Raw genomic sequence first — 56,807 nt, forward strand, 5'->3', positions numbered from 1 at the left:
CGCCGCCTCGACCATGCTGACCCCGGGCATCCATGCCGCCTTCGACAGCGGTGTCGCCAAGCTGGCCGGCAGCGGTGCCGTGACGACGCTGGCGCGCGGCCTGGCATGCAGCGGGCCGAACCAGGCGCAGGCGGCCTTCTTCACTACGACGGCGGACGCCTTCCTGGCCGACACGGCGTTGCAGGAGGAGGTGTTCGGCGCCGCCTCGCTGCTGATCCGCTGCGCGGACGTGGCGGCGATGAGGGCGGTGGCGGAAAGGCTGGAAGGCCAGCTGACGGCGACCTTGCAGATGGATGGGGCGGACAAGGCCGCGGTGGCCGGGCTGATCCCGACGCTGGAGCGCAAGGCCGGGCGCATCCTGGCGAATGGCTGGCCGACCGGGGTGGAGGTCTGCCACGCGATGGTGCATGGCGGCCCGTTCCCGGCGACCTCGGACCCGCGCAGCACCTCGGTCGGCACGCTGGCGATCCGCCGCTTCCTGCGCCCGCTCTGCTACCAGGACATCCCGGCAGAGCTGCTGCCGGAGGCTTTGCGCGACGGCAACCCGCTTGGGCTGTGGCGGCGCATCGACGGGACTTTGGGACAGGAGTGACCGCCGGTCCGAGATGGCCAGGGCCAGGACCAGGGCCGGGACCGACCGGCACCAGCAACCCGCAACGGCTGCGTCAGAGGGAGCGCTGACGCAGAGGACACCGTCGGATCCGGCCCCGCGCCGGGCCTGACGGTCGGGCAGGGCGTGCGTCTGACGCATCGCCGAAGCATCGCTCTCACCCAGTGCATCGAAGCAAAAACAAACCGCATTTAGAGGAAACGCAAATGGTGAGATCAGCTCTGCTGCTTGGCGCAGCCACCCTTTCGCTCGCCTGCGTCATGGCGACCGGCTCGGCTTCCGCCCAATCGAAGTTCGACATCATGCTGGGCGGCGACGCCTATTTCGAGGGCGGTTACGTCAACCAGGACCGCGACAGCGGCCAGCGCAACACCGAGTTCCGCAACCGCCTGCGCCTGCTGGTGACGCCGAAGGCCAAGGCCGACAACGGGCTGGAATACGGCGCCCGCATCCGCCTGCTGGCGGAGAACGGCACCAACAACGCCCGCACCGTCACCAACGACCGCGCCTTCATCTTCGTCAACGGCGGCTTCGGCGTCCTGCATCTGGGCGTCGAGAACGGCCCGTCCGACGACAGCGGCATCATCGCCCCGTCCGACTGGGGCACCGGCGGCGTCGACGGCTCCTTCCCGTCCTGGCTCGGCAACAGCGCGGCCAACGCGCCGGTCACCATCGGCAACATCCGCGCGCTGATCTCCGGCAACAGCGCCACCCGCGCCACCTACTGGACCCCGGAGATCGCCGGCTTCAAGCTCGGCGCCTCCTACCAGCCGGCGTCGGACAGCAGCAACACCGACGTCAACCGCTCCAAGCTGGCGCTCGCCTCGGCCAACCGCACCGGTGCCTATCGCGACGTCTATGAAGTGGGCGGCACCTACACCAACACGCTGGGCGGCGTCGCGGTCAACGGCAGCCTGTTCTATCTCGGCGGCGAGGCCAAGAACTCCACCACCACCCCGGCGCAGCAGTTCGACAAGCTGTCCTCCACCCATGCCGGCCTGACGCTGGCCTATGCCGGCTTCAAGATCGGCGGCAGCTATGCCTGGTCGGGCGACAGCGGCTATGCCAAATCCAGCGCTGCCATCGTCAGCCGCGAGAAGCAGGATGTCTGGACCGCCGGCGCGCAGTACACCTTCGGCCCCACCACGCTGGGCGTCGGCTACCTGAACGCCAAGGACGCCGGCGACCTGACGGTGCGCGGCCGCAGCAAGTTCGAGCTGTTCACCGTCGGCGCCAAATATGTCGCCGCTCCCGGCTTCAGCCTCGCGCCGGAATACAACCACTTCAAGCTCAGCTCCGACGTCGCCGCCAACAGCGACAAGGGCGACATCTTCATCATCCGGACCGATCTGGCCTTCTGACAGCCTGTCGTTCCGAAAAGGCCGACCGACGTCCCGGCCTTTCCGTCTCTTTCGTCTTCGCGCCGCCGCGGTGTTTCTCTCCATCCCGCCGCGGTGGTTGCGTCCCGGCGCGCTCTCCCTCGGGTGCGTCGGCCCCGGTCCAGACTGGAACGGGGTCATCTCACGGCCGGGCGGCACTCCGCTGCCCGGCCGTTTTTTTTGACCGGATTTCGAGCTGAAGCCTCTGCCGGACATATCCTTTTCGGCATCGCATCGGTTGAGAATCGTATTGGACAGTTATGGTTCTAGGTACTTAAAGTAGGCAAGACGAACAATTCCGAACCGGGCCGCGATCACGATCTTCCAGCGCCCCGTCCCGTCGCGTGCCTCTCGTCCTTCGTCCATCGCGCACCGCAATAAAACCTCGCCATAAACACTCAGGGAGTGAATCGGATGTCCAGGAAATGGGTGATCTCCGCCGCCACCGCCGCTGCGGCCCTGTTCATCGGGCTCGGCGCCGTCCAGGCCGCCGACAAGAAGCTGGTGGTCGGCTTCTCGCAGATCGGTTCTGAGTCGGGCTGGCGCGCGGCCGAGACCAAGACCGCCAAGGCGGAGGCCGACAAGCGCGGCATCGACCTGAAGATCTCCGACGCCCAGCAGAAGCAGGAGAACCAGATCAAGGCGGTGCGCTCCTTCGTCGCCCAGGGCGTCGATGCGATCTTCATCGCGCCAGTGGTGGCGACCGGCTGGGATTCGGTGCTGAAGGAGGCCAAGGAGGCGAAGATCCCGGTGGTTCTGCTCGACCGCCAGATCGAGACCAAGGACCAGAGCCTCTACATGACCGCCGTCACCTCCGACACGGTGCATGAGGGCCGGGTGGCCGGCGAATGGCTGGCCAAGCAGACCGGCGGCAAGTGCGCGGTGGTCGAGCTGCAGGGCACCGTCGGCTCGTCGCCGGCCATCAACCGCAAGAAGGGCTTCGACGAGATCGTCGCCAAGAATCCCGGCATGAAGATCGTCCGCACCCAGTCCGGCGACTTCACCCGCGCCAAGGGCAAGGAGGTGATGGAGAGCTTCATCAAGGCCGAGAATGGCGGCAAGGGCATCTGCGCCGTCTACGCCCACAACGACGACATGGCCGTCGGCGCCATCCAGGCGATCAAGGAAGCCGGGCTGAAGCCGGGCAAGGACATTCTGGTCGTCTCCATCGACGGCGTGCCGGACATCTTCAAGGCGATGGCGGAAGGCGAGGCGAACGCCACGGTCGAGCTGACGCCGAACATGGCCGGCCCGGCCTATGACGCGCTGATCGCCTTCAAGAAGGACGGCAAGGCGCCGCCGAAGTGGATCCAGACCGAATCGGCGCTGTTCACGCCCGACACCGCCAAGGCCGAGTACGAGCGCCGCAAGGACGCTTATTGATCGGGGCTGAAATCCCCCTCTCCCCCCCGGGGAGAGGGTCGGGGTGAGGGGGATGCACTGCGTGACAATCCCGAGAATCCTCGCCGCGCGTCCCCCTCACCCTAACCCTCTCCCCGGGGGGGGGAGAGGGGATACGCCCCACATGTTTCGTTGTGCATCCGGCGAGGTCCGCCATGACGGCATCCACCGCTCCCCCTTCCGCTCCCCTGCTGGCGATCCGGGGCCTGTCGAAGGCGTTCCTCGGCGTGCAGGCGCTCGACGGCGTCGATTTCACCCTGCGCCATGGCGAGATCCATGCCCTGCTGGGCGAGAACGGCGCCGGGAAATCGACGCTCATCAAGACCTTGACCGGCGTCTACCAGCGCGACAACGGCACCGTGGCGCTGGAGGGGCGGGAGATCGCGCCCCGCGGGGTGGAGGAGGCGCAGCGCCTGCACATCGGCACCGTCTATCAGGAGGTCAACCTGCTGCCGAACCTGTCGGTGGCGGAAAACCTGTTCCTCGGCCGCCAGCCGATGCGCTGGGGGCTGGTCGACCGCGGCGCCATGCGGCGGCGGGCGCGGGCGGTGCTGCAACCCTATGGCCTGTCCGTCGACGTGACGGCCCCGCTCGGGCGCTTCTCGGTCGCCACCCAGCAGATCATCGCCATCGCCCGCGCAGTCGACATGTCGGCCAAGGTGCTGATCCTCGACGAGCCGACCGCCAGCCTGGATGCGCAGGAGGTGGCGGTGCTGTTCAAGGTGATGCGCACCCTGCGCTCGCGCGGGATCGGCATCGTCTTCGTCACCCATTTCCTCGACCAGGTCTATGAGGTCTGCGACAGCATCACCGTGCTGCGCAACGGCCGGCTGGTCGGCGAGCGGCGCACGGCGGACCTGCCGCGCCTCGACCTCGTCGCCATGATGCTGGGGCGGGAGCTGGAGGCGGCGGCTCACCGCATCGACCTCGGCCCGGCGGAGGTGGACAGCCGTCCGCCGCTGGCCAGCTTCAAGGGCTTCGGCAAGGCGCGCAGCGTCGAGCCCTTCGACCTCGACATCCGCCCCGGCGAGGTGGTAGCGCTGGCGGGGTTGCTGGGCTCCGGCCGGACGGAGACGGTGCGGCTGGTCTTCGGCATGGACCGCGCCGACCGGGGCGAGGCGACGGTGGACGGGCGGGCGGTGCGGCTCAAGGGGCCGCGCGACGCCGTGCGGCTCGGCTTCGGCTTCTGCCCGGAGGACCGCAAGAAGGAGGGCATCGTCGGCGAGCTGTCGGTGCGCGAGAACATCATCCTGGCGCTCCAGGCGCGGCAGGGCTGGCTGAAGCCGATCCCGCGCCGCCGCCAGGAGGAGATCGCCGACCGCTTCATCCGCCTGCTCGACATCCGCACGCCGGACGCCGAGCGGCCGATCCAGCTGCTGTCGGGCGGCAACCAGCAGAAGGCGCTGCTGGCGCGCTGGCTGGCGACCGAACCGCGGCTACTGATCCTCGACGAGCCGACGCGCGGCATCGATGTCGGGGCGCATGCCGAGATCATCCGCCTGATCGAGCGGCTGTGCGCCGACGGCATGGCGCTGCTGGTCGTCTCGTCGGAGCTGGAGGAGATCGTCGCCTACAGCCGCCGCGTCGTCGTGCTGCGCGACCGCCGCCATGTGGCGGAACTGAGGGGAGGGGAGGTCAGCGTGGAGCGCATCGTCGCCGCCATCGCGTCGGAGACGCCGAATGTAGCCGGATCGGGTGCAGAGGTGCGGCAATGACGCTGTCCGCCCCCGGCCCGGCGCGCAACCTGCCGCAATATGGCGCGCTGATCGCCGTCCTGCTGGCCAACTGGCTGCTGTTTCCCGATTTCTTCGCCATCCGTCTCCAGGATGGCCGGCTGTTCGGCAGCCTGATCGACGTGCTGAACCGCGGCGCCCCGGTGGCGCTGCTCGCCGTCGGCATGACCATGGTCATCGCCACCCGCGGCGTCGATCTGTCGGTCGGCGCGGTCATGGCGATCTCCGGCGCCATCGCCGCCACCATGACCGGGGCGGGCTGGAGCCTGCCGGCGGTGCTGGCGGCGTCGCTGGCCGCCGGCCTGCTGTGCGGGCTGTGGAACGGCGTGCTGGTGGCGGTCCTGCGCATCCAGCCGATCATCGCCACCCTGATCCTGATGGTCGCCGGCCGCGGCATCGCCCAGCTGGTGACGGAGGGGCAGATCGTCACCTTCACCAGCCCGGCGCTCGCCTTCATCGGCAGCGGGTCCTTCCTGACCGTGCCGATGCCGGTGGTGCTGACCATCGTCGTGCTGGCGGTGACGGCTCTGCTGGTGCGGGCGACCGCGCTGGGGCTGATGATCGAGGCGGTCGGCGTCAACCGGCTGTCCAGCGCCGGAGCCGGCGTCAACACGCCGGTGGTGCTGGTCGCCGTCTATGTCTGGTGCGGGCTGTGCGCGGCGGTGGCCGGGCTGATCGTCACCGCCGACATCCGCGGCGCCGACGCCAACAATGCCGGGCTGTGGCTGGAGCTGGACGCCATCCTGGCGGTGGTGGTCGGCGGCACCTCGCTGCTCGGCGGGCGCTTCGGGCTGGTGCTGTCGGTGGTGGGCGCGCTGATCATCCAGGCGATGAACACCGGCATCCTGCTGAGCGGCTTCAAGCCGGAATTCAACCTGATCGTCAAGGCGGGCGTCCTGCTGGTCGTCCTGCTGCTGCAATCGCCGACGCTGACCCTGTTCCTGCCGCGGCCCAAGGGCGCCCGGCCGATCGGAACGGTCAAGCCGCCGGTGGCGCCGACCAGCGGAGGGGCGAAACCATGACAGGTGCACTCCAGCGCTTTCTGCCGCTGATCGTCACCACCGCCGTGCTGGTGGTGGGTTTCCTGATCTGTGCGGCGCAGTTCCCCAACTTCGCCTCCTGGCGGGTGGTGGCCAACCTTCTGACCGACAACGCCTTTCTCGGCATCACCGCGGTCGGCATGACCTTCGTCATCCTGTCCGGCGGCATCGACCTGTCGGTGGGGGCGGTGATCGGCTTCACCACCGTGCTGCTGGCCGTGTTGATCGAGCATGGCGGCTGGCACCCGGTTCCCGCCTTCGCGGTGGCGCTGATCGCCGCCGGCGGCTTCGGGGCTGCGATGGGCGGGGTGATCCATGTCTTCCAGATGCCGCCCTTCATCGTCACGCTGGCCGGCATGTTCATCGCCCGCGGGCTGGGCTTCGTCCTGACCACCGACTCCGTGCCGATCAACCATCCGCTCTACGGCGAGCTGAACGACATGGCGCTGCGCTTCGACTTCGGGCTGAAGCTGAGCCTGCCGGCGCTGCTGATGCTGGGGGTGGTGGCCGCGGCGGTGGTGCTGGCGCACTGGACGCGCTTCGGCGCCAACCTCTATGCGCTGGGCGGCAACCGCCAGTCGGCGGAGTTGATGGGCGTGCCGGTAGCGCGGACGACGGTGGCGGTCTATGCCTTGTCCGGGCTGCTGGCCGGTCTGGCCGGGATCGTCTTCTCGCTCTACACCGGCGCCGGCTATTCGCTGGCGGCGACGGGGGTGGAGCTGGACACCATCACCGCGGTGGTGATCGGCGGGACGCAGCTGACCGGCGGCTACGGCTATGTCGTCGGCACCTTCGTCGGCGTGCTGATCCAGGGGCTGATCCAGACCTACATCACCTTCGACGGAACTTTGAGCAGCTGGTGGACCAAGATCGCCATCGGCGTGCTGCTGTTCGTCTTCATCCTGTTGCAGAAGGGTCTGCTGACGGTCTGGGCCGGCCGCGGCGGCGAACCGGCGGAGGCGTGATGCCCATCGAGAGTTTCCTGTTCGACACGGTGGATGGCCTGGGCGAGGGGCGGCCGGTGGAGGGCTTCACCCTCTCCGCCGGCGGGCTGGAGGCGACGGTGGTCGCCCATGGCGCCCGGCTGGTGCGGATGCTGGTGCCCGGCCGAGACGGAACACCTGCCGACGTGGTGCTGGGTTTCGACCGGGTGGCGGAGTATCTGGCGAGCGACGCCTATTTCGGCGCCACCTGCGGCCGTTACGGCAACCGCATCGGCGGCGCGGCCTTCACGCTGGACGGGGTGCGCTACGGTCTGGCCGTCAACGAGCCACCGAACCAGCTGCATGGCGGGCCGGACGGGTTCGACCGGCGGATCTGGCAGGCGGAGGCCGATGCGGCGGAGAACGCCGTCACCTTCACGCATGAGTCGCCCGATGGCGACCAGGGCTATCCGGGGACGCTGACGGCGACGACGCGCTACCGGCTGACCGACGACGGGGTGCTGGACATCCTCATGACGGCGACGACCGACCGGCCGACCATCGTCAACATCGTCCATCACAGCTACTGGAACCTTGCCGGCCACGCGTCGGGCGACCTGCGCGACCAGCGACTGACGGTGCAGGGCGGCTTCACCACGCCGGTCGGTGCCGACCTGATCCCGACCGGGGAGGTGCGGCCGGTGGACGGCACCCCCTTCGATCTGCGCGGCGGTGTCGCATTGGGCGAGGCGCTGGACGCCGTCGGCGGCTTCGGCTTCGACCACAACTGGTGCCTGGAGGGGCCGGCGGGGGAACTGCGGCCGGTGGCGCTGCTGGAGCATCCCGCCAGTGGCCGGCGGATGGAGCTGGCGACCGACCAGCCGGGTTTGCAGGTCTACACCGGCGGCTATCTCAGCGAGAAAATCGTCGGCAAGGGCGGGCAGCCCTATTGCCGCTTCGCCGGGCTGGCGCTGGAGAGCCAGCGCTTCCCCGGCAGCCCGAACATCGGCCATTTCCCTTCGGCCCGGCTCGATCCCGGCGAGACCTACCGCCATCGCATGCAGCTGCGATTCCGGGCGGGCTGAGCGCAGGGCGGGAACCGTCCCGAGGCTTCGCGGGTTCATCCAAGGCACGGCAGCGGCTCCGCTGCCGCCCCTGCGATGATGCCCACGACGCCGGAAGGAATGGTCGACATGGCCGCGATGCCTGACGCCGCCCGCCCAACTCCCAATCTCCAGTCCAGCCAGCCCTGCGCCGATCCGATCCTGGTGCCCGGCCGGACCTGCTGGCGGATGGAGACGGCGGACCGCGTGGCGGTCATCATCGACGCCGCCGCCTATTTCGCCCGGATCAAGGCGGCCATCCTCAATGCCCGCCACACGGTGATGCTGATCGGCTGGGATTTCGACACCCGGATCAAGCTGGAGCCCGACGATCCGATGCCGGGCGTGCCGAACGAGCTGGGCGATTTCCTGAGCTGGATCGTCCGGGTGCGGCCGGAGCTGACCATCAACGTGCTGAAATGGGATCTGGCGGTCCTGAAGATGCCGTTCCGCGGCGGGACGCCTCTGGTGCTGCTCGACTGGATCAGCAGCCGGCGCCTGCGCTTCCGCCTGGACTCCGCCCATCCGCCCGGCGCCTGCCATCACCAGAAGATCGCCATCATCGACGATGCGCTGGCCTTCTGCGGCGGCATCGACATGACCACCGACCGCTGGGACACGCCCGACCACAGCGATGGCGATCCCCGGCGGGTGCGGCCGAACGGCGAGGCCTATGGTCCCTTCCATGACGTGACCACCGCCGTCGATGGCGCTGCGGCGCGGGCGCTGGGGGAGTTGGCGAGGGAGCGCTGGCACCGGGCGACCGGCGAGCTGCTGACCCCGCCGCCGGCGGTCCCGGCCTTCTGGCCCGAGGATCTGGAACCTGACTTCCGCGATCTTCCGGTCGCCATCGCCCGCACCGATCCGATGGCGGACCATGAGGGGACGCAGAAGACCGGCAAGCGCGGCGTGCGCGAGATCGAGGCGCTGTATCTGGCCGCCATCGCCGCAGCGCGCGATTTCATCTATCTAGAAAGCCAGTATTTCGCCTCGCAGAAGATCGTCGGCGCCATCATCGACCGGCTGTCGGAGCCCGACGGGCCCGAGGTGGTGGTGATCAATCCCGAACGCACGCCGGCCTGGATCGAGGAGGAGTCGATGGGCAGCGCCCGCTCGCTGCTGCTCCAGCGCCTGCACGAGGCCGTCGCCAACCCGCGCTTCCGCATTCTGGCGCCGGTGACCGAGGGCGGCGAGGGCATCTATGTCCATGCCAAGGTGCTGGTGGTCGACGACCGGCTGCTGCGGGTGGGGTCGTCCAACATCAACAACCGGTCCCAGGGGCTGGACACCGAATGCGACCTCGCCATCGAGTGCGCGCCGAGCGAACGGCCGGAGGTCTGCCGCTCCATCCGCTCGGTCCGCACCCGCCTGATGGCGGAGCATCTCGGCGTCACGGTCGAGGAGGTGGAGCGCACGGAGGAGGCGACCGGATCGCTGACCGCCACCATCGACCGGCTGGTCCGCCCGGCCGGGCGTTCGCTCCGCCCGCTGGAGCCGCAACCGCTGACCGAGACGGAACGCAAGCTGGTGGAGGAGCGGCTGCTCGACCCCGACCGTCCGGAGCCGATGGCGACCACCATCCTGCGCGGGGCGACGGTGTTCGGCGACGTGAACCGGACGGCATGGCGCATCGGCGCCGGGGTGGCCGCGGCGGCGCTGGGGGTCGGACTGGCCCTTCTGGCCCGCCGGAACGGGCGCCGAAAAAAAATGCATGGAGAGTGAATTCTCTGCTTGCGGGCCGCGATCCATCCCGCTACATAAGCGCTCCCCGCGGCGCCCAACGCGGTGCGGGGAAAGCGCTTGTGGCGGAATTGGTAGACGCGCTAGGTTCAGGTCCTAGTGGCTGAAAGGCCGTGGGGGTTCGAGTCCCTCCAAGCGCACCAACACTTTCAGTGTTGGTGAAGAGCAAGAGAAGTATAGTGGGGCCATAGCTCAGCTGGGAGAGCGCTACAATGGCATTGTAGAGGTCATCGGTTCGATCCCGATTGGCTCCACCATTCTCTTCCGTCTGCCGGGGCGGGAAAATCCCGGCCAATCCCCGATCGTTAAAATTCATCCAGATCCGAGCCGAACCAGCCGGGATCTTTATCGGTACAGCCACTGTGGCCTTTCCGCATCAGGAAGGCGCAGACAGGGTGTTACCACCTTGGGGCGCATGGCCGAACGGGTGCCGCGCACGGATAATCGCGCCTGTCGAACCGCAAACTCTCTTCTGCACGCTTCGACGCAAACACGCACCCACATCGCACGCCATTCCGATTTTTCCGGAGCGCCCACCATGTCCACACGGATGGAACACGGGTTGAGGACGCTTGTCCTCGCCCTTTACGATGAAGCTGCATTGACGGCGGCTGCCAAGGGCCTGACCGGGCTGCTGGCCGAACGGGCGGCCTTGAGCGAGGCCGCAAGCCTCGCGTCCGGCCCGGCCCGCCGGAGCCTGTCCGAGGAAGAGGTGTTGCGCATTGTGCTGTCGGCCCGCCGTCTCCAGCGCATGGGCGGCTCGCGTGACGATGGCCCGGTGCTGGTTCCCGGCCTGTCGGCGGTTACGCCATTGCCGTCGCTGCATCGGGCGGTTGCTGCGATGAAGCCGCGCCGCGGCCGTCTGGCCCTGTGGGCGATGCGCTCGCTGGCACGGCATCCGTCGGCGCCGCTGATCTGACGCGCGCCGGCTGACAGGCAGCGGTCCCGTGCCGGCGACCGGTCCCCGCCGGCAAGGGGCCGCCGCTGCCTTTCACCGCAGCGGCCGAAGTTGCGCGGCAGGCGCCCCGGAGTAGGGTCCGTGGCTGACCCCAGTCCCATGCGGCCCCTCCCATGCGGCCCCGGTGCGCGCACTTGGGGAGGACTATTGCGGATGCGTGCTGGCGCGCTGCGGCGCGGCAGGCTACATACGCAAGGCTGCGCTTGCGTCGCAGCGATTGCGTCGCGAGCATCCGCGTCTGCGTCGGATTGGCCTCCCCCGGAGTTGACCGTTGACCAGTGGACAGTTGACCAGCCTGCCGCCCGTCACCTTTTCCCTGTGGCTTTTCATATGCCGCGCCTCGGCTTCGTGCCGCGCGGCTTGCCGGCACTGACGGTCGGGGCGGCATGCGCAGGACGACGATGAAGCCGCGGGCCGACTGGCGCCCGGGTCTCCGCAAATTCCCCTATGGTGTGCGTGCCATGTCGGCCGGGGCAGGCTGGCGGGAAGACACCGTCTATGAGTTCACCGCCTCGCAGATCGACCTGATCGAAAGCGTGGCGGACGAACTGCACAGCATGATCGCCGTCGCCGTGCGCCATGTGATGGAGCACAAGCTGTTCGCCTCCCTCGGCATCCGTGGCGATCTGGCGCGCATGCTGGAGGCGTCCTGGGTCGATTACTGGGCCGGCGGACGGCGCAACGAACGGGCAGGTGGGCTGGCCGGCCGGTTGACGCTGGCCTATGACGGGCGAGACAGCGTCAAGCTGCTCGGGTGCAACTACGACACCACCGAAGGGCTGTTCGCCGCCTCGATGATCCAGCGCAACTGGCGCGAGGCGATGGCGCCGGATGCCAACCAGTTCAACGGCCTGCACGAGGCGCTGGTGGAGCGCTGGGAGGAATTGGCGACGGGCGTGCCCGGCCGCGGCCGCATGCATGCGACCTGTGCCACCCCCGACCCGGTGCGCGAGGGCGAACTGGTCTATCTCGCCGCCACCGCGGCGGAGGCCGGTATCGACACCCGTCTGCTGCCGCTCCATTCCATCGCCTGGGACGGCCGCCGCTTCCTCGACGACGAGGGGCAGCCGATCTCCTGGTTGGCGAAGCTCTATCCGTGGGACGGGCTGGCCGACGACGGCTTTCTCCAGCGTCTGCGCAGCAGCGGCATGAGCGTGCTGTCGCCGCTGTGGTGCTGGCTGTGGTCGAACCACGGCCTGCTGGCGGTGCTGTCCCACCTGTATCCGCGCCACCCGAACCTGTGCCGTGCGGCGCTGGATCCCAGCGGCGTGGCCGGTGCCGAGATGGTGACCGCGCGCGCCCTGCACGGGCTGGACGGTGCGCTCACCCGGATGTTGCGGCATGGGGAGGTGATTGCCGACGACGGGCCGGACATCGGCGAGGATGTCGCGGCCCATGGTGCCGTCTGGCTGGAAACCCCGTCCTGTTTCAGGGAGGAGGACACCCGCGCCGTCCTGCACGCCTGGATCGTCGGCGACAAGTGCCTGGGCATGGCGGTGCGGGAATCCACCGACCCGCGGCTGGGGTCCGGTGTCGGGCCGGACGCGGCGATGGTCCCGCACCTGTTCAGAGGCTGATTTAGGGGCCGATTTTTCGGCGACTGTCCCGACAACCCATCAGGGCGCGAACGGGTTCTTCAATGCCGGGCCGAAGGTCGCCTTGCGGGCGGCGCGCCAGATGCTTTCGGCCGCCGCATCGTTGCCGCGGTCGGCGATGGCCATGCCGGCCACGCCGGGCTGATGGCTGAGCCAATCGCGCAGAAGGTTTTCAAACCGCGCGACCTCGCGCGGATCGTCGCTGGCCATGGTGATCGAAACGGTCAGTTCGGTGGTCATGGTCGGTTCCCTCCTGACGGTTGGACGGGCCGGTCGATCCAAAAAATCAGCCGGACCGGCGCCGCGGACGAGAAGGTGCCCCCTATGCACGGGGGAAAGCCTGCGCGCCCGATCCCGCATGCGCAATGAAAAAGGCGGGGTATGACCCCGCCTTTCTCGCCTCCCGTCGACCGGGACCCTAATCTGCCGGACGGTTCCGGCTGCCCGTCACTTCGTGTCCGACTTGCTGCCGGGAATGGCGATGCTGGCAATCTGCTTCTGCAATTCGTCGATCCGCTTCTGCAATTCGTCGAAGGTGGCGCCGCCCGGATTGGCGGCGGGCGCGGCGTTGCCCCCCTGACCGGGCTGGCCGGCCGGGCGCTGCGCGCCGGGCACCTCGTCCCCGGCGCCGGGGGTGCCGAAGGGGGTGAACATGCGCATGGCGCGCTCGAACATCGCCATGTTCTGCTTGCTGACCTCGTCCAGCCGGCCGAACGGGAACATGCCGCCCAGCGTGTTCTGGAAATAGTCGCGCATCTGCTCCTGATTGCGCGAGAAGGCCTGCATCGAATATTCCAGATAGCGCGGCACCACGGACTGCATGTTGTCGCCGTAGAAGCCGATCAGCTGGCGCAGGAAGCTGATCGGCAGCAGGTTCTGCCCCTTGCTTTCCTCTTCCACGATGATCTGGGTCAGAACGGACCGGGTGATGTCCTCCCCGGTCTTCGCGTCATAGACCACGAAGTCCAGCCCGTCCTTCACCATCTGGCAGAGATGGTCGAGCGTGACGTAGCTGCTGGTGGCGGTGTTGTAGAGCCGCCGGTTGGCGTACTTCTTGATCGTGATCGGAGCGGACTTCTGGTCTTCCTTGTCGGCCATCGCTGAGTCTTTCAAGAAGGGACGCGTTCCAGGTCACGTTCCAGGTCATGGAGTTCCGGAACACGCGTGACTGGCGGCGGAAATTGTTCCGTCATTAGGACTACTCGAAGGGATAGCAATTTGTCCAGCGTTGCGCCGCGGCATAGCGCCGCGGTTGCGCCCGGCCCGGTGGTGCGGATGGAGGATCGGTGCGCAAGCGGCTGCCTACCGCCGATACCCGAAAGGTCAGGTAAGGGGCCATGCCGGACTGGTCAAGCCGGCCCGGCGGCCCCTATACTCCGGCCATGGCCGACCCGTCGAATCCAGACCGACCCTCCGATCCGTCCGCCGCCGACCCGCCTTCCTACGAAACGCTGGCGCGCCGCTACCTGGACCTGTGGCAGGACCAATGGACGGCCTGCGCCGCCGATCCGGAAATGGCCGACATGATGACCCGCATGTTCCAGATGATGGGGCAGGGGGCGGGGCCGTTCGGCTTCGGTCAGGCGGGGTTCGGTGCGTTCGGCGGCGGTTCCATGCCCGGCACTGGCTGGGACCCCCACCCCTGGCCATTCCCGAACAGCGGCTCCCCCCAACACGGACAGCCTTCCGATGAGCGAGCGTCTGGCGGACGACAGGCAGACGGGCGAGGCTCCGCCCAATCCGGCAGCGGGACCGGTGAAACGGCAGGGACCGCGCCCGCTGGCGCTGCATCTGACGGCGGCTCTGGCCAGCTTGCTCAGCTCCTCGGCCGCATTGCCGCACTTGAGGAGCGGCTCGCTTCCCTGGAACCCGGCCCTGCGGAGCCGGGCGGCGGCGCTTCGGGAGGAGATGGCGCGGGCGGACCGGCTGCAGAGCGCCCAAAAGTGGGAAAACCGAACGTGGGAAAGGGCGCAAGGTCCCGGCGACCGTCTGGCAAGGGAGGTTGACCGCGAGGTTCGCCGCCGGATCGACGCCGTCCTGACCGGGATCGAGCGCTACCGCAGCCACCCCTACCGCCGCGACCTGCCCGATCCGCCGGCGGTCTGGACGGAGGGCGGATCGCGCCTGCTTGATTACGGCCAGGGAGGGGGCGGGCGGCCGGTCCTGTTCGTGCCGTCGCTGGTCAACCGCGCCTATATCCTCGACCTGTCGCGCGACAAGAGCCTGATGCGCTGGCTGGCGGCGCATGGTTTCCGGCCGCTCATGCTCGATTGGGGCAGGCCGGGGCCGCTGGAGCGGCGCTTCACCCTGACCGACTACATCGCCGGACGGCTGGAACGCGCGCTGGACTTCGCCGTGGAGACGGCCGGCGCGCCGGTGCCGGTCGTCGGCTACTGCATGGGCGGGCTGCTGGCCGCGGCGCTGGCGCAGCGCCGGCCGCGCTCGCTCGCCGGGCTGGGGCTGATGGCGACGCCCTGGGACTTCCATGCGGAGGATGCGGCGACCGCCCGCCGGGTGGCGACCTTCATCCAGCCCTGGGGACCGGTGCTGGACCGCTGGGGCGAACTGCCGACCGACGCCCTGCAGGCGCTGTTCGCCCAGCTCGACCCGCTGCTGGCGCTGAAGAAATTCTCGGGCTTCGCCCGGATGGCGCCCGGCTCCCGTGCCGCCACCGCCTTCGTCGCGCTGGAGGATTGGCTGAACGACGGGGTGCCGCTGGTGGCCGGTGTGGCGCGCGACGCGCTGGCCGGCTGGTACGGGCGCAACGACACGATGGCGGGGGCCTGGATGGTCGCCGGGCTGCCGGTCGATCCCGGTGCCATCCGCGTGCCGACGCTCGCCCTCATCCCGGAGCGCGACCGCATCGTCCCGCCGGCCTCGGCCCTGGCGCTGCCCGCCGCGATTCCCGGCGCCAGAATCCTGAGGCCGCCGCTGGGCCATATCGGTATGGTGGTGAGCGCCGGTGCCGAAACCGGAGTGTGGAATCCTCTGGCCGAATGGCTTGCTGCGACAGGTTAGCGCCGCGACCTTCAGCCAGCTTGCACCCGTCATATTGCCCGACTTAAGGTAAGAATCACTCCGAGCGTCCCACCAGCGCTATAATAAAACTGTCCTATTTCGAGGAGCGTTCAATGACCGAGGTTGTCATCGCCGGTGCCGCCCGTACGCCCATCGGCAGCTTCAACGGCGCCCTCAGCGCCGTTCCCGCCCATGTCCTGGGCGAGGTCGCGATCCGCGAAGCGCTGGCCCGCGCCAAGACCGATGCGGCGGAAGTGAACGAGGTGATTTTTGGCCAGATCCTGACCGCCGGCCAGGGGCAGAACCCGGCCCGTCAGGCCGCCGTCAACGCCGGCATCCCGGTTGAGGCGACCGCCGTCGGCGTCAACCAGCTCTGCGGGTCGGGCCTGCGCACCGTCGCGCTCGGCTATCAGGCGATCAAGAACGGCGATGCCGATGTCCTGGTCGTCGGCGGCCAGGAAAGCATGAGCATGGCGCCGCACGTCATGCACCTGCGCAACGGCACCAAGATGGGCTCCGCCGAACTGCTCGACACCATGCTGCGCGACGGCCTGACCGACGCCTTCCATGGCTATCACATGGGCACCACCGCAGAGAACGTCGCCCAGAAGTGGCAGCTGACCCGGCAGGAGCAGGACGCCTTCGCCGCCGCCAGCCAGCAGAAGGCGGAAGCCGCCCAGAAGGCCGGCCGCTTCAAGGACGAGATCGTCCCGGTCACCATCAAGGGCCGCAAGGGCGACGTCGTCGTCTCGGACGACGAGTACCCGAAGCACGGCACCACGGAGGAATCGCTGGCCAAGCTGCGCCCGGCCTTCTCGAAGGACGGCACGGTGACCGCCGGCAACGCGTCGGGCATCAATGACGGCGCCGCCGCCCTGGTTCTGATGACGGCGGAGAACGCGGCCAAGCGCGGCGTCACCCCGCTGGCCCGCATCGTCTCCTGGGCGACCGCCGGCGTCGATCCGGCGATCATGGGCACCGGCCCGATCCCGGCCTCGCGCAAGGCGCTGGAAAAGGCCGGCTGGACCGTCGACGACCTCGACCTCATCGAGGCGAACGAGGCCTTCGCCGCCCAGGCGCTGGCCGTCAACAAGGACCTCGGCTGGGATACCAGCAAGGTCAACGTCAATGGCGGGGCCATCGCGCTCGGCCATCCGGTCGGCGCCTCCGGCGCCCGCGTGCTGACCACGCTGCTGTTTGAAATGCAGAAGCGTGATGCGAAGAAGGGCCTCGCCACCCTGTGCATCGGTGGCGGCATGGGCATCGCCCTCTGCGTCCAGCGCGACTGAGGACCGGACGGGCCGCTTTTGGAAACGGAAGCGGCCCGCTTCGCTCGAAGGCTTGGGACATCCGCCGGACCTGCGGAGGGAGTCCCATGCCCAACAATAAAAAGTCAAAGAAACCAACCAACCATCACTAAATCTGGGGAGAAGAACTATGGCTCGTGTTGCAGTCGTCACTGGTGGCACCCGCGGCATCGGCGAGGCGGTTGCCGTCGCCCTGAAGAATGCCGGCTACAAGGTCGCCGCCAACTATGCCGGCAACGATCAGGCGGCCGAGGAATTCACCGCCCGCACCGGCATCCCGACCTACAAGTTCGACGTCGCGGACTTCGACGCCTGCAAGAAGGGGATCGCCGCGATCGAGTCCGACCTGGGCCCGGTCGACGTGCTCATCAACAACGCCGGCATCACCCGTGACGGCGTGATGCACCGCATGACCTACGATCAGTGGGAGAAGGTGATCCACACCAATCTCTCCTCCTGCTTCAACATGTGCCGCAACGTCATCGACGGCATGCGCGAGCGTGGGTTCGGCCGCATCGTCAACATCGGCTCGGTCAACGGCCAGGCCGGCCAGTACGGTCAGGTCAACTACGCCGCGGCGAAGTCCGGCATCCACGGCTTCACCAAGGCGCTGGCGCAGGAAAGCGCTGCCAAGGGCATCACCGTCAACGCCATCGCGCCGGGCTACATCGACACCGACATGGTGCGCGCGGTGCCGGCCAACGTGCTGGAGAAGATCGTCGCCCGCATCCCGGTCGGCCGTCTCGGCCGTGCGTCGGAGATCGCCAAGGCCGTGCTGTACCTCGTCGACGACGACAACGGCTTCATGACCGGCTCGACCCTGTCGGTCAACGGCGGCCAGCACATGTACTGATCCCGGACCGGGTCTCGCACCCTGGTTCATGAGGTTTGACGAAGCCCCTTTCCCGCCCCTGTCCGGACCCCTGGTCCACCCGGGGTGGGGAAGGGGTTTTGTTTTTGCATTAGCCTCCACCGCACTTGACGGACCGGCCGCCGAGTTGAAGGTTATCGTCCGTTTCGGACGCACCACCACATTGGACACCCTGCGATGCCCTACACCTCGTTGCGCGACTTCATCGACCGGCTGGAGAAGGCGGGGCGGCTGGTGGTGGTGAAGGAGCCGGTGTCCAGCGTGCTGGAGATGACCGAGATTCAAACCCGCCTGCTGGCCGAGAACGGCCCGGCGGTGCTGTTCGAGAATGTCATCAAGGCCGACGGCACGCGTTCGGAGATGCCGGTGCTGGTCAACCTGTTCGGCACGGTCGAGCGGGTCGCCTGGGGCATGGACCGCGAGCCGCACCAGCTGCGCGCGGTCGGCGAGACGCTGGCCTTCCTCAAGCAGCCGGAACCGCCGGGCGGCTTCCGCGAGGCGCTGGAGCTGATCCCGCTCGCCAAGACCGTGCTGTCGATGAAGCCGAAGACGGTCGGATCGGCCCCTTGCCAGGAGGTGGTGCTGACCGGCGACGACATCGACCTCGGCCGCCTGCCGGTGCAGAGCTGCTGGCCGGGCGAGCCGGCGCCGCTGATCACCTGGCCGCTGGTGGTCACCAAGGGGCCGACGGGGAAGCGGGAGGACGACTTCAACCTCGGCATCTACCGCATGCAGGTGCTGGGGAAGAACAAGACCATCATGCGCTGGCTAAAGCACCGCGGCGGCGCCCAGCACCATCACCGCTGGGCCGCCAGCGGCAAGCGCGAGCCGCTGCCCTGCGCCGTCGTGCTGGGGGCCGATCCCGGCACCATCCTGGCCGCGGTGACGCCGGTGCCCGACACCCTGTCGGAATACCAGTTCGCCGGCCTGCTGCGCGGCAAGAAGGTAGAGCTGGTGGAGTGCAAGACGGTGCCGTTGAAGGTGCCGGCCCAGGCGGAGATCGTCCTGGAAGGCCATGTCAGCTTGGACGAGTATGCCGACGAGGGGCCGTACGGCGACCACACCGGCTATTACAATTCGGTCGAGCCCTTCCCGGTCTTCACCGTCACCGCCATGACGATGCGGCGCAAGCCGATCTACCTGTCCACCTTCACCGGCCGGCCGCCCGACGAGCCGTCGGTGCTTGGCGAGGCGCTGAATGAGGTGTTCATCCCGCTGCTGATCCAGCAATTCCCGGAAATCGTCGATTTCTGGCTGCCGCCGGAGGGCTGCTCCTACCGCATCGCGGTGGTCAGCATGAAGAAGGCCTATCCCGGCCATGCCAAGCGGGTGATGATGGGCGTCTGGTCCTTCCTGCGCCAGTTCATGTACACGAAGTGGGTGATCGTCGTGGACGACGACATCGACGCGCGGAACTGGAAGGACGTGATGTGGGCGATCTCCACCCGCATGGATCCGGCCCGCGACATCACGGTGATCGAAGGCACGCCCATCGACTATCTCGACTTCGCCAGCCCGGAATCGGGGCTGGGCGGCAAGGTCGGCCTCGACGCCACCAACAAATGGCCGCCGGAAACCAAGCGCGAGTGGGGCGAGAAGCTGCACATGACCGAGGAGGTCGTCGACGCGGTCAGCCGGAAATGGGACCTGTACGGACTGCCGGGCAGCGGGAAGCCAATCTGGAAGAAATGAGCGGGCCACCCTCTCCCGGCCAGGGTCGGGAGAGGGAGTCCATCAGCGCCGCGGGTCGCGGCTCAGGCCCTTGGACTGCAACTCTTCAAGATACTCGGCCCACAGGGCTTCCTGTTCGGTGCCGATCTCGTAGAGATATTTCCAGGTGAAGATGCCGCTGTCGTGCAGGTCGTCGAAGACGATGCGGATGGCATAGTTGCCGACCTGCTCCAGCCGCATGATGCCGACATGGCGGCGACCGGCCACCGTCTGCTTCTGGCTGGGGTTGTGGCCCTGCACCTCGGCGGAGGGGCTGACGACGCGCAGGAACTCCGCCGGGTAGGAGAAGGTCCGGCCGTCGTCGAAATCGACCTCCAGCCGCTTTTCCTCCTTCTTCAGGCGGATCTCGGTCGGCCAGTGGACCGTGCCGAACCCGTCTCCTGTCTCGGCCCCTGCACTCATCGCGCCGCCCCCGCCTTGTCCAGGCTGCGGGCCTCGTCGATCAGCATGATCGGGATGCCGTCGCGAATCGGATAGGCCAGACCGGCACGCTCGCTGACCAGCTCCGCACGCTCGGCGTCATAGCGCAGCGGACCCTTGGTCAGCGGGCAGACCAGGATCTCCAGCAGCTTCGGATCGACGCGGGCGTTGGTTTTCGCTTCGCTGCTCTTGTCCTCGGGCGTCGCCATGTCGTGTCTCGTGGTGATTGGAAGGAATCAATGCTTGGGCGGCGGACCGTCCCCGTCATGGCTGTCGAGAATGGCCATCTCGACCAGCCCGATCAAGAGCTTCCCACGGTCCGCCAGGGTCGGCGCCTCCAGCAGCGCCTGTTTTTCACCAGGCGTGAAGGGACAGATCATCGCCAGCGAGTTGACCAGCCGTTCGTCCAGCGTCGATTCGATGGATTTCCAGTCGACCGACAGGCCCTGGACGCGGAAATAGGTCTTCAGGGCGCCGAGCAGCCGGGTGCGGTCGATGTCGCCGCAGGACTCGGGTTCCAGGTCGGCGCGGAAGGGGCGCCAGTCGGGCACGACCCGCCGATAGCCGCGCGCACCTTCCACCTCCCGCCCGATCTCGAACCGGGCGACCCCGGTCAGGGTGATGAGACACCGGCCGTCGTCGGTCTCGGAGAAGCTGGTGATGCGGCCGGCGCAGCCGCAGGAATAGACGGCCGGCTCGCGTTCCCGCCCGGCGGGGTCGAGGGGCTGGATCATGCCGATCATGCGGCCGCTGCCCAGCGCATCCTCGACCATGGCGAGATAGCGGGGCTCGAAGATGTTCAGCGGCAGCCGCGCCCGCGGCAGCAGCAGGACGCCGGCCAGCGGGAAGATCGGCATCATCGCCGGCAATTGGCTGAACTCGGGGTCGAAGGGGTTTCTGGTCATGCCAATCAGATAGAACCCCTTCGCCGGTGGAACAGCCGTCCTTTTTTCGGAAAAAGCGTCAGCTGAACATCATGGTCGACAGGCGGCGGCGGGTCTTCACCGTCAGCGGGTCGGTCTGGCCGAACGCCTCGAAGAACTTCACCAGCTGCTTGCGGGCGCCGTCGTCGTTCCAGGTCCGGTCGCGCTTGAAGATCTCCAGCAGCTCGTCCACCGCCGCTTCGCGCTTGCCGGCGGCGAACAGCGCCATGGCGAGGTCGAAGCGCGAGGCATGGTCGTTCGGGTCGTGGGCGACCTTCTCCATCAGCTCCGGGATCGGGCCGGCGTTGGCAGCCTGTTCCGCCACGTCGAGAGCGGCGCGGACATTGGCCAGCTCCTTGTCCTTGGCGATGGCTTCCGGGGCCTGGGCCAGCATCTGCTTGGCATTCTCCAGGTCGCCGGCGGCGATCAGGCAGCGGACGATGCCGGCATAGGCCTGGGCATTCTCCGGCTCAGCCTGCAGGATCTGGCTGTAGAGGTCGAGCGCGCCCTGAAGGTCGCCGCCTTCCAGCATCTCCTTGGCCTGGGCGAAGGCCTCCTCCAGCATGTCGTCGCCGCCGACACCGGCCTGCTTGGCCAGCGCCACCAGCTTGTCGACGAAGGCCTTCACCTGCGATTCAGGCACGGCGCCCATGAAGCCATCGACCGGGCGCCCCTGGAAGAAGGCATAGACCGCCGGGATCGACTGCACGCGCAGCTGCGAGGCGATCATCGGGTTGGCGTCGGTGTCGATCTTCACCAGACGGACCGCGCCCTTGGCGGCGCGCACCACCTTCTCGATGATCGGGCCCAACTGCTTGCAGGGGCCGCACCAGGGCGCCCAGAAATCGACGATCACCGGGACATCGCGCGAGGCCTCGATCACGTCGACCATGAAGGCGCGGTCAGTGCTGTCCTTGACGATCTCAGCGGCACCGGGGGCGGCACCGGCAGGAGCGGCGGGCTTGGAGCCATTGGCGGGGGGCATGGAGAACATGGCGTGTTTCGGTCCCGTTGGTGATGCCTGGCCCATTAGGACATCCCGGTGGGCCATGGAGTTGCCGATCCGGCCGGCCCGGATCCTCATCGTTGGCGACATATGTGAGCGCGCAGGGCGGCTCAAGCAAGCATTGCGTGGGCAGGCATTGTGTGGACAGGCGCTTCGGAGAGGCGCCGGCCCGTCACTCCTGCGTGCGGCCGAACTCGACGATCGCCGGTTCGTGACCGCAGGCGCGGATGAACCGCATCAGATCGTCCCGCCGGATCGCGGTGGTGCGGTCGTTCAGCAGCGGGTGATAGTTCAGCAGGTCATGCTCCATCATCGCCTGCTGCAGGACCACGCGCACCTTCTGTCCGGTGTCGTTGACCAGGGAGAAGGGCGTGACCGATCCCGGCCGGATGCCGAGGAAGCGCCAGAGCCGCTCCGCCGAGGCGAAGGACAGCCGCGCCGACCCGATGGCCTTGTCCAGCCGGTTCAGGTCGATTTTTGCGTCCTCCAGCGCCACCACCAGCCAATGCTGGTCCTTCTTGTCCTTCAGGAACAGGTTCTTGCAATGGCCGCCGGGCAGGGCGCCACGCAGGGCCTTGCTCTCCTCCACCGTGTGCAGTGGCGGGTGGCTGTGCGTGGTCGCCTGGATGCCCAGCGCGTCGAGCCGCGCCAGCAGTTGATCCGGCGAGGTCGGCAGCGGCGCGTCCCCATCGGGAAGGGAGGCGTCCGGACGGGAGGTCGATGCGGTGTCCATGACAGACCTTGTACCGGGTGCGCGGAAAATCGTCCAGCCGGTGAAAAAATCTGAAACAACGCGCTTGCATTGCGTCGGCCGATGAGTATAGTCCGCCGCACACCGCCGGACGGCAGCGACAACGGTCTGAACCGATGAAACGCCGGACGATGGAATGGAGCGCGGGCGTAGCTCAGGGGTAGAGCACAACCTTGCCAAGGTTGGGGTCGAGGGTTCGAATCCCTTCGCCCGCTCCAATTTCCTCCAGACTTCAAGCTGGAGTATGCGATTTCAAAAGGCCGGACCTTCGGGTGCCGGCCTTTCGCATTTTCTCCCCCCTGTTTTCAGTCCATCCGGACTTGCCGGCTTGCGGTCCACAAGCCCTCCGTGGGGGGATGATCGCCCATGGGATCGCTGACCGGCGGGATCGACGATCCATCTCATTCTTTCAGCTTTCAATTGCGGCAAGTCAAAGCCCGATCATCATACAATTGTAGGCGGCTGGTCGGAGTGAAACAGCGTGATGTTCCTCCCATTCCGGCCAAAGGCCGTCCAGCATGGCCGCAGTTGTGCCCGTTGTCTGTGACCGTTGTGATTTCCCATTGATTTCTCGTTCAGGCTGTACACCGTGTTTGCGTAACCCGAAAGGGGATGCAAAAGTTCCTACGACCTATTTACAGATTGTCAACCTCCTTGCGTATGACCGCATGGGAAGGTACACTTCAAAATCTAAATAAATAGCGTCTAAGGCTCCGGGGGTTGTAACGAACGAAGACACTCTGCGGAAAATCGGGTCAAAATTCAGAAACATTCCCGTGAAAGGATGCTCCGGCCATTTGCCTTCGCCCGGCCGGCACCGCTTCACCACCGTGGTTCCGACAGGAATTCGGCGCAGGAATTCGGGATGGCTGAAAGCACCGTTCGGCTCCGCCCCCGCCCCACCTCCGTCCAACCTCGCCGGACTCGAGAGACGGTCCCTCACCGGGGGCCTCTCCCGACCTCCGCCTCTCCGGACTTCGACCCCGACCTCCCGACCCGGATGCGAAGCCCGGATACCAAGACCCAGATACCAGGAAAGGAAACCGTCATGGCTATGCAGCGCTATCTCGTCGACTATCCCCGGCTGTCCACCGATGCCCTCGCCAAATGGTCGTCGGTTCCCAGCAGTGTCGCCTCCGACGCGATGAACCGGTGTCAGAGCATGGATTCGCGGATCAAGCCGATGGTCCCCGGTATGCGCATCTGCGGTCAGGCCCGCACCGTCGTCACCATGCCCGGCGACAACAGCATGGTTCACCACGCCGTCAGCCTGGCGGAACCGGGTGACGTGGTGGTGGTGGCCGGCGGCGGCCTGGACGACGTGGCGCTGGCCGGCGAATGGGTGGTGCGCTGCTGCAAGCGGCGTGCGCTGGGCGGTCTGGTTGTCGACGGTTCTGTCCGCGACCTGCACGAGATCCGCGGGCTGGGCCTGCCGGTCTTCGCCAAGGGTGCCGTGGCCCGCGGCCCGCACAAGAATTTCGGCGGCAAGATGGACGTCATTGCGGCCATCGGCGGCGTGCCGGTCAATCCCGGCGACCTGATCCTGGGTGACGAGGATGGCGTGGTGGTGGTGCCGCTGGCCTTCGCCGACGCCGCCCTGACCCAGAGCCTCGCCCTGCTGGAGCGCGAGCGCAGATGGACCGAGCAGATCGAGGCCGGCGCCACCCTGGTGGACGTGCTGGGCGTCCCGCCGCTGGAGATCGTTCCCGCCGACTGAGCGGAACCGTGTAAAGGAAAGCCCCCGCATCGTCGGCCGTACTGCCGGCCGCTGCCGACCCCGCCCCCATGGTGCCGAGTCCATGTCGCTGATTTTCCAGATCGTCCTGCCGATGTTCGGCCTGATCGCCCTTGGCTTCTGGGCGGCGCGCTACCGTGGCTTCAGCACTGCGATGGTCCAGGGGCTTTCCCGTTTCCTCGGCATCTATGCGCTGCCGGCGCTGCTGTTCTCCAACATGGCGCGGGCGGACATCCCGGACCCGCTGGAATGGGCGGTGCTGGGCTCCTTCTACATCGCGGCGGTCGCGGTCTTCCTGGTCGGCGGGCTGTGGATGCGGATGGCCGGCCGGCGGGAGCAGATCGCTCCCATCGGCCTTGCCAGTTCCTTTTCCAACATCGCGCTGTTGGGATCGCCGATCATCATGGAAGCCTATGGGCCGACCGTGGCGGTGCCGGTGATGCTGCTGATCGTCTTCCAATCGCCCCTGCTGTTCACCTCGGCCACCATGCTGGCGGAAACCCAGCGATCGGCGCGCAACGGTCGGACCGGGCGGCCGGTGAAGGCGACGCTGGACGCCGCCAAGGCGACGTTGACCAGCCCGCTGGTGGTGTCGGTCATTTTGGGGCTGGCCGCCAATCTGATCCATCTGGCGATCCCGCCCATGGTGATGAAGAGCTTCACCATGATGGCGCAGACGGTTCTTCCCTGTGCCTGTTTCACGCTGGGGGCGTCGCTGGCGCTCAGCCCGGCCTCGGGCGCGGTGCTGCCGGCCACCGTGGTGGCGCTGTTGAAGACCGGCTTGCACCCGCTGCTGACCTGGCTGCTGGCCACCCAGGTCTTCGACCTGCCGCCACTGTGGGTCGCCCCGGCCGTGACCGCCGCGGCCTTGCCCATCGGCATCAACGCCTATGTTTTCGCGGAGCGCTACAATGCCGGGCGCGAGGTGGTGTCGATGTCTCTGCTGATCTCAACCCTGCTGTCGCCGGTGTCGATCTCCATTGCCTTCATGGTGTCGTCCGCAGGATGACGCCGGACCGGAACGACCCACGGGTATTGCCGAAGAAATTTCAAATACGCTGAATTTACTTGATGGGTCCGTCGATCCATCCGAAGGGGGCGGCGGCGTGTTCCACGCCGCATGCGGCAGTGTGGCCGCTGTTACCGCCATTGATGGGAGAGAAAAATCCTGTTAGCCTCTAATTGTATGAATTTCTAAGCATCATGATATCGGCAAGGCTGTGTCTTGATCTTCCAGAACACGGAATATGATAAGCCAACGGTTCGGCGGCGGGAACTGGCCGGCATAGTTCCGGATAACAATAAATCCGCCTCTTCTGTCGCATATCATAGTATGCTCAAGACTCTGAACGCTTCAGAACCGAAGAAAATTGATGGCAATTGTGTCATATCAAAGACTCGCATAAAAATAAGCGCGTTAATCATTGCAAAAGATTTTCCGGGTGAGATGGCGCAGCGATGGCCGTGCCGGCGGGCAGGCCGCCTCGATGCCATTCCCGGAACCGGCGCGGGAGTCCGTCCCCGCAGGCTTTCATCGACCGGAGCGGCGTCGCGCGGCCGCCGCACGTTCCTCCGCCCCAATGCCATACCGGATCGTTCGCGCCACGGACAGCCGGCCGACGCAGGTGCCCCATGACCCTCCTCAACAACTTCCACATCCCCGTCAAGATGGCCATTCCGGCGACGACGGCGATCATCGGCATGCTGGTGATCGCGCTGCTCGGCTGGTCGGCGATCACCCAGCAGTCGACGCTGCTCGACGCCCTGTTCAACCGTTCCTTCACGCGGGAAGCGGAAATCCAGGGGCTGACCGACACCCTGACGGTGGCCCACGCCGGCATGTACCGGACGGTGATCCTCAGCAGCGCGAACGCCTCGCCGAAGGCGGTGGAAGAGGAGATGAAGGCCCTCAGCAACCAGCTCGGCAAGCTGAAGGGCCAGTCGGAGGCGCTGAAGGGCGCCACCGCCGACACCGACGAGGAGGCGAAGTTCTTCGAGCGGTTCGGTGCCGACGCCGCCACCTATCTGGCGAAGGTGGGCAGCTTCCTCGACCTGCTGAAGATGGGCGTCGATCCGCTGGACTTCCTGCAGGAGGTCCAGGCCGCCTATACGCGATTGCAGGGAACCAGCCGCGACTATCTGACCTACAAGCGCAAGGTGTCGACCGACGCCTACGCCGAGGTCAACGCATCGGTCGACAACACCACCCAGGCCTTCATGGCGGTGGCCGCGGCGGTGCTGCTGGTGACGGTCGGCGTCGCGCTGTTCATTGGCATGAACATCGCCCGCCCGATCGTGCGCCTGACCGACGTGATGGAGCGGCTGGCCCGCGGCAACCTGGAGGCGGACATCCCCGCTGCGGAGCGCGGCGACGAGATCGGCCAGATGGCCCGCACGGTTCAGGTCTTCAAGGAAAACGCCGTCCGCGTGCAGGAACTCTCGCGGGAGCAGGAGGCGATGCGCCTGCGCAACGAGCAGGAGCGGCGGCAGGCGATGACGGCGCTCGCCAACGACCTGGAGGCATCGGTCAAGGCGATGATGGGCGAGGTGGTGCGGTCGGCGACGTCGATGCGCAACGAAGCCAACTCGATGCTCGACAACGCCAAGCAGACCAGCCACCACAGCGACAGCGTCGCCCATTCGGTGCAGGAGGCGACCAGCGAGGTCGAAAGCGTCGCGGCCGGTGCCGAACAGCTCCGCGCCTCCATCGACGAGATCACCCGCTCCATCAGCCAGTCGGCGCTGCTCGCCCGCGGCGCGGTGGATGAGGCCGGCCGCACCGACAGCATCGTCCAGGGGCTGAGCGAAGCCAGCCGCAAGATCGAGGAGGTCGTCGGCCTCATCCAGTCCATTGCCGGCCAGACCAACCTGCTGGCGCTGAACGCCACCATCGAGGCGGCGCGCGCCGGCGAGGCGGGCAAGGGTTTCGCCGTGGTCGCCCAGGAGGTGAAGAGCCTCGCCAACCAGACCGCCAAGGCGACCGAGGAGATCGGTGCTGAAATCGCCGCGGTCCAGGCCGCGACCCATGCGGCGGTCGGCGCCATCCGCGCCATCGTCGGCACCATCCGTCAGGTCGACGAGTCCCTCGGCACCGTCGCCGCCGCGGTGGAGGAGCAGGACGCCGCCACCCGCGACATCAGCGCCCGGTCCCAGCGCGCCGCCGTCGACACCATGGCGGTGATGCAGGAGATGCGTCTGGTCCAGCAAGCCGCCGAAACCACCGGCCATTCCGCCGGATCGGTGCAGAACACGACCGAGGAACTGTCGCGCAGCTTCAACCGCCTCGACCATGAGATCGAAGCCTTCATCACCCGCATCACCGCGGCGTGATGGTGGGGGTGTGGCGGTGAGGTAAACGAAAAACGCCCTCTCCCGCATTGTGTGGGAGAGGGCGTTTTTCGGTCCAGCTGCCAGCCTTTTCGGAGACGTCAGACGCTCTCCAGCACCTTCTTGCGCGCATCTGCCCACGCGCGTGCCGTCGTCGGCCGGCCGTCGGCGTCTATCAGGCCGTGGGCGAACAGTTCCTCGGCATGGCGGATGAAGAAGGCGGCGGTGCTCGACCGCTCCCAATGCTCCATCCAGTTCTGCTCCAGGAAAGCCAGAATCCCTGGCTGGCCCAGTTCGACCTCCCACAGCACGCCGAGCAGAGACGTCTGCTGCTCCTCATGCATGCAGTCCTCGAAGCACAGGCGCTTGTCGGCGCGCGCCTCCTTGCGGGCAGTGGTCTCCGGGCCCGGACCCAGGCCGTAATCGATCAGCGTCCGCCGTTCCGGCGCCGCGCACAGCCAGTGCGCCACCTCATGCACGATCACCGTTGCTTCGACATCGGTGCGGATCACCTTGCCGTCCCACATGAAGGAGCGGCTGGGCGGCTCGTCCAGCGTGTCGATGCCATGGGCATGGGCCAGCCGCACCGCATCCGCCCGGTGGGCCGGCGTGTCGACGCCACCGCCCGGCTCGGCGTCCGGCCGCACGGGCCAGGTCGCGGCGATCCGGCGGAAGGCGGCGCGCGCTTGCGCATGGCCGTCCAGATGGGCGTCGAAGGCCGCGATGGCCTTCGGCATGTCGTCGATGGCGATGGGGGTCAGGATCATGAGGCCTATGTGCCCAAGGGGGCGTCCCGGCGCAAGGGGAATGTAACCGTGCAGAGCAGCAGGGCTGCCCGGCAAGACAATGGCGCCGGCAAGTCCCGGTCTTTTCGGGGCCTGCCGGCGCCATAACTGTCATGGTGCCGCTTGGAACGGTTGCGGTTTCTTACGCTGCGCGCATGTCGGACAGGAAGCGCGACACGAAGCCGCGCAGGTCGGTCGCCTCATGGTTCAGCCCGTCGGCGGCGGTCAGCACCTCGCGCGAGGCATCGCCGGTGGAGGCTGCGGCCTCCGACACGCCGGCGATGTTGCCGGACACCTGCTGCGTGCCGCGCGCCGCCTGCTGGACGTTGCGGCTGATCTCCTTGGTGGCGGCACCCTGTTCCTCCACCGCGGCGGCGATGGTGGTGGAGATGTGGTTGATCTCGGCGATCACCCGGCCGATCTCGGCGATGGCGCCTGCCGCCTGCCGGCTGATGTCCTGGATGCCGGCGATCTGGCTGCCGATCTCCTCGGTCGCCTTGGCGGTCTGGCTGGCGAGGCTCTTCACCTCCGACGCCACCACGGCGAAGCCCTTGCCGGCCTCGCCGGCGCGGGCCGCCTCGATGGTGGCGTTCAGTGCCAGCAGGTTGGTCTGGCTGGCGATGTCTGTGATCAACTGCACCACCTCGCCGATGCGCTGGGCGGCATCGACAAGCCCGCGGACGGTGCCGTCGGTCTTCTCGGCGGTGGCGACCGCCTGTCCGGCGATCCGGGTGCTTTCCGCCACCTGCCGGCCGATCTCAGCGATGGATGCCGTCAACTCCTCCGTTGCCGCGGCCACCGTCTCCACATTGCCGGTCGCCTCATGCGAGGCATTGGCAACCGCATCGGCCTGCCGGGTGGTCTGCTCCGCGGTTGCCGACATGGTTTGGGCGGTCGCCTGCAACTGCGTTGCCGCCGCCGACACCCGGCCCAGCGCCTGCAACACCAGCCGGTCGAACTCCTGGGTCAGCCGGTCGATGCGCTCGCCGCGGCTGCGCTGGGCCTCGTGGTCGGTGCGCTGGGCCTCGGCCAGCCGGTCGCTGTCGATCAGGCTGTCCTTGAAGACCTGCAGCGCCTTGGCCATGCCGCCGATCTCGTCGGCGCGCTGCAGGCCGGGAATGTCGACGCTGCGGTCGCCGCTGGCCAAGCGGGTCATGCGGTCGGTCATCGCCACCACCGGCCGCGACAGCCCGCGGCCGATCAGCAGTGCCGTCGCCAGCCCCAGCACCACCGCGATCAGCGAGGCAACCGTCATCCCGCCCCGCGCCTTGTCGATGAAGGCGCCGGTCGCCATGCCCAGGCTCTTCTGGGCGTCGACGCTCGCCACGGTCAGTTGCTCCGCCTCCTTGGCGATGGAGTCGCCGACGGGGATCAGCACCTCGTTGACCAGCCGGTCACGCTCGGTTGTCGCCTTGACCACGCCGTTGAAGCCGGTGATGTAGACGCGCAGCATGGCGGTGTAGGACATCGCCATCTTGCGGCGGTCCATGTCGGTCAGCTTCGCCATCATCGCACCGCCACGGCTGGCGGCGTCGGTGAACTGGGACCGGGTCTGGCTGGCCAGCGCCGGAGAGCCGTCGACGCTGTAGCGCGTCGCCGAAATCCGGGCCGACAGCATGTGGCGCAACGCCATGCCTGCCAAATAGGCAGCGTCGGTGTCACCCCCGGTGCTGGCGCTGTCCATGATGTTGTCCAGCGCGCTTTCCAGCCGCGGGCCGATCTCGTCCAGTTCGGAGATGGCCTTGCTGCGCTGGGCCTGGAAATCCATCGTGGCGGCGAAGGCCTCCTGATACTGGGCGATCTCCTGCGCCATATGGTCGGCGGTCTGCAACAGGGCAGGGTCGGTGACCAAAGCACGGGTCTTGTCGATGGTCTGCGCCGCCTCCTGCGCCGTGCGCCGGACGGTCGCGCCGACCTCCGGATCGCCGGTCAGCAGGAAGCGGGTGGCCTGCTGGCGCATCTCCAGCATCAGGGCCTGGATGCGCCCCAGTTCGTTGGTCTGCTGGCCGAGCCGCCGGTAGGTGTCCACCGCGCCGCCGGCCTCCGACAGGGCCGCCACGCCTATGCCGCCGATCAGCACCAGGAACACCAGAATACCGGCGCTGGCCGCCGTGATCTTCGTTCCTACGGAAAAGCGATTGAAAAGGCTCATGGCCGGGGCCTCCATCGGCACGGGGGTGCTGCGCGGAACCTTAAAAGGTCAGCAATTGCGACCTGTTCCAAAAAGCCGGTTTCAGGAAACATGCCACATGCCCCGGTATGGACCGGCCTTGCGCGCCGGTAACCAAAGAGACCCATGAATGACCTAGGGGAAAGCAGTCGTTCCACATCGTTGGAATAAACCGCAACGCCGGATGTTTGCCTGTTTCGTTGGACTGCGGGTGGTGGGCGTCCGGACGCTTTCACGGGCGAACAGTCCATTTTTTGTGCCGCGGCGGTCACAGGAGAGGCATTTTGAACATCCCCCCGTATCGTGATATATGCCAAAGGGCGCAGCGGCCGTCCGGGGTCGTCGCCGATCCCCCATCTCCCGGTCCCTGACGCTTTGATCCGACGGCTGGCCATGTCCATTCCCGACGCGCCCCTTTCCGCGGCTTCCCCGGATGCCCGCACCGTTCCCGCCCGTCCTGCGGCCAGCCGCCCCCCGGCGGACCGATACGGCCGTCCACGGCGCGGCTGCCTGTCGGTCGTCATTCCCTTCTACAACGAGGGCCCCAACATCGACGCCCTGTTCGCCCGGCTGGTGCCGGTGCTGGACGGGCTCGGAATGGATTGGGAGGTGGTGTGCGTCAACGACGGCAGCCGCGACGACACCGTCGACCGGCTGCTGGACGTCCATGACCGCGAGCCCCGGGTGAAGGTCGTCGACCTGTCGCGCAATTTCGGCAAGGAACTAGCGCTCTCCGCCGGGCTCAGCCACACCACCGGCGACGCCATCGTGCCGATGGATGCCGATCTGCAGCATCCGCCGGAACTGCTGCCGGCCTTCATCGCCAAGTGGCGCGAGGGGTTCGACGTGGTGGTCGCGGTGCGCCATGCCCGTGTCGGGCAGAGCCTGAAGCACCGGCTGTTCGCCCGCCTGTTCTACTGGGTCTTCGACCATCTGTCGGAGATCAAGCTGCCGCGCGAGGTCGGCGATTTCCGCCTGATGGACCGCCGCGTCGTCGAGGTCATCAACCGGATGCCGGAGCGCACGCGCTTCATGAAGGGCATTTTCGCCTGGGTCGGTTTCCGTCAGGCCGCGATCCCCTACGAGCAGGGCGAGCGTGCCGGAGGAGACACCAAATGGGGCTTCGTCAAGCTGCTGCGCCTGTCCTTCGACGGGCTGACGGCCTTCTCCACCTTCCCGCTGCGGGTTTGGAGTCTGGTCGGCATGGCTATGTCCGGCGTTGCCTTCGTCTATATCCTGATCCGGCTGATCCGCACGCTGATCCATGGCATCGACGTGCCCGGCTATGAGTCGCTGCTGGTCGCCGTGCTGTTCCTGGGCGGACTCCAACTGATCACCCTGGGCATCATCGGCGACTATCTGGGCCGCGTCTTCGCCGAGGTGAAGGGGCGTCCGCTGTTCATCGTCCGCTCCGCCCACGGCTTCGGTCCGGCGGACGGCCGGCACGAGCATGATCTGGACCCTGTCGGCGAAAGCTTCGGCGACGGAACAGCGGGGCAGGAGCCGCGCCGATGAGCATCGAGTCCCGTCTGCACACCGGCGACGCTGAGGATGCCGGTGGCGCTTCCCGCCGTCCGCGTCCAGCTAGCGCCGCACCCTCCACCGCCACGGCGGCCGGCCGCGCGCTGCCGCGTGGCGAGGCGGCCTTGTGGGACGGACTGTCGCGCGCGCTTCTTCTGGGCGTGCTGATCCTGGCGGCGCTGACCTTCCTCAGCTACGGCATCAGCACCGACGAGGAGGTGCAGCACATCTACGGCAAGAAGCTGCTCTCCTATTACCTCAGCGGCTTTCAGGACCGGTCAGCCTTCCATTTCAAGGATCTGGCCTATTACGGTGGGCTGTTCGACCTCGTCACCGCGGTGATCGTGCCCTTCTCCCCCTTCGAGGAGTATGAGACGCGGCACCTGCTCTGCGCGCTGGTCGGCGTGCTGGGCATTGCCGGAACCTGGCGTTACACCCGGCTGCTGGCCGGTCCCCGCGCCGGCTTCATCGCGGCGGCCCTGCTGTCGCTGAGCGGCGTCTATTACGGCGCCATGTTCAACAACACCAAGGACGTGCCTTTTGCGGCCGGCATGGTGTGGACGCTCTATTTCGCCACCCGCATCCTGAAGCAGATGCCGCGTCCCAGCCGGAGCGCCGTGCTGAAGTTCGGGCTGGTGCTGGGCATGACGCTGGCGATCCGCGTCGGTGCGGTGCTGGCCGGCTTCTATCTGGCGGTCGCCATGGCGCTGCATTTCGCGCTGGTCACCCGGCAGGAGGGGCACCGCTGGGCGCTGGCCGATGCGCGGCGCGCCTTCCTGTCCCTGTGGCCGGCAATCCCGGTCGCCTACGCCATCATGGCGGTGTTCTGGCCCTGGGTGGTGCAGCGGCCGTTCCGCAACCCGCTGGAGGCGCTGCGTGTCGTCTCCCACTTCCCGATCGACATCCAGACGCTGTTCATGGGCGAGCTGGTCCACTCGAACGACCCGCCCGCCCTGTATCTGCCGGTCTATCTGGCGGTGAAGCTGCCGGAAGCGGTGGTGATCGGTGTCGGGGCCGCGGTCATCATGGCGGCGGTGTGGCTGGCCCGCGGCGGCTGGCGGCGCGCCGGTGCCTTCACCGTGGTCCGCTACACCCCGCTGGTGCTGGCGGGCTTCCTGCCGATCCTGCTGTTCGTGCTGATGCGGCCGTCGGTCTACAACGGCATCCGCCATTTCCTGTTCCTGGCGCCGCCTTTCGTGGTGATGGCCGCGATCGCCGCCGACCGGCTGTGGACGCTGTCGCAGCACGGCGGCCGGGCGCTGGGGCAGGGGTTCGCCGCCGCGATGACCGTGGTCGCCGTGGTGTACGCTTGGCAGCTGGGCGCCATGCATCCGAACCAGTACGTCTATTACAACCATTTCGTCGGGGGCGTACGCGGCGCCGACGGCAAGTTTGAGCTGGATTACTGGGGCAATTCCCTGCACGAGGCATTGCAGGAGCTTATCGAGTATGTCGAGCGCGAGAATGACGGCCATGCCCCGCCGCGGCAGTACACGCTGACCGTCTGCGGCAACACGCTGGCGGTGCGGTTCGAGCTGCCGCCCTGGCTGCGCCTGGTGAACGGGATCGAGCCGGATTGGCGCAAGGCGGACTTCTTCCTGGCCTTCACCCAGGTGAAGCGGTGCCCGTCGCTGCTGGACGGCCATCCGATCCTGGAGATCGCCGCCGACGACGTGCCGCTGTCGGTGGTCAAGGACCGCCGTCCGCCAAGGGCCGAAATCCCCACCGAATAGGCGCTGACGGAAAACCGGCGCCAGCCTGCCAAGCCTGACCTGATGGGCGGTGGCGGAGCGGCTGGGGAGTACCCCGGCGGCTCCCGTCCCGTCTTTCGCCGCATCGCCCTTCGCGGACCTGTCCGCCGGCCGTACGTCTGCCCACTCTCCAGCCTCGCGATTGGGACGGGGCGGAGGTGTGCATGCGGCGCGGACTGCTACACGGGCTGCGGCACGGATTGCTCTGGGGCGCTTTGTGCCTGCTGCTGTGGAGCGTTCCGCTCGGTCCGACCGGGGCCATCGGGCTGGACCGGGCTCCGGACCCGTTGGTCGATGCGGTCACCCGTGCGGTGGAGGAGCGGCAGCCGGCGGTCGGAACCGGCAGCCTGGTGGTCGGCGTCATCCGCGACGGCCGGACGCTGGTGGTCGGGCGTGGCGATGCCGGGCGCCCCGATGGCGGGCCGGCCGACGGGCGTACCCTGTTCCAGATCGCGTCGCTGACCAAGCCCTTCACCGGCACCATTATGGCGGACCTGATGCGGGAGGGCCGGATCGACCCCGCCGACCCGCTCCAGCGCCATCTGCGCCGGGTCGGCGCGGTCCCGGTCTCCCATGTGCCGGACTATGACGGCCGTCCGATCCGGCTGCGCGATCTTGCCACCCACACCGCCGGCCTGCCGAACGTGCCGGAAACCTCCCGCTTCTCCTGGAGCCGGCTGGAGGACCCGCGCAATCCCTACAAACCGCTGTCGCGGGGCGAGCTGGCGCTGTGGCTGTCCGATTACCGGCTGCCGGTGCCGCCGGGCTTGCGTTTCAGCTATTCCAATGCCGGCATGTCGGTGCTGGGCGAGGCGCTGGCGGCCGCCGCCGGCCAGCCTTACGAGACCTTGCTGAAACGGGTGGTGACCGACCGCTTCGGGCTGCGCGACACCACCTTGCACCCGACGGCGGAGCAGCGGATGCGCAAGGCGGCTGGCCATGCCCGCGGCCGGACCGTGCCGGATTGGGAGGCGCCGGCGATGCTGCCTGCCTTCGGCCTCTATTCCTCGGCCGACGATCTGCTGCGCTGGCTCTCCGCCAATCTCGGCGATTGCCCAGGCGCTGCCGCCGTTGGGCCGGACGGTCACGGCTGTGCGCCGCCGGTGGCAGCCACCCTGGCGCTGGCGCAGTCGGTGCAGGTCGATGGCCGGTCGTTGGCCGACCCCGGCAGCCTGGGAAGCGGAGCGATGGCGCTCGGATGGTTCGTCGCCTGGGCCACGGACGGCACGCCGATCCATTGGCATTCCGGCTCCACCGGCGGCTTCAACGCCTACATCGCCTTCTCGAAGGCGCATCGCTGGGGCGTTGTGGCCCTGACCAACAGCGATCCCGATCAGGTCACCGCTGACCATGTGGTGATCGACCTCGTCCGCCGGTTGGAAGCGCGGCCGGAGGTGGCGAGTCTACCCTGAGGCCCGGTCGTGCAGCCGCGGTACGGTTCAGTGCAGGCGCCGCAGCGGCTTGACCGGGATTTCGACATCGGCGCGGGCCGGAGCGATGGGACCAGCCTGATGATGGGCGAGACGCCAGTTGCCGTTTTCGCGGGCGAACAGGTTGGTGGCCGCCAGGACGGCATCGCCCAGCGTTTCCTCGCAGACCACCAGTGCGGTGTTGCCGTGCAGGGTGACCCGCTCGTTCCGAGCCGCCACCGTAATGCCGCTGGGTGTGCGCAGAACGTCGCGCCAGCTTGTCAGCACGGCGTCGCGCCCGAACAGGGCGGTCCAGCCGGGATGGATGCAGGAGATGGGCAGCGTTTCCGCCCAGAGGGCTTCCATCGCGGCGGCGTCGCGGTTGGTGAAGGCCCTGTAGAAGGCTTGGTTCAGGGCCAGCAGCGTGTCGCGGTCGGTCATGTCTTCATCCGGGCGATGGTTCCGGGAGATCGGACGGCGCCCGGCCCAGCGGGCCCGGCACCGCGACCGCTTGTAAAGAAGCCATCACTCATGGGCAAGCGCCGGTCCGGACGGATCCGGGCCGGCGCTGTGACAATGAACGCATCGGACCGGCTCAGGCAGTCAGATCGACGCCCTGCGACTTTGCAGGAGTCGAGGCCGACCCGCTGGCCGCCGCTCCGGCCGCCGCCGTGGCGGCCTTGCCGGCCGACAGCCCGGCGATCGGATTGGACAGGTCGAGCGTCAGTTTGGTGACGCCGTCCTTCGACGTGGTCGGCTTCAGCACCGCCAGCCCCTTCATCCCGTCACCGCCGCCGCCTTTGGCGGCCATGTCGTTCAGCTTGCCGAGAATGTCCTTGATCTCATCCTCGCTGAAGCCTTCCGACCGCACGATCATGCCGGTCGACTTGCCGGTGGCGGTGGTGGTCATGCCGGTGGCGCTCAGTGCCATGTCGCCGCCCTTGCCCAGCGAGGCCTGCAGGCGCTGGTCGTCGCGGCGGAAGTCCAGGGTCGATTTCGCGAAGGAGATCTTGACGCTGCGGTCGCCGTCTTGGATTTCCAGGTCGATTCCGTGCGACTCGATCGACCATTGGGACTGGGTGGCCTGCATGTCCACCGACAGGTCGCTGAGATTCATGCCGTCCAGCTTGGATTTCAGCCCGTCGCCGAAGCCCTTCACGGCATCGTCGATCCGGTTCTGCGGAACGCCGAGCGCGCTCAGCGTGTCGCCGAGACCCTGTTTCAGGGCGTCAATGCCCTTGCCGAACATGCCGGCCAAACCCTTGCCATGATCCAGTGCCGACTGCATCAGCGACTGGGCCTGCTTGGCACGGTCCACGCCGCTGCCGGACGCCAGGGCGCTCCCGCCGCCCGCTGCCCCGCCCGCGGCCTGGGCGCCGCTCTTGCCGGTCATGCTGTCCAGCAGCGATTCCATCGACTGGCTGATGGTGTAGGCCGGCGACTGGGACTTCTTGTCCGCCTTGTCGCCGTCCACTGTTTTCGCGTCCGATTTGGCCAGCGCGTCCTTCACCGTGCCGGCCGTCTTTGACGAGCCGTTCTGCACAGCCGTGGACAGCACCGACGGTTTGCCGTTCGGGCCGCTGAGCTCCGTGTAGTACATGGATGCCCCCGCATCGCGTTGTTTGTGTGCAAGCGGAAGCATGACGCCGGCAACCTTTACCGTTTGTTAATTTCATGGATTTCTTTCAATGATTGAAACAAATTCGTTTCCTTACTAAGTGTCGACGACTGTGAAACTACATCCGATAACTTGCCGCCACTTGTTCCGCCTGCGTGATGAGCTGCGACGAGCCGCGGCTTTCACCAAAGAGAAGGGGCTGCTACCCTTATCGCCAAAGGACCCGGAAGAAGGGAGCCAGCCATCATGACGAACCGACTGTCCATCGCCCTCGCCCAGATCAATCCCGCCGCCGGCAACCTCGCCGCGAATGCCGATCGACTCCGCGCCGCAAGGGCTGAGGCCGCGGCGCGCGGCGCCGATCTGGTCGTCTGCCCCGCCGCCGGCCTGTCCGGTGCCCCGTTGCTGGATCTGGCCACACTTCCCGCCTTCCTCGACGCGGTGGAGGCAACGGTGCAGGCGCTGGCGGAGGAGACCGCCGACGGTGGACCGGCCTTGCTGGTCGGCGTGCCCTGGCGCGGGGAATCGGTGACTGGGGAGTTGGGGCGCAATGGATCGAAGCGTCACAATGCCGCGCTGTTGCTGGATGGCGGTAAGATTTCTGCGGTTCGTTTCCAGGCCGTAACGGACTTCGGCGAAATCGGTGGGCCGGAGGAGGATCGTTTCGATAGCGGTCTGATGCCGGGTCCGGTGAATGTTCGCGGGGTGCGGATCGGCCTGCTGGTCGGCGGCGACCTGGCCACCGGCGACGTTGCGGAAACGCTGGCGGAAAGCGGTGCCGAGCTGCTGGTGGCCATGCTGGCAAGTCCCTTCGCTCCCGGTCGCGCCGATGAGCGGGTCCAGGCCGCCGTCGCGCGGGTGGTGGAATGCGGCTTGCCGCTGGCCATCGTGAACCTCATCGGCGGGCAGGACGAGCGGGTGTTCGACGGCGGCAGCTTCGCGCTCGCTCCCGGCGGGCGGCTGGTCGCCCAGGCTCCGCTGTTCGCCGAACATCTTCTGCTGACCCGGTGGGAGCGCGGAGACGATGACGGTTGGGACAGTTCCGATGCCGAAACGATTGCTCCGGCCGAAGGAACTGAGGCGCTTTATGGCGCACTGGTGCTGGGTCTGCACGATGCCGTAACGAAATCCGGCGCGCCGGGAGCGGTGGTCGGTTTGACCGGCGGGCTGGACTCGGCGCTGGTCGCTGCCATTGCCGTCGATGCGCTGGGGCCGGAGCGGGTGCTGGCGGTCCGGGCACCGCTGCCGGGCAGTCCGGAGGCGGAGTTTGCCGGAACCCTGGCCGACAGCCTGGACGACGCGGCGGAGATCGTGGAGTTGTTGGGCTGCCGCCTCGACAATGTTGCGCTGGCGCCGCTGCTGAAGGCCGCCGACTCGCTGCTGGCACCCGCCTTTGCCGGCCGCGAACCGGCCGTGGCGGTCGACCGGATGCATTCCCGCCTGCGTGCCGCGACCCTGGCGGCGCTGGCGGAGCGGATGGGCGCCCTGCTGCTGTCGAGCGTCGACCGCACCGACCGCTTGCTCGGCCTTGCACCGGAAGAGACGGGGTTCGGCTATGCCGTGCTGGCCGACGTGCCGAAGACGGCGGTGCTGGAACTGGCGCGCTGGCGCAACGGCAACCAGCCGGCGGCTTCGCGCGGGCCGGCCGGGCTCGTGGTGCCGGAGCGGGTGCTGACACGCCGGATGAAGGCCGAAGCCCCGGCTGGGCTGCCGCCGGCGGAGGCATTGGACGATCTGCTGGCTGCTCTGATCGATGAGGGGCTGGCACCTGCCGGCCTCATGGCGCGCGGCCATGCCGCAGAGACGGTGATGGCGGTCTGGCGGCTGGTGGTTCAGGCGGAAGCGGGCCGTCGCAGGGCTCCGCCGGGTCCGCAGGTGTCGCGCCGGCCGGCGACGCGGCTGCGGCGCTTTCCGATTGCCGGCGGCTTCACCGATCTGCCGTAGAGCGGGCAGGGTGAAGGGAAGATCGGCGCTTCTTCACGCCCATCCCGATGTCATGCAGGCATCGTCCCCGCGGTCCAAAGTTTTTTTGTGGTAAGTCCCTGTCCTGCAGTACGGCAGGACAGGGAGCCATACGTCACGTAGCTTTGAATGACCGTAGAACAACCTTCGCCATTTCTTTCGACCTCGGTCAAAGGTTAAAGAGGTCGAATTCGGAGTTTACGCGGCTTCGGTCAGCGCCAACTGCGGGCGGCGCAGGCTGGACTGGATGGTGAAGGGCGCACGGACGCCGCCGTTGAACAGCTCGGCGCATTCCAGGGCCTTCAGCACGCGCTCTTCCGGCGGCTGGCCGACGGTGGAGGCGAGCGAACCCAACGCATAGTCCGATCCGCAGCCGATGGCGTGGTAGCCGCGCACCGCCTCGCCGACCTGATAGTCGGACTGCACGGTGAACAGACGGCCTTCAAGGCCGACCATAAAGGTACCGCCCGTCTCCACGTCGTTGGAGCGGTGGGCGTAGCCGCCGTCCTTCAGGCAGTTGCGGACGGCATCGACGAAGTCGACGACCATGTAGCGGAACAGGTCGGCGTCATGGTCGCGGGATGGGACCTCCAGCCGGTAATGCAGCAGTTGGCCCATGCGGAAGGAGCTGGTGAAGCCGATCAGGCTGTCGCCGTTGCGGAACACTTTGGTGTCGGCGCGGACGGTGATGTCCAGCCCGTTCACCCCGGCGCTGTCGCCGCCCATCCACACGCGATCGCCGTCCACCAATCCCACAATGCAGGTCATCGCCAACCCTCGCCTGATAAAAAGAAACCGAGGCAAAGGGTGTGGGAAGGCGGTTAATGAATTATTGCCCAGCTTTGTGACATTGGCCGTGACAAAGGAGGTATCGCTACCCCCTTCGTCGTGAACTCGTCTTCGTTACTTCACCAGATCGACCAGAGCCTTGACGGTATTTTCCGCCCCCTCGGCGATCTGGGCCAGTGTGGCGTCCAGCATGTAGCAGGGGGAGGTGACCACCTTCAGCCCCGGATCGACCACGATTTCGCCATGGGTGGTGGTGCGATGGACCGCCCCCATCGCTTCCAGGGCGGCGACGGTGCCGGGATCGTTGCCGACGGTCAGTTCCACCCCCTGCTGGCCCAGGATCTTGGCGAGGATGGCCGGCGCGATGCACAGCGCGCCGATCGGCTTGCCGGCCGCGCGCATGGCGGCGACGGCGGCCACCACCTGCGGGTTGACCGAGCAGTCGGCCCCCTTGAAGGCGAAGTCGCTGAGATTCTTGGCGGCACCGAATCCGCCGGGGAAGATCAGCGCATCGACGTCGCCGGCCGAGAACTCGCTGAGCGCGGTGATCTTGCCGCGGGCGATGCGGGCCGACTCGACCCGCACGTTGCGGCTCTCGCCGGTCTCCTGGCCGGTCAAATGGTTGACGACATGGGCCTGCGGAATGTCGGGAGCGTAGCATACGGCGACCGCCCCCACCCGGGCGATGGCCAGCAGGGTGCAGACCGCCTCGTGGATTTCCGTGCCGTCATACACGCCGCAGCCCGACAGCACGACGCCGATGCGCAAGCTCTTGTCCGCCATAGGATGTCTCCGAGATTGGATTTGCCGCCAAGCTAACGCAGCCCGTTTCCCGCGCCTACCGTGGCAACCGATGCAATGCCCGACCTGTTGCGCGGATGCATCGGTCGCGGACCGCTTTCGGAAGGCGCGCCGACCGTGCTAGGACTGCCCGCCTGTCCCGTCTGCAACCCGAGTCCTGCCATGTCCACCGCCGTCCGTTTCGCCCCCAGCCCGACCGGCCGCATCCATGTCGGCAATGTGCGGCTTGCCCTCGTCAACTGGCTGTTTGCGCGCAAGACCGGCGGAAGCTTCATGTTCCGGCTTGACGACACCGACGAGGAGCGCTCCACCCAGGAATTCGCCGACGCCATCGCGGCTGACCTCACTTGGCTGGGCCTGACCTGGGATCGTTTCGCCCGCGAAAGCGACCGCTATCCGCGCTATGACGAGGCGGCAGCCGCACTGAAGGCCGCCGGCCGGCTCTATCCCTGCTACGAGACGCCGGAGGAACTGAACCTCAAGCGCGCCAGTCTGGTGTCGCAGGGCCGTCCGCCGATCTACGACCGTGCGGCACTCCGCCTGACCGACGGGGACCGCGCCCGGCTGGAAGGGGAGGGGCGCAAGGCCCATTGGCGCTTCAAGCTGACCCCGACTCCGGTGGAATGGACCGACCTCGTCCGCGGGCCTGTGCGGTTCGAGGGCACGTCGCTGAGCGATCCGGTGCTGATCCGCGAGGATGGCCGGCCGCTCTACACCCTGACCAGCGTGGTCGATGACGCCGACTTCGCCATCACCCACATCATCCGCGGCGAGGACCATGTCGCCAACACCGCGGTGCAGATCCAGATTTTTGAAGCGCTCGGTGCGGCTGTTCCGACCTTCGCCCATCTGCCGCTGCTGACCGATGCCGGCGGGCAGGGGCTGTCGAAGCGGCTGGGCAGCCTGTCGGTCGGCAGCCTGCGCGACGAGGACGGCATCGAGCCGATGGCGGTCAACAGCCTGCTGGCGAAGCTCGGCACCTCCGACCCCATCGAGGCGCGGCTGACGCTGGACGAGCTGGTGGCGGAGTTCGACCTGTCGAAGATCGCCCGCGGCACGCCGAAGTTCGACCCCGAGGAGTTGGGCCGGCTGAACGCCCGCATCCTGCACCTGACGCCGTTCGAGGCGGTGGCCGCCCGGCTGGAGGCGCTGGGCCTGACCGGCGCCGACGCCGCTTTCTGGGACGCGGTGCGGCCAAATCTGGCGCGGCTGGGCGACGCGCAGGACTGGTGGGCGGTGACCCATGCGCCGGTGACGCCGCTGGTGGAGGATGCCGCTTTCCTGGCCCAGGCGGCGGCGCTGCTGCCCGACGGGCCGTGGGACCTCGGCACCTGGGGCGCCTGGACCAATGCGGTGAAGGGGGCGACGGGCCGCAAGGGCAAGGATCTCTTCCTTCCTCTGCGCCGCGCGCTGACCGGGCGCGACCATGGACCGGAATTGAAGAACCTGCTACCCCTGATCGGACGGGCGCGCAGCCTCCGGCGCTTGGCCGGCGAAACCGCCTGAAACACTATATTTTCTGGGAGTTCGGACCGTGCCGTTGGACCTCTACAACACGCTGACCCGCCGTAAGGAGCGCTTCGAGCCGCTTCGCCCGGACCATGTCGGCATGTATGTCTGTGGTCCGACCGTCTACGACACGGCCCATATCGGCAACGCCCGGCCGGTGGTGGTGTTCGACCTGCTGTTCCGGCTGCTGTCGCGGCTCTATCCGGCGGTGACCTATGTCCGCAACATCACCGATGTGGACGACAAGATCATCGACCGGGCGCGGGACAGCGGCGAACCGATCGACGCGCTGACCGCCCGCACCACCGATCTGTTCCATGCCGACATGGACGAGCTGAACGCGCTGCGCCCGACCATCGAGCCGCGGGCGACCCAGCATATCGGCCAGATGATCGCGCTGATCGCTACGCTGATCGAGCGCGGCAACGCCTATGCCGCGGAAGGGCATGTGCTGTTCTCCGTGCCGTCGATGCCGAGCTATGGCCAGCTGTCCCGCCGCTCGCTCGAGGACATGATCGCCGGCGCGCGGGTCGAGGTGGCGCCCTACAAGCGCGATGCCTCCGACTTCGTGCTGTGGAAGCCCAGCAGCCCCGACCAGCCCGGCTGGGACAGCCCCTGGGGCCGCGGCCGTCCGGGCTGGCACATCGAATGCTCCGCCATGGCGAAGGAGCATCTCGGCGCGACCTTCGACATCCATGGCGGCGGTCTGGACCTGATCTTCCCGCACCATGAGAACGAGATCGCGCAGAGCTGCTGCGCCAACGGCACCGACCGGCTGGCCCGCACCTGGGTCCACAACGGCTTCGTGACGGTCGAAGGCGAGAAGATGTCGAAGTCGCTCGGCAACTTCTTCACCGTCCACGATCTTCTGGACGAGTTCCCAGGCGAGGCGATCCGCCTGACCCTGCTGAGCGCGCATTACCGCCAGCCGCTGGATTTCACCCGCGAGGGCATCCGGCAGGCCAAGGGAGCGCTCGACCGCTGGTATCAGGCGCTGCGCGGCGAGCCGGCGGCGATTCCGGCCGAGCTGCCCTTCGACGTTCTGGCGGCACTGGAGGACGACCTGAACAGTCCGCTCGCCATCGCGCATCTGCACGAGCTGGCGACCGCGGTGAACAAGGCGAAGAGCGATGCCGAGAAGGCCGCGGCGAAGGGCGCGCTGCTGGCAGCCGGACAACAGCTCGGCCTGTTGCAGCAGGAGCCGGAGGCATGGTTCCGCTGGGCGCCGACCGGTGGGGGCGAAGGGCTGAGCGACGCCGAGGTCGAGCAGTTGATCGTCGACCGCAAGTCCGCCCGCGCGGCGAAGAACTTCGCCGAGGCCGACCGCATCCGCAAGGAACTGGCCGACAAGGGCATCGTCCTCGAAGACGGTCCGCAGGGTACGACCTGGAAGCGGGGATAATGCGCAGATCCGCCCTTTTCCGCTGCAGGAAAGGGCGGGCTGTCCGGCATTGTTTCCAAGGGAGCAACAAACCTTCGCCAAATCTGCGGATTATCCCGCGTGCCGATCCGGCCTAATCTTCTCCTCAGACAAAACGCGGCCCATCTGGCCCACCTGATCGAGGAGACCCTGACCATGATCGACACTCGCACCGCCCCCTATGCCGCCTTCCTGCTGCGTGTCGGCCTCGGCCTGCTGTTCCTGGCCCACGGCCTTGTGCTGAAGGTGCTGACCTTCACCATTCCCGGCACCGTCGGTTATTTCGAGAGCATCGGTTATCCCGGCGTCTTCGCCTATCTCGTGATACTGGGCGAGATCGGCGGCGGGTTGCTGCTGATTGCCGGCGCCTACACCCGCTGGATCGCGCTCGCCCTTCTGCCGATCATGATCGGAGCGACGCTCCAGCATGTCGGCAATGGCTGGGTGTTCAATGCGCAGGGTGGCGGTTGGGAGTTCCCGGCCTTCTGGACCGTCCTGCTGGTGGTGCAGTCGCTGCTGGGCGAGGGCGCCTTCGCCCTGAAGGTTCCGGCGCTGGGCGCCCAGGCCGACCGTCGCGAACTGGCCTGATCCGCAACCAAAACCGGTATTCGATGGCGGCGCGGAGCGGGGAGGGGGCAATTTGCCTCTTCCCCGTTCCGCGTCGCCGTCCCATTTGGTAGACAGGACGGAGACCAACCGGAGAGCCTGATGACCGTTTCGCCGAACGACCAGCACAAGACGGAGTCCTCCGGGGTCCTGAATTTGCTGGACGACCTGATCGCCAAGGCGCGTGCCGCCGGTGCGGATGCCGCCGATGCCGTGCTGTTCGACAGCGCATCCGTGTCCCTCGCCCACCGGCTGGGCAAGACCGAGAAGCTTGAGCGCTCCGAATCCGGCGATCTCGGCCTCAGGGTGTTCGTCGGCAAGCGGCAGGCCATCGTCTCCTCCACCGACCGCAGCGGCAAGGCGCTGGACGAACTGGTCGAGCGCGCCATCGCCATGGCCCGCGTGGTGCCGGAGGACGGCTTCGCCGGCATCGCCGATCCGGACCAACTGTCCCGCAGCTGGCCCGACCTCGACATCTGCGATGATGAGGAGCCGTCGGCGGAAACGCTGATCGAGCGGGCGCGAATCGCCGAAGAGGCGGCGCTGGCGGTCCAGGGCGTCACCAATTCCGAAGGGGGCGATGCCGGCTGGAGCCGCTCGACCATCGCGATTGCCGCCTCCAACGGCTTCGCCGGCAGCTATGGCGTATCGCGCCAGTCGCTGTCGGCCTCTGTCCTGGCCGGCACCGGCACCGGGATGGAGCGCGACTATGACTATGACAGCAAGGTCTATGGCGCCGACCTGCGCGATCCCGCCGAGATCGGCCGCGAGGCCGGCGAGCGTGCCGTCCGCCGCCTGAACCCGCGCCGGGTGAAGAGCTGCAAGGTGCCGGTGTTCTTCGACCCGCGGGTGTCGCGCGGCCTGCTCGGCCACCTGACCGGCGCCATCAGCGGCCCCAGCATCGCCCGCGGCACCAGCTTCCTGAAGGACAGGATGGGGCAGCAGATCTTCGCGTCCTCCATCACCATCGTCGACGACCCGCATGTGAAGCGCGGCCTGCGCTCCCGTCCCTTCGATGCCGAGGGCGTCGAAGTGTCTCGGCGCACGCTGATCGAGGACGGCGTGCTGACCACTTGGCTGCTCGACCTGCGCTCCGCCCGGCAGCTCGGCCTGACCACCACCGGCCACGCCGCCCGCGGCACCTCCGGCCCGCCCGGCCCGGCCCCCGCCAACGTCTACATGGCTGCCGGCAAGCGCAGCCGCGCCGACATGCTGGCGGAGATCAAGGACGGCTTCTACGTCACCGACCTGATGGGCATGGGCGTCAATGGCGTCACCGGCGATTACAGCCGTGGCGCCGGCGGGTTCTGGATCGAGAACGGCCAGATCACCTATCCCGTCAACGAGATCACCATCGCCGGCAACCTCAAGGACATGTTCCTGAACATGGAGGCGGCCGACGACCTGGAACTGCGCTTTGGCATGGATGCGCCGACCGTGCGCATCGACGGCATGACCATCGCCGGTATGTAGCCGTTGCTTAGGGCGGAGGCAGCTCCGCCCGTCTCTTCATCGTTTGGCATCGTTCTTGCGCAGACAGCGGGCAACCCAAAGCGGGTTCGCCCGCTTTTTGTGCTGCATTTCCGCCACTCTGCCTGTCCAAACGTCAGCCGCGCCCTTGCGCACATCTGCCTGATCTGTTAGCAATCTGCCGCTTTTTTGGGCGAAATGCTGAAGGTTTGTGCAAATGGATGCGGCAAAGACGGGTGGCGACGTCCTTTTCGTGCTGATGGGCGCGGTGATGGTGCTGGCGATGCATTGCGGCTTCGCCCTGCTGGAGGTCGGGACGGTCCGGCGCAAGAATCAGGTGAACGCGCTGGTGAAGATCCTGTCGGACTTCGCCATGTCGACCATCGCCTATTTCTTCGTCGGCTATGCCGTGGCCTACGGCATCGATTTCTTCGCCGACGCCCACACGCTGGTCGGCAAGGGAAGCGGCGGCTTCGCGGCCTATGGCTACGACCTCGTGAAGTTCTTCTTCCTGGCGACCTTCGCCGCCGCGGTGCCGGCCATCGTCTCGGGCGGCATCGCCGAGCGCGCCAGGTTCTGGCCGCAGGCCGGCGCCACGCTGGCGCTGATCGCGCTGTTCTACCCTCTGCTGGAAGGCACGGTCTGGGGCACTCGCTTCGGCCTGCAAAGCTGGATGGCCGCGACCTTCGGCCAGCCCTTCCACGACTTCGCTGGATCGGTGGTGGTGCATGCCTTCGGCGGCTGGGTGGCGCTGGGTGCAGTGCTGAATCTCGGCAACCGCCGCGGCCGTTACCGGCCCAACGGCTCGCTGATCGCCATTCCGCCGTCGAATATCCCTTTCCTGGCGCTGGGCGCCTGGGTGCTGTGCGTGGGCTGGTTCGGCTTCAACGTGATGAGCGCCCAGGTGCTGGACGGCGTGACGGGTCTGGTAGCGCTGAACTCGCTGATGGCGATGGTCGGCGGCATCGTCACCTCGCTGGTGATCAGCCGCACCGACCCCGGCTTCGTCCACAACGGCGCGCTGGCCGGTCTGGTGGCGGTCTGCGCCGGGTCCGACGTGATGCATCCGCTGGGCGCGCTGGTCACCGGCGGCATCGCCGGCCTGCTGTTCGTCTGGGCCTTCAACAAGTGCCAGATCGACTGGAAGATCGACGACGTGCTGGGCGTCTGGCCGCTGCACGGTCTGTGCGGCCTGACGGGCGGCCTGCTGGCCGGCATCTTCGGGCAGGAGGCATTGGGCGGCCTGGGCGGCGTGTCCATCCTCAGCCAGATCGTCGGTACGCTGGGCGGCGCCGGCTTCGGTCTGGCCTCGGGTCTGGCGGTCTACGGCCTGCTGCGCGTCACCGTCGGCATCCGCCTCGATCCCGAGCAGGAATACAAGGGCGCCGACCTGTCGTTGCACCACATCACCGCCTACCCGGAGGAGGACGCGCCCGGCATGTAATGCGCCGCGCACAACGCCGCCGCCCCTTGGGCGACTCTTGCTTTGCCGGGGCGGCGGCTTTAGTGTCCGGCGCGAACTCCTCCCCCTCACGACGCCGGATTTTGACCGCCCCATGAAGGCCGCCATCGTCGTTTTCCCCGGCTCCAACCGCGAACGCGACGCCGTCGCCGCGCTGGAGGCCGTCAGCGGGACCAAGCCGCATCTGGTCTGGCACCGCGACACCGAACTGCCCAAGGTCGACCTGATCGTCGTGCCCGGCGGCTTCTCCTATGGCGATTACCTGCGCTCCGGCGCCATGGCGGCGCATTCGCCGATCATGCGCGAGGTGAAGGCGCGGGCCGATCAGGGCGTGCGGGTGCTCGGCATCTGCAACGGCTTTCAGATCATCACCGAGGCCGGTCTGCTGCCTGGCGCGCTGATGCGCAACGGCGGACTGAAGTTCATTTGCCGCGTCCAGCATCTGCGGGTGGAGAACACCGACAGCCCCTTCACGGCAAAATACGCCAAGGGTCAGGTCGTGCGTTACCCGATCGCCCATGGCGACGGCAACTATTGGACCGACGCCGAAACGGTGAAGCGTCTGGACGGCGAGGGCCAAGTGGCCTTCCGCTACATCGCCGACGAGGCCCGCGCCGATCCGCGCGGCAATCCCAACGGTTCGGTCACGGACATCGCCGGCATCTTCAACGCCAAGCGCACCGTGCTCGGCCTGATGCCGCACCCCGAGGACGCGGTGGAGGCCCTGCACGGCAACACCGACGGCAAGCCCATGTTCGAAGGTCTGGTGGAGGCCCTGTCGTGAGCGCTGAAGCTACCAGGGCGCAGGAGCGTCCGGTCACCGTCGAACTCGCCAAGGAGTTCGGCCTGTCCGCCGAGGAGTACCAGAACGCCCTGGACATCCTGGGCCGCACCCCGACCTTCACCGAGATGGGCATCATCTCGGTCATGTGGTCGGAGCATTGCTCCTACAAGTCGTCGAAGGTTTGGCTGAAGACGTTGCCGACCACCGGCCCGCAGGTGATCTGCGGCCCCGGCGAGAATGCCGGCGTGGTCGACATCGGCGACGGCGACGCCGTCATCTTCAAGATGGAAAGCCACAACCACCCGTCCTACATTGAGCCCTTCCAGGGCGCGGCGACGGGCGTCGGCGGCATCCTGCGCGACGTGTTCACCATGGGCGCGCGCCCCATCGCCAACATGAACGCGCTGCGTTTCGGCTCGCCCGACCATTCCAAGACCCGCCATCTGGTGTCGGGCGTGGTCGCCGGCATCGCCCATTACGGCAATTGCGTCGGCGTGCCGACCGTGGGTGGCGAGACCAACTTCCACCCGGCCTTCAACGGCAACATCCTGGTCAATGCCATGACCGTGGGTGTCGCCAAGACCGACAGGATCTTCTATTCGGCCGCCGCCGGCATCGGCAACCCGGTCGTCTATGTCGGATCCAAGACCGGCCGCGACGGCATCCACGGCGCCACCATGGCGTCGGCCGAGTTCACCGAGGACTCGGAGGAGAAGCGCCCGACCGTGCAGGTCGGCGACCCCTTCACCGAGAAGCTGCTGATCGAGGCCTGCCTGGAGCTGATGGAGACGGACGCCATCGTCGCCATCCAGGACATGGGAGCCGCCGGCCTGACCTCGTCGTCGGTCGAGATGGCCGGCAAGGGCGGCCTGGGCATCGAACTGACGCTCGACACCCTGCCGATGCGCGAAGAGGCGATGACGCCCTATGAGATCATGCTCTCCGAAAGCCAGGAGCGCATGCTGATCATCCTGAAGCCCGGCCGCGAGGAGGTGGCGAAGGCCATCTTCGACAAGTGGGAGCTGGACTTCGCCGTCATCGGTCACCTGACCGACACCGGCAACCTCGTCATCAAGATGTATGGCGAGACCTGGTGCGACATGCCGATCGCCCCGGTGTCCAACGCCGCCCCGGAATACAACCGTCCGTGGGAGCCGACGCCGAAGGCTTCGGATGTCGCCGACAGCGTGTTCGACGGCTATTCCGAGGAACTGGGCGACACGCTGACCAAGCTGTTCGGCTGCCCCGATCTGGCCTCCAAGCGCTGGATCTGGGAGCAGTATGACAGCCTCGTCGGCGGCGACACCCGCTTCATGTCGGGTCAGGCCGACGCCGCGGTCGTCCGCGTGCCGGGCCAGACCAAGGCGGTCGCCATCACCACCGACTGCACCCCGCGCTACTGCCTCGCCGACCCGGTCGAGGGCGGCAAACAGGCCGTGGCCGAGGCGTGGCGCAACCTGTCGGCGGTGGGCGCCCTGCCGCTCGCCATCACCGACAACATGAACTTCGGCAACCCCGAGAAGCCGCGGATCATGGGCCAGTTCGTCGGCGCCGTTCAGGGCATCGGCGAGGCCTGCAAGGCGCTGGACTTCCCGGTCGTGTCGGGCAACGTCTCGCTCTACAACGAGACCAACGGCGAGGCCATCCTACCGACCCCGGCCATCGGCGGCGTCGGCATCATGCCGGACGCGATGATCGCCGTGGGCGTTGCCTTCAAAAATGAAGGCGACGTGATCCTCGCCGTGGGCGAGACGAAGGGCCACATCGGCCAGTCGATCTTCCTGCGCGAGATCCTCGGCCGCGAGGAGGGGGCACCCCCGCCGGTCGATCTGGCGGTTGAGCGTCGCAACGGCGACTTTGTCCGCGGACTGATCCACGAGGGTCTGGTGGTGTCGAGCCACGACGCGGCCGACGGCGGCCTGATCGTCACCATCGCCGAGATGGCGCTGGCCGGCGGCATCGGCGCCTATCTGACCGGCTTCGACGGGCAGCATGTCCGCGCGCTGTTCGGCGAGGACCAGGGCCGTTACGTCCTGGCCGTCCGTCCGGACGTCGCCGCGACGGTGCAGGAGAAGGCCAAGGCCGCCGGCGTTCCGGTCACCGTGCTGGGCGAAACCCGCGGCACGTCGCTGTCGGGCCGCGGCGGCGAGATCGTCTCGCTGAAGCGTCTGCGCGAGGCGAACGAAGGCTGGCTGCCGGCCTACATGTCTGCCGAGCTGTAAGACGGCCGGGTCGTAAGGAAAACGGCCAAGCCCGATCAAGGTGACTGATCGAGATCGACGGGGCTGCTTCATGCGAAGCGGCCCCGTTTCTTTTTCCGGCTGGGGAGCGGCAGGCGCCTTCCGCCGTTCATGCTCTGTCGTGTACAGACCGGAAAATCGCGTTAAACTCGCCGTTCCAAAGGGTCGGATCGGCATATGAGCGCGCCTGGAGGCGGGGAATGGGGTTTTCAGTCACCTTTTGGGGCGTGCGCGGCACCATTCCCTGCCCAATGGCCTCGCATCTGGGGTTCGGTGGCAACACCTCCTGCGTCGAAGTGCAGGCGGGCAAGCAGCGGATCATCATCGACGCCGGCACCGGGCTGCGGATGCTGGGGCGCAAGCTTCTGGCCGAAGGGGTGACCGGCGCCACGCTGCTGTTGAGCCACACCCATCTCGACCACATCAGCGGCTTTCCCTTCTTCGCGCCGGCCTACACCAAGGGTTTCGGTCTTCGCGTCATCTCCGGCCATCTCAACGGCGGTCCGGACATCGAATCGGTGATGGCGCGCCAGATGGAGCGGCCGCTGTTTCCGGTGCCGCTGCGCACCATGGGTGGCGATCTCAGCTTCCTCGAGGTGCCGCCCGGCCACAGCTTCAAGCTGGAGGGCGGGGTGCGCATCCACACCGCGGCGCTGAACCATCCCGACGGCGCCACCGGCTACCGGATCGAGTATCAGGGACGGTCGGTCGCCTATGTCACCGACACCGAACATGTGCCGGATCACCCCGACCGCAACATCCTGAACCTTGTCGACGGGGTGGATCTGCTGCTCTACGACTCGACCTACACCGATGAGGAATGGCGGCAGCGGATCGGCTGGGGCCACTCCACCTGGATGGAAGCGGTGCGGATTGCCCGCGCGGCCCATGTGAAGACGCTGGGCCTGTTCCACCACGATCCCGACCACGACGACGCGACGATGGAGCGGATCGAGGCGGCGGCCAAGGCAGAGTTCGCAAATTGCTTTGCCGCGCGCGAAGGAACCACCATTTCCCTCGACTGACATTCCCTGTGCATCGGGCATTATGACCGCAACCATCCTGATTCTGTTCGCCGCCACCTATCTGGGCATGGCGCTGGGCGGCTTTCCCGGCCTGCGCATCGACCGCACCGGCATCGCGCTGGTCGCAGCGATCCTGTTGCTGGCGACCGGGGCGCTGGATACCGCCGCCGCCGTGTCGGCCATCGACTTCCCGACGATCTTCATCCTGCTGGGTCTGATGATCCTGTCGGCGCAATATGCCGGCAGCGGCTTCTACGACTGGTGCGCGCTGAAGGTGGCGCAGGCGGCGAAGTCGCCGGCGCGGCTCCTTGCGGTGATCGTGTTGGTCGCCGGCGGGCTGTCGGCGGTGCTGGCGAACGACGTGGTCGTCTTCGCCATGACGCCGATGCTGTGCCTGGGCCTCCAGGCGCGCAAGCTGGACCCGCGGCCCTACCTGATCGGGCTGGCGGGCGCCGCCAACGCAGGATCTGCGGCGACGATGATCGGCAACCCGCAGAACATCCTGATCGGGCAGGTCGGGCATCTCGATTTCTGGCGCTTCCTGGCGATCTGCGGCGGACCGGCGCTGGCCGCCATGGCCATCGCCTATGCGACCGTCTGGCTGGTCTGGCGCGGCCGTTTCGGCATGCCCCAGGAAGGGCACGAGGGCGTCGTGCAGGCGGCGCCGAAGCTCGACCGCTGGCAGTTGGGCAAGGCGGTGGCGGCGACGCTCGTTCTGCTGATCCTGTTCACCCGCGACATCCCGCAGGAGCATGCGGTGCTGCTGATCGCCGGCATCATGATGGTGAGCCGCCGCATGGCCAGCCGCGACATGCTGGGTATGGTCGACTGGCACCTTCTGGTGCTGTTCGGCGCGCTCTTCGCGATCAACCATGCGCTGGGCCTGACCGGCATCCCGACGGCGCTGGTCAACGACCTGAGCGCGGCCGGATGGCTTCCCGACCGGCTGGCGGTGATGCTGCCGCTGTCGCTGGCCGGCAGCAACACCATCGGCAACGTTCCGGCGGTGATCCTGCTGCTGGCCGCTTGGCCGTCGCCGCCGGAAGGGGCGCTCTATGGGCTGGCGCTGCTGTCGACCCTCGCCGGCAACCTGCTGCTGCCGGGCAGCCTCGCCAACATCATCGTGGCGGAACGGGCGGCCGCGGCCGGCGTCAAGCTGGGGTTCGTCGAACATGCGCGCTGCGGCGTGCCGATGGCGCTGCTGTCGATGGCGGTGGCGGCGGTCTGGCTGTGGGCCGGCGGGTGGATGGGGCTGTGACGGACAGGCTGTGACCTGTGATCGGCGCGTGACTTTCGGAACCGCAAGCCCCTTCTGCCGGGTGCGACAAATGGGGTACTCTGTTCGGAGCGCCATTGTCGTGCGCCGGGGTGGGGGAGCGCTGTGGGTCTGGTCGGCCAATTCCTTGAATTTATCGAAAGTGCCCCGAACCAGTCGCTGCGATCGCTCAGCGATCGGGTGCTGCGCAAATGCCGCGAGCTGACCGGTGCCGAGGCCGGCACGGTCTTCATGCTGCGCGGGCAGGGACGACACCGGCATCTCGATGCTGTCAGCGTGCAGAACGACGTGATCCGCGCCAGGCCGACGCTGTTTTCGGTGCCGGTCAGCCAAGCCTCCATCGTCGGCTATGTCGCCGCGACCGGCGAGACGCTGCTGCTGGCGGATGCCTATGCCATTCCGGCGGACCGGCCCTACAGCTTCAACTCCGCCTTCGACCAGCGCACCGGCTTCCGCACCCGGTCCATCATGGCCTTCGCATTGAAGGGGTTCCGTGACCGGCCCATCGGCGTGGTGCAGTTGATCAACCGCCGCCCGCTGGAGGGGCCACCGGCCTTTCTGCCCGATCACGAGCAGATGATCGCCCCGGTCAATCACATCGTCGGGCGGGCGCTGGAACGCGCTGCAACGCTGGAGCGGCTGACCGAACGCAACCGCGCCCTGACCAAGGAGCGCCGCCGTGTCGCCGAACTCCAGGCGGAGACGGAGCGTGCCTTCATGGTGTCGGTCAATCTGCTGGCCCGCGCCGCCGAGGTGCATGACGAGGACACCGGCAACCACATCCTGAGGGTCAACGAATACTCTTACCTGCTGGCGACCTGGGCCGGCTGCAGCCGCGCTTTCTGCCGGGAGATCCGGTTTTCCGCCGCCCTGCACGATGTCGGCAAGATGAGCGTCGATCAGGCGGTCCTGCACAAGCGGGGCCGGCTCGACGAGCGCGAACTTGCCGAAATGCGGCGCCATCCGGTCTATGGCCACGACATCCTGGTCGCATCGGACCGGCTGAAGATGGCCGCCGAGATCGCGCTGTACCATCACGAGCAATGGGCCGGCACCGGCTATCCGTTCGGCCTGAAGGGCGAGGCAATCCCGCTCGCCGCCCGCATTGTCGCCATTGCCGACTGCTATGACGCGCTGCGCAGCGCCCGGCCCTACAAGCCGTCATTCAGCCATGAGAAGACGGTGGACATCCTGCTGAACGGTGACGACCGTCTGAATCCCAAGGTCCATTTCGATCCGCGCCTGCTGGCGCTGTTCGCCGCCCGCCATGCGGAGTTCGGCGATATCTGGGAGCGGCTGAAGGATCAGGAAATGCAGGATGCCTGAGGGCTGACGAAAGAGGGCCGGGGCGGGTGGTCAACGACCTCCCGCCCCGGCCCTGTCTCAGGCTCAACCGCGCTCAGGCGCGGGAGTCACTCGGCCGGGTTGGTCGCGGCGAGCGCGCGGCGGCGGACCCACCGGATGCTCTTGATCGCGAGCCACAGACCGCCGATGGCAAGACCGGTCAGCAGCAGGATCTTCGGTCCATCCTCACCGATGGCGGCGGCGGCCTCACCGAACAGGTAACCGGCGCCGGCGAAGCTCCAGGCCCAGATGCCGGCGGCGATGAAGTTCCAGAACAGGAAGCGCGACCACGGCATCCCCGAGGTGCCGATGGCGACCGACGCGATGTTGCGGACGCCGTAGAGGAAGCGGAAGACCAGGATGAAGGCGACGCCGTACTTCTCCAGCCAGCCCAGCACCCGGCAGGCGTGGGCATCGGCGGAGGGGAAACGGGCCAGCGCCTTCTTGCCCCAACGGCGGCCTAGCCAGAACCAGACCTGATCGCCCAGGAAACTGCCGACCCACACCGACCCGACCAGCCAGTAAAGATTGACGATACCGAGCTTGGCGCCCATCCCGCCAAAGATTACAAATGTTTCACCTTCAAAAAAGGCCCAGACAAAGGCCATCGGGTAAAAGGCGTTCCCCCATTCCTGCAACCACGAAATCCAGTCCAAAGCTCCCTCCGGGAGACGTCGCATGTGGGTTCGGCGTGCCCGGCGGCGCTTTGATACCGCTTTATTGTGCGATGCGGCATGTAAAGCGTGGGCTGGAAGGGATCATGACATAAAGCCGTGTGGTTTGTCTCGGAAACTTTATTGACGAAGGGACGCACCCGGCAGTGAGACTGGGGCAGTGAGACTGGCGTGTCAGAAATCCTCGCCCGAGAGCTCTCCCACCGCCTGCCGCGCGGCACGCAGCAGGGCGGGGTTCGGCTCCGTCGCACCTTCTCCGTCCTCGCAGTCGGTATCCCCCGAGTCGGGGGCGGCGCGGCGCTTCAGTTCGCGCGCCGCTTCGATCAGCAGATGGGCCAGCCGCTGATCGGGCAGCGCCTGCACCAGTGCCCGCAATTCCGCGTTGGACAGTGCTGCCGGGTCGAAGGCCGGCGGGGGAGGCGGCGGGGCCGGGGGGGCGAGCGGCAGGGTCGCGACGCTCGCCGCCATCGCCGCCGTCCGGGGCAGCGGTGCGGCTTCCCGCACCACGTCCACGGCGACTTGGGCGGCCATGGTCGAGGGGGCGGCACCCGTCGCGGAAGCCCGCGCCCGGCGCGGCTTGCGCGCCGGCTCGCTTTCCGGCAGGTCGTCGAACAATAGCCGTTGGACGCTCATCGCTGCAGATGCCCCCTGCGCTCCATCGATGCCGCCAGCGCTGCGGCAGCCAATCCCGTTCACTCGCAGTTTGCGATGTGTTCTCTTTTCATTCTAGAAATCGCGGTCAGTTTGTCGAGTGGATTCTGTCGGTCTATGGCTGCAGGGCATCCTGGACAGCCACCGCTTCCAGGAATCGCTCGGGCCGCAGCACGCGCGTGGTGCCGGCGTGGCGCACCGACAGGAGCTGACGGTCGACCGTCACCAGCCAGGGAGCCGAGCCGCCGACGGCGGCGGCCAGGAACATGTCGTCCTCCGGATCGCGGCACAGCCGACCGACCGCGGCCGGTGCGACCAGGGTCATCTCCTCGGCGATCCGATCCAGAAAAGCGCGGCGGTCGATCGCGGCGGCGTAGCGGTCGAAGGTTGGGCGCATCAGCACCTCCCGCAGTTCCGCCAGCGTTTCGCTGCTGCCGACGAGGCCGCGGTCGGCACGCACCCGCTCCACGCACCGGCGGATCGCATCGTGGCGCCGGGCAGCAGCACGTCCCAGCAGCGCATAGGCCACCAGGATGTTGGTGTCGAGCACGGCCCGGACGGGAGAGCGGGTGGCGGAGCCAAGCATGTCGGGGACGGCTTTGTCGGGACTGAGCATTGATATATTGCAGGGCTGTGTCGGTTGAAGTTGTCGGGCCTGATATGAGGCGTCTGTTGTGGGCAGGAACGCTTTGCGGTAATAAGCCGGTAAGGTGTGAACGGACTCTTTAGGACGGAAGTATCGGCATGACCAGCATCCTCGTCGTCGACGACAGCCGACTTGCGCGCAACATGGTTTCCAGCGTTATCGCCTCCTTGCGGCCCGACTGGACCATCGTCACCGCGGCGAGCGGCGAGGAGGGGCTGGAGATCGTCGGCGAGGCGCCGCCGGTCGCTGCCATCGTCGATTACAACATGCCGGGCATGGACGGGCTTGTTCTCGCCGAACGGCTGAAGGAGCGTTTCGTCGGCCTGCCGATTGGGCTGCTGACCGCCAACGTCCAGGACACGCTGAGGCGCAAGGCCGAGGCGCTGGGCGTCCGCTTCATCGCCAAGCCGATCACTTCGGACAAGATCCGCGACTTCCTCGCCGCGGCCGGGCAGTGATGGCGATGGGACAGCCCGGATCGGTTCCATCGGCGGAAGACCCGCTCCGTCTCGACGCCGACGAGGCTGACGCCATCGCCGAACTGTTCAACATCGGCATGGGCGAGCCCGCCGCCGCCCTCAGCTCCATGCTGGGGGAGGAGGTGCATCTGTCAGTGCCGTCCTTCGCAGTCTCGACCCGTGCCCGCATCACCAGCGAGGTCGGCGACGAGTTGGATGGCGACCAGCCGGTCTGTGCGGTGCGCGGCGCCTTCACCGGCCCCTTCACCGGCGAAGCGATGCTGATCTTTCCCGAGCGCGGCACGCTGGCCCTGGTCGGCCGCCTCGTCCCCGTCGATCCCGCCGCCGAGGCGCCGGGCGAGATGGAGCAGGACGCGCTGACCGAGATCGGCAACATCATCCTGAACGGCTGCCTCGCCAGCCTGTCCAACCTGATCGGCGGCGAGCTGTTGGGGGCGGTTCCGGGCTATGGCGCCGGCGCACCGGCGGCGGTCATCGGGTCCGGCACCGATCCGGTGCTGTTCGTGCGCATCGACATGGCGCTGGCGGCTGGCGATGCCAGCGGCCACGCGCTGTTCCTGCTGGACATCGCATCGCTCGATGCCTTCCGCGAGGCGATCCGGCGGGCTTTGGCGGGGCTGTAAAAAATGGGGGGCGTGAACGCCCCCCAACGCATCATCCTTCGATCTTCGAGAAGTCGGCCACCGCGTTCAGCGTCGTGCGGATCTGCGTCAGCAGGCGCAGGCGGTTGGCGCGCAGGTCCTTGTCCTCCGCGTTCACCGTGACCTTGTCGAAGAAGGCGTCCACCGGGCCGCGCAGCTTCGCCAGCGCCGCCATGGTGCCGGTGAAATCCTCCGCGTCAAGC

At 67.5% G+C, this 56,807-nt stretch carries 49 protein-coding genes, 3 tRNA genes and 1 pseudogene (1 of these 53 only partly in view); 36 read left to right on the top strand and 17 right to left on the bottom strand.

All coding sequences use genetic code 11. The features are described 5' to 3' along the window. The 12 genes and pseudogenes from TSH64_RS14060 to TSH64_RS14120 all read left to right on the top strand — a co-directional run. A pseudogene (locus tag TSH64_RS14060) lies at positions 1 to 592 on the top strand (aldehyde dehydrogenase (NADP(+))); the annotation flags it as partial. Positions 593 to 816: 224 nt separating this feature from the next. Continuing rightward, positions 817 to 1,971, top strand: a complete 1,155-nt coding sequence (locus TSH64_RS14065; RefSeq protein WP_109445739.1) for a porin — start codon at positions 817 to 819, stop codon at positions 1,969 to 1,971. A 432-nt stretch (positions 1,972 to 2,403) separates the two neighbouring features. Then, positions 2,404 to 3,372 carry a galactofuranose ABC transporter, galactofuranose-binding protein YtfQ gene (ytfQ, locus tag TSH64_RS14070; protein WP_109445741.1) on the top strand — a complete coding sequence of 323 codons (969 nt, stop codon included), beginning with the start codon at positions 2,404 to 2,406 and terminating at the stop codon, positions 3,370 to 3,372. Between the two features lie 173 nt (positions 3,373 to 3,545). Continuing rightward, complete coding sequence (gene ytfR, locus TSH64_RS14080) at positions 3,546 to 5,105, top strand: galactofuranose ABC transporter, ATP-binding protein YtfR (protein WP_109445743.1); 1,560 nt, start codon at positions 3,546 to 3,548, stop codon at positions 5,103 to 5,105. Next, the gene (locus TSH64_RS14085) at positions 5,102 to 6,145 is read left to right on the top strand and encodes an ABC transporter permease (RefSeq protein ID WP_109445745.1); all 1,044 of its coding nucleotides are present in this window, start codon (positions 5,102 to 5,104) and stop codon (positions 6,143 to 6,145) included. The genes ytfR and TSH64_RS14085 overlap by 4 nt, the downstream gene beginning before the upstream one ends. Continuing rightward, positions 6,142 to 7,128: a galactofuranose ABC transporter, permease protein YjfF gene (gene yjfF, locus TSH64_RS14090; RefSeq protein ID WP_109445747.1), complete on the top strand. Its 987-nt coding sequence runs from the start codon at positions 6,142 to 6,144 to the stop codon at positions 7,126 to 7,128. The genes TSH64_RS14085 and yjfF overlap by 4 nt, the downstream gene beginning before the upstream one ends. Continuing rightward, the gene (locus tag TSH64_RS14095) at positions 7,128 to 8,171 is read left to right on the top strand and encodes an aldose epimerase family protein (protein WP_109445749.1); all 1,044 of its coding nucleotides are present in this window, start codon (positions 7,128 to 7,130) and stop codon (positions 8,169 to 8,171) included. Before yjfF ends, TSH64_RS14095 begins: the two co-directional genes overlap by 1 nt. Positions 8,172 to 8,279: 108 nt before the next feature. Further along, the gene (locus TSH64_RS14100; protein WP_109452655.1) at positions 8,280 to 9,911 is read left to right on the top strand and encodes a phospholipase D-like domain-containing protein; all 1,632 of its coding nucleotides are present in this window, start codon (positions 8,280 to 8,282) and stop codon (positions 9,909 to 9,911) included. 74 nt (positions 9,912 to 9,985) lie between these two features. After that, positions 9,986 to 10,072, top strand: a tRNA-Leu gene (locus tag TSH64_RS14105). Between the two features lie 38 nt (positions 10,073 to 10,110). Beyond that, positions 10,111 to 10,186, top strand: a tRNA-Ala gene (locus TSH64_RS14110). Between the two features lie 281 nt (positions 10,187 to 10,467). Beyond that, the gene (locus TSH64_RS14115) at positions 10,468 to 10,848 is read left to right on the top strand and encodes a hypothetical protein (RefSeq protein WP_109445751.1); all 381 of its coding nucleotides are present in this window, start codon (positions 10,468 to 10,470) and stop codon (positions 10,846 to 10,848) included. Positions 10,849 to 11,273: 425 nt separating this feature from the next. Then, positions 11,274 to 12,464, top strand: a complete 1,191-nt coding sequence (locus TSH64_RS14120; protein WP_109445753.1) for a glutathionylspermidine synthase family protein — start codon at positions 11,274 to 11,276, stop codon at positions 12,462 to 12,464. 39 nt (positions 12,465 to 12,503) lie between these two features. Here the strand turns inward: TSH64_RS14120 and TSH64_RS14125 are convergent, their stop codons facing one another. Further along, positions 12,504 to 12,722, bottom strand: coding sequence for a hypothetical protein (locus tag TSH64_RS14125; RefSeq protein WP_109445755.1), 219 nt, complete (start codon positions 12,720 to 12,722; stop codon positions 12,504 to 12,506). 207 nt (positions 12,723 to 12,929) lie between these two features. Continuing rightward, positions 12,930 to 13,580, bottom strand: coding sequence for a polyhydroxyalkanoate synthesis repressor PhaR (phaR, locus tag TSH64_RS14130; RefSeq protein ID WP_109445757.1), 651 nt, complete (start codon positions 13,578 to 13,580; stop codon positions 12,930 to 12,932). A gap of 591 nt (positions 13,581 to 14,171) precedes the next feature. Between phaR and TSH64_RS14135 the strand changes: the two genes are divergently transcribed. From TSH64_RS14135 to TSH64_RS14150, 4 genes are all read left to right on the top strand, one after another. Then, positions 14,172 to 15,500: an alpha/beta fold hydrolase gene (locus TSH64_RS14135; protein WP_109445759.1), complete on the top strand. Its 1,329-nt coding sequence runs from the start codon at positions 14,172 to 14,174 to the stop codon at positions 15,498 to 15,500. Between the two features lie 113 nt (positions 15,501 to 15,613). Further along, positions 15,614 to 16,789: an acetyl-CoA C-acetyltransferase gene (locus TSH64_RS14140; protein WP_109445761.1), complete on the top strand. Its 1,176-nt coding sequence runs from the start codon at positions 15,614 to 15,616 to the stop codon at positions 16,787 to 16,789. A gap of 148 nt (positions 16,790 to 16,937) precedes the next feature. Continuing rightward, positions 16,938 to 17,660, top strand: a complete 723-nt coding sequence (gene phbB / locus TSH64_RS14145; RefSeq protein ID WP_063635164.1) for an acetoacetyl-CoA reductase — start codon at positions 16,938 to 16,940, stop codon at positions 17,658 to 17,660. Between the two features lie 195 nt (positions 17,661 to 17,855). Continuing rightward, positions 17,856 to 19,370 carry a UbiD family decarboxylase gene (locus TSH64_RS14150; protein WP_109445763.1) on the top strand — a complete coding sequence of 505 codons (1,515 nt, stop codon included), beginning with the start codon at positions 17,856 to 17,858 and terminating at the stop codon, positions 19,368 to 19,370. A gap of 42 nt (positions 19,371 to 19,412) precedes the next feature. Here TSH64_RS14150 and TSH64_RS14155 read toward each other — a convergent pair whose 3' ends face one another. The 5 genes from TSH64_RS14155 to TSH64_RS14175 form a co-directional block, all read right to left on the bottom strand. Further along, positions 19,413 to 19,811 (bottom strand): DUF971 domain-containing protein, encoded by a 399-nt coding sequence (locus TSH64_RS14155; RefSeq protein WP_109445765.1) that lies wholly within the window; start codon positions 19,809 to 19,811, stop codon positions 19,413 to 19,415. Further along, positions 19,808 to 20,038 carry a Trm112 family protein gene (locus TSH64_RS14160; protein ID WP_109445767.1) on the bottom strand — a complete coding sequence of 77 codons (231 nt, stop codon included), beginning with the start codon at positions 20,036 to 20,038 and terminating at the stop codon, positions 19,808 to 19,810. Before TSH64_RS14160 ends, TSH64_RS14155 begins: the two co-directional genes overlap by 4 nt. A 27-nt stretch (positions 20,039 to 20,065) precedes the next feature. Then, positions 20,066 to 20,734: an LON peptidase substrate-binding domain-containing protein gene (locus TSH64_RS14165; RefSeq protein ID WP_109445769.1), complete on the bottom strand. Its 669-nt coding sequence runs from the start codon at positions 20,732 to 20,734 to the stop codon at positions 20,066 to 20,068. 58 nt (positions 20,735 to 20,792) lie between these two features. Continuing rightward, entirely contained in the window at positions 20,793 to 21,746 is a 954-nt protein-coding gene (locus tag TSH64_RS14170) for a co-chaperone YbbN (protein WP_109445771.1), read from the bottom strand. Between the two features lie 184 nt (positions 21,747 to 21,930). Then, positions 21,931 to 22,491 carry a prolyl-tRNA synthetase associated domain-containing protein gene (locus tag TSH64_RS14175; protein ID WP_109445773.1) on the bottom strand — a complete coding sequence of 187 codons (561 nt, stop codon included), beginning with the start codon at positions 22,489 to 22,491 and terminating at the stop codon, positions 21,931 to 21,933. Positions 22,492 to 22,652: 161 nt separating this feature from the next. On the opposite strand from TSH64_RS14175, the gene TSH64_RS14180 reads away from it, so the two are divergent. The 4 genes from TSH64_RS14180 (at position 22,653) to TSH64_RS14195 (ending at position 27,574) form a co-directional block, all read left to right on the top strand. Next, positions 22,653 to 22,727: transfer RNA gene (locus TSH64_RS14180), tRNA-Gly, on the top strand. Between the two features lie 830 nt (positions 22,728 to 23,557). Continuing rightward, positions 23,558 to 24,226 (top strand): dimethylmenaquinone methyltransferase, encoded by a 669-nt coding sequence (locus TSH64_RS14185; RefSeq protein ID WP_109445775.1) that lies wholly within the window; start codon positions 23,558 to 23,560, stop codon positions 24,224 to 24,226. 82 nt (positions 24,227 to 24,308) lie between these two features. Beyond that, positions 24,309 to 25,253 (top strand): AEC family transporter, encoded by a 945-nt coding sequence (locus tag TSH64_RS14190; RefSeq protein ID WP_109445777.1) that lies wholly within the window; start codon positions 24,309 to 24,311, stop codon positions 25,251 to 25,253. Positions 25,254 to 25,876: 623 nt separating this feature from the next. Continuing rightward, positions 25,877 to 27,574 carry a methyl-accepting chemotaxis protein gene (locus TSH64_RS14195; RefSeq protein ID WP_109445780.1) on the top strand — a complete coding sequence of 566 codons (1,698 nt, stop codon included), beginning with the start codon at positions 25,877 to 25,879 and terminating at the stop codon, positions 27,572 to 27,574. A 98-nt stretch (positions 27,575 to 27,672) separates the two neighbouring features. Here TSH64_RS14195 and TSH64_RS14200 read toward each other — a convergent pair whose 3' ends face one another. Next, entirely contained in the window at positions 27,673 to 28,338 is a 666-nt protein-coding gene (locus TSH64_RS14200) for an elongation factor P hydroxylase (protein ID WP_109445782.1), read from the bottom strand. Positions 28,339 to 28,498: 160 nt separating this feature from the next. After that, positions 28,499 to 30,508 carry a methyl-accepting chemotaxis protein gene (locus TSH64_RS14205; protein WP_109445784.1) on the bottom strand — a complete coding sequence of 670 codons (2,010 nt, stop codon included), beginning with the start codon at positions 30,506 to 30,508 and terminating at the stop codon, positions 28,499 to 28,501. A 411-nt stretch (positions 30,509 to 30,919) separates the two neighbouring features. Here TSH64_RS14205 and TSH64_RS14210 point away from each other — a divergent pair, with 411 nt between their 5' ends. The 3 genes from TSH64_RS14210 to TSH64_RS14220 all read left to right on the top strand — a co-directional run bounded on the left by TSH64_RS14210 (position 30,920) and on the right by TSH64_RS14220 (position 35,210). Continuing rightward, a complete protein-coding gene (locus TSH64_RS14210; protein ID WP_109445786.1) occupies positions 30,920 to 32,041 on the top strand; it encodes a glycosyltransferase family 2 protein in 1,122 nt (373 codons plus the stop codon). After that, entirely contained in the window at positions 32,038 to 33,780 is a 1,743-nt protein-coding gene (locus tag TSH64_RS14215) for a glycosyltransferase family 39 protein (RefSeq protein ID WP_109445788.1), read from the top strand. The genes TSH64_RS14210 and TSH64_RS14215 overlap by 4 nt, the downstream gene beginning before the upstream one ends. A 182-nt stretch (positions 33,781 to 33,962) precedes the next feature. Further along, positions 33,963 to 35,210, top strand: coding sequence for a serine hydrolase (locus tag TSH64_RS14220; RefSeq protein ID WP_109445790.1), 1,248 nt, complete (start codon positions 33,963 to 33,965; stop codon positions 35,208 to 35,210). A gap of 27 nt (positions 35,211 to 35,237) precedes the next feature. On the opposite strand, the gene TSH64_RS14225 is transcribed toward TSH64_RS14220, so the two are convergent. Both TSH64_RS14225 and TSH64_RS14230 read right to left on the bottom strand, forming a co-directional pair. Further along, complete coding sequence (locus TSH64_RS14225; RefSeq protein ID WP_109445792.1) at positions 35,238 to 35,648, bottom strand: nuclear transport factor 2 family protein; 411 nt, start codon at positions 35,646 to 35,648, stop codon at positions 35,238 to 35,240. A 154-nt stretch (positions 35,649 to 35,802) separates the two neighbouring features. Then, a complete protein-coding gene (locus TSH64_RS14230; RefSeq protein WP_247872936.1) occupies positions 35,803 to 36,807 on the bottom strand; it encodes a hypothetical protein in 1,005 nt (334 codons plus the stop codon). A 264-nt stretch (positions 36,808 to 37,071) separates the two neighbouring features. Between TSH64_RS14230 and nadE the strand changes: the two genes are divergently transcribed. Continuing rightward, positions 37,072 to 38,769, top strand: coding sequence for an NAD(+) synthase (nadE, locus tag TSH64_RS14235; RefSeq protein ID WP_109445796.1), 1,698 nt, complete (start codon positions 37,072 to 37,074; stop codon positions 38,767 to 38,769). Between the two features lie 216 nt (positions 38,770 to 38,985). Here nadE and TSH64_RS14240 read toward each other — a convergent pair whose 3' ends face one another. Together TSH64_RS14240 and elbB are read right to left on the bottom strand one after the other, a co-directional pair. Further along, complete coding sequence (locus TSH64_RS14240; RefSeq protein WP_109445798.1) at positions 38,986 to 39,555, bottom strand: hypothetical protein; 570 nt, start codon at positions 39,553 to 39,555, stop codon at positions 38,986 to 38,988. Between the two features lie 135 nt (positions 39,556 to 39,690). Continuing rightward, positions 39,691 to 40,359, bottom strand: a complete 669-nt coding sequence (gene elbB / locus TSH64_RS14245; protein ID WP_109445800.1) for an isoprenoid biosynthesis glyoxalase ElbB — start codon at positions 40,357 to 40,359, stop codon at positions 39,691 to 39,693. A 180-nt stretch (positions 40,360 to 40,539) separates the two neighbouring features. Here elbB and gltX point away from each other — a divergent pair, with 180 nt between their 5' ends. From gltX to TSH64_RS14295, 10 genes are all read left to right on the top strand, one after another. Then, positions 40,540 to 41,883 (top strand): glutamate--tRNA ligase, encoded by a 1,344-nt coding sequence (gltX, locus tag TSH64_RS14250; protein WP_109445802.1) that lies wholly within the window; start codon positions 40,540 to 40,542, stop codon positions 41,881 to 41,883. Positions 41,884 to 41,911: 28 nt separating this feature from the next. Further along, positions 41,912 to 43,288: a cysteine--tRNA ligase gene (gene cysS, locus TSH64_RS14255; RefSeq protein WP_109445804.1), complete on the top strand. Its 1,377-nt coding sequence runs from the start codon at positions 41,912 to 41,914 to the stop codon at positions 43,286 to 43,288. Between the two features lie 174 nt (positions 43,289 to 43,462). Then, positions 43,463 to 43,894 carry a DoxX family protein gene (locus TSH64_RS14260; RefSeq protein ID WP_109452658.1) on the top strand — a complete coding sequence of 144 codons (432 nt, stop codon included), beginning with the start codon at positions 43,463 to 43,465 and terminating at the stop codon, positions 43,892 to 43,894. 120 nt (positions 43,895 to 44,014) lie between these two features. After that, positions 44,015 to 45,385, top strand: a complete 1,371-nt coding sequence (locus tag TSH64_RS14265; protein WP_109445806.1) for a metallopeptidase TldD-related protein — start codon at positions 44,015 to 44,017, stop codon at positions 45,383 to 45,385. 214 nt (positions 45,386 to 45,599) lie between these two features. Further along, entirely contained in the window at positions 45,600 to 46,826 is a 1,227-nt protein-coding gene (locus TSH64_RS14270; protein WP_109445808.1) for an ammonium transporter, read from the top strand. A gap of 112 nt (positions 46,827 to 46,938) precedes the next feature. Then, positions 46,939 to 47,628, top strand: coding sequence for a phosphoribosylformylglycinamidine synthase subunit PurQ (gene purQ, locus TSH64_RS14275; protein WP_098739252.1), 690 nt, complete (start codon positions 46,939 to 46,941; stop codon positions 47,626 to 47,628). After that, positions 47,625 to 49,850, top strand: a complete 2,226-nt coding sequence (purL, locus tag TSH64_RS14280; RefSeq protein WP_109445810.1) for a phosphoribosylformylglycinamidine synthase subunit PurL — start codon at positions 47,625 to 47,627, stop codon at positions 49,848 to 49,850. The genes purQ and purL overlap by 4 nt, the downstream gene beginning before the upstream one ends. A 218-nt stretch (positions 49,851 to 50,068) precedes the next feature. Continuing rightward, complete coding sequence (locus TSH64_RS14285; protein WP_109445812.1) at positions 50,069 to 50,893, top strand: MBL fold metallo-hydrolase; 825 nt, start codon at positions 50,069 to 50,071, stop codon at positions 50,891 to 50,893. Between the two features lie 22 nt (positions 50,894 to 50,915). Beyond that, complete coding sequence (locus TSH64_RS14290; RefSeq protein WP_109445814.1) at positions 50,916 to 52,151, top strand: SLC13 family permease; 1,236 nt, start codon at positions 50,916 to 50,918, stop codon at positions 52,149 to 52,151. Between the two features lie 123 nt (positions 52,152 to 52,274). Next, a complete protein-coding gene (locus TSH64_RS14295) occupies positions 52,275 to 53,495 on the top strand; it encodes an HD domain-containing phosphohydrolase (protein ID WP_282188106.1) in 1,221 nt (406 codons plus the stop codon). Between the two features lie 86 nt (positions 53,496 to 53,581). On the opposite strand, the gene TSH64_RS14300 is transcribed toward TSH64_RS14295, so the two are convergent. The 3 genes from TSH64_RS14300 to TSH64_RS14310 all read right to left on the bottom strand — a co-directional run bounded on the left by TSH64_RS14300 (position 53,582) and on the right by TSH64_RS14310 (position 55,454). Next, complete coding sequence (locus TSH64_RS14300; RefSeq protein ID WP_244592742.1) at positions 53,582 to 54,067, bottom strand: DedA family protein; 486 nt, start codon at positions 54,065 to 54,067, stop codon at positions 53,582 to 53,584. 294 nt (positions 54,068 to 54,361) lie between these two features. Then, the gene (locus tag TSH64_RS14305; RefSeq protein ID WP_109445816.1) at positions 54,362 to 54,820 is read right to left on the bottom strand and encodes a hypothetical protein; all 459 of its coding nucleotides are present in this window, start codon (positions 54,818 to 54,820) and stop codon (positions 54,362 to 54,364) included. Between the two features lie 133 nt (positions 54,821 to 54,953). Beyond that, positions 54,954 to 55,454: a putative toxin-antitoxin system toxin component, PIN family gene (locus TSH64_RS14310; protein ID WP_109445818.1), complete on the bottom strand. Its 501-nt coding sequence runs from the start codon at positions 55,452 to 55,454 to the stop codon at positions 54,954 to 54,956. Between the two features lie 128 nt (positions 55,455 to 55,582). On the opposite strand from TSH64_RS14310, the gene TSH64_RS14315 reads away from it, so the two are divergent. Beyond that, positions 55,583 to 55,942 (top strand): response regulator, encoded by a 360-nt coding sequence (locus TSH64_RS14315; protein ID WP_109445820.1) that lies wholly within the window; start codon positions 55,583 to 55,585, stop codon positions 55,940 to 55,942. 5 nt (positions 55,943 to 55,947) lie between these two features. Next, on the top strand, positions 55,948 to 56,586 hold the full coding sequence (locus TSH64_RS14320; RefSeq protein ID WP_109452662.1) for a chemotaxis protein: 639 nt from the start codon (positions 55,948 to 55,950) through the stop codon (positions 56,584 to 56,586). A gap of 31 nt (positions 56,587 to 56,617) precedes the next feature. On the opposite strand, the gene glyS is transcribed toward TSH64_RS14320, so the two are convergent. Next, on the bottom strand, positions 56,618 to 56,807 hold the end of the coding sequence (gene glyS / locus TSH64_RS14325) for a glycine--tRNA ligase subunit beta (RefSeq protein ID WP_109445822.1). 1,898 nt of this gene lie beyond the right edge of the window; 190 of the gene's 2,088 nt are visible here — the last part of the coding sequence; its start codon lies beyond the right edge, outside the window — the gene reads right to left on this strand; the stop codon is at positions 56,618 to 56,620.

The organism is Azospirillum sp. TSH64 (assembly GCF_003116035.1).
In the GTDB taxonomy this organism is placed as follows: domain Bacteria; phylum Pseudomonadota; class Alphaproteobacteria; order Azospirillales; family Azospirillaceae; genus Azospirillum.

Coding starts and splice junctions, on each gene's coding strand:
- TSH64_RS14085 (WP_109445745.1), top strand. CDS start 5,102: ATGACGCTGTCCGCCCCCGGCCCGGCGCGCAACCTGCCGCAATATGGC.
- TSH64_RS14260 (WP_109452658.1), top strand. CDS start 43,463: ATGATCGACACTCGCACCGCCCCCTATGCCGCCTTCCTGCTGCGTGTC.
- TSH64_RS14270 (WP_109445808.1), top strand. CDS start 45,600: ATGGATGCGGCAAAGACGGGTGGCGACGTCCTTTTCGTGCTGATGGGC.
- TSH64_RS14125 (WP_109445755.1), bottom strand. CDS start 12,722: ATGACCACCGAACTGACCGTTTCGATCACCATGGCCAGCGACGATCCG.
- nadE (WP_109445796.1), top strand. CDS start 37,072: ATGACGAACCGACTGTCCATCGCCCTCGCCCAGATCAATCCCGCCGCC.
- ytfR (WP_109445743.1), top strand. CDS start 3,546: ATGACGGCATCCACCGCTCCCCCTTCCGCTCCCCTGCTGGCGATCCGG.
- TSH64_RS14200 (WP_109445782.1), bottom strand. CDS start 28,338: ATGATCCTGACCCCCATCGCCATCGACGACATGCCGAAGGCCATCGCG.
- elbB (WP_109445800.1), bottom strand. CDS start 40,359: ATGGCGGACAAGAGCTTGCGCATCGGCGTCGTGCTGTCGGGCTGCGGC.
- TSH64_RS14265 (WP_109445806.1), top strand. CDS start 44,015: ATGACCGTTTCGCCGAACGACCAGCACAAGACGGAGTCCTCCGGGGTC.
- TSH64_RS14155 (WP_109445765.1), bottom strand. CDS start 19,811: ATGAGTGCAGGGGCCGAGACAGGAGACGGGTTCGGCACGGTCCACTGG.
- TSH64_RS14185 (WP_109445775.1), top strand. CDS start 23,558: ATGGCTATGCAGCGCTATCTCGTCGACTATCCCCGGCTGTCCACCGAT.
- phbB (WP_063635164.1), top strand. CDS start 16,938: ATGGCTCGTGTTGCAGTCGTCACTGGTGGCACCCGCGGCATCGGCGAG.
- TSH64_RS14310 (WP_109445818.1), bottom strand. CDS start 55,454: ATGCTCAGTCCCGACAAAGCCGTCCCCGACATGCTTGGCTCCGCCACC.
- purQ (WP_098739252.1), top strand. CDS start 46,939: ATGAAGGCCGCCATCGTCGTTTTCCCCGGCTCCAACCGCGAACGCGAC.
- TSH64_RS14170 (WP_109445771.1), bottom strand. CDS start 21,746: ATGTTCTCCATGCCCCCCGCCAATGGCTCCAAGCCCGCCGCTCCTGCC.
- TSH64_RS14315 (WP_109445820.1), top strand. CDS start 55,583: ATGACCAGCATCCTCGTCGTCGACGACAGCCGACTTGCGCGCAACATG.
- TSH64_RS14225 (WP_109445792.1), bottom strand. CDS start 35,648: ATGACCGACCGCGACACGCTGCTGGCCCTGAACCAAGCCTTCTACAGG.
- TSH64_RS14190 (WP_109445777.1), top strand. CDS start 24,309: ATGTCGCTGATTTTCCAGATCGTCCTGCCGATGTTCGGCCTGATCGCC.
- TSH64_RS14290 (WP_109445814.1), top strand. CDS start 50,916: ATGACCGCAACCATCCTGATTCTGTTCGCCGCCACCTATCTGGGCATG.
- TSH64_RS14215 (WP_109445788.1), top strand. CDS start 32,038: ATGAGCATCGAGTCCCGTCTGCACACCGGCGACGCTGAGGATGCCGGT.
- TSH64_RS14120 (WP_109445753.1), top strand. CDS start 11,274: ATGCGCAGGACGACGATGAAGCCGCGGGCCGACTGGCGCCCGGGTCTC.
- TSH64_RS14220 (WP_109445790.1), top strand. CDS start 33,963: ATGCGGCGCGGACTGCTACACGGGCTGCGGCACGGATTGCTCTGGGGC.
- TSH64_RS14305 (WP_109445816.1), bottom strand. CDS start 54,820: ATGAGCGTCCAACGGCTATTGTTCGACGACCTGCCGGAAAGCGAGCCG.
- TSH64_RS14230 (WP_247872936.1), bottom strand. CDS start 36,807: ATGTACTACACGGAGCTCAGCGGCCCGAACGGCAAACCGTCGGTGCTG.
- yjfF (WP_109445747.1), top strand. CDS start 6,142: ATGACAGGTGCACTCCAGCGCTTTCTGCCGCTGATCGTCACCACCGCC.
- phaR (WP_109445757.1), bottom strand. CDS start 13,580: ATGGCCGACAAGGAAGACCAGAAGTCCGCTCCGATCACGATCAAGAAG.
- ytfQ (WP_109445741.1), top strand. CDS start 2,404: ATGTCCAGGAAATGGGTGATCTCCGCCGCCACCGCCGCTGCGGCCCTG.
- TSH64_RS14210 (WP_109445786.1), top strand. CDS start 30,920: ATGTCCATTCCCGACGCGCCCCTTTCCGCGGCTTCCCCGGATGCCCGC.
- TSH64_RS14140 (WP_109445761.1), top strand. CDS start 15,614: ATGACCGAGGTTGTCATCGCCGGTGCCGCCCGTACGCCCATCGGCAGC.
- TSH64_RS14285 (WP_109445812.1), top strand. CDS start 50,069: ATGGGGTTTTCAGTCACCTTTTGGGGCGTGCGCGGCACCATTCCCTGC.
- TSH64_RS14135 (WP_109445759.1), top strand. CDS start 14,172: ATGAGCGAGCGTCTGGCGGACGACAGGCAGACGGGCGAGGCTCCGCCC.
- TSH64_RS14160 (WP_109445767.1), bottom strand. CDS start 20,038: ATGGCGACGCCCGAGGACAAGAGCAGCGAAGCGAAAACCAACGCCCGC.
- TSH64_RS14240 (WP_109445798.1), bottom strand. CDS start 39,555: ATGACCTGCATTGTGGGATTGGTGGACGGCGATCGCGTGTGGATGGGC.
- TSH64_RS14300 (WP_244592742.1), bottom strand. CDS start 54,067: ATGGGCGCCAAGCTCGGTATCGTCAATCTTTACTGGCTGGTCGGGTCG.
- TSH64_RS14115 (WP_109445751.1), top strand. CDS start 10,468: ATGTCCACACGGATGGAACACGGGTTGAGGACGCTTGTCCTCGCCCTT.
- TSH64_RS14095 (WP_109445749.1), top strand. CDS start 7,128: ATGCCCATCGAGAGTTTCCTGTTCGACACGGTGGATGGCCTGGGCGAG.
- TSH64_RS14065 (WP_109445739.1), top strand. CDS start 817: ATGGTGAGATCAGCTCTGCTGCTTGGCGCAGCCACCCTTTCGCTCGCC.
- TSH64_RS14150 (WP_109445763.1), top strand. CDS start 17,856: ATGCCCTACACCTCGTTGCGCGACTTCATCGACCGGCTGGAGAAGGCG.
- TSH64_RS14195 (WP_109445780.1), top strand. CDS start 25,877: ATGACCCTCCTCAACAACTTCCACATCCCCGTCAAGATGGCCATTCCG.
- TSH64_RS14165 (WP_109445769.1), bottom strand. CDS start 20,734: ATGACCAGAAACCCCTTCGACCCCGAGTTCAGCCAATTGCCGGCGATG.
- gltX (WP_109445802.1), top strand. CDS start 40,540: ATGTCCACCGCCGTCCGTTTCGCCCCCAGCCCGACCGGCCGCATCCAT.
- TSH64_RS14320 (WP_109452662.1), top strand. CDS start 55,948: ATGGGACAGCCCGGATCGGTTCCATCGGCGGAAGACCCGCTCCGTCTC.
- TSH64_RS14175 (WP_109445773.1), bottom strand. CDS start 22,491: ATGGACACCGCATCGACCTCCCGTCCGGACGCCTCCCTTCCCGATGGG.
- TSH64_RS14100 (WP_109452655.1), top strand. CDS start 8,280: ATGGCCGCGATGCCTGACGCCGCCCGCCCAACTCCCAATCTCCAGTCC.
- TSH64_RS14205 (WP_109445784.1), bottom strand. CDS start 30,508: ATGAGCCTTTTCAATCGCTTTTCCGTAGGAACGAAGATCACGGCGGCC.